The 57,671-nt window shown below is 53.0% G+C and carries 44 protein-coding genes (1 of these 44 running past the window's edge); 24 read left to right on the plus strand and 20 right to left on the minus strand.

All coding sequences use genetic code 11. The annotated features are described in order from the left end of the window. Nucleotides 1-355 precede the first annotated feature (355 nt). The 3 genes from ABF463_RS00515 to ABF463_RS00525 all read left to right on the plus strand — a co-directional run bounded on the left by ABF463_RS00515 (nucleotide 356) and on the right by ABF463_RS00525 (nucleotide 2,840). Entirely contained in the window at nucleotides 356-700 is a 345-nt protein-coding gene (locus ABF463_RS00515; RefSeq protein WP_415531577.1) for a phenylpyruvate tautomerase MIF-related protein, read from the plus strand. 247 nt (nucleotides 701-947) lie between these two features. Beyond that, nucleotides 948-2,033, plus strand: a complete 1,086-nt coding sequence (locus ABF463_RS00520) for a GGDEF domain-containing protein (RefSeq protein WP_415531578.1) — start codon at nucleotides 948-950, stop codon at nucleotides 2,031-2,033. A gap of 279 nt (nucleotides 2,034-2,312) precedes the next feature. Then, entirely contained in the window at nucleotides 2,313-2,840 is a 528-nt protein-coding gene (locus ABF463_RS00525; protein WP_415531579.1) for a TIGR04002 family protein, read from the plus strand. A gap of 213 nt (nucleotides 2,841-3,053) precedes the next feature. On the opposite strand, the gene ABF463_RS00530 is transcribed toward ABF463_RS00525, so the two are convergent. From ABF463_RS00530 to ABF463_RS00540, 3 genes are all read right to left on the minus strand, one after another. Continuing rightward, nucleotides 3,054-5,207: a heavy metal translocating P-type ATPase gene (locus tag ABF463_RS00530; RefSeq protein WP_415531580.1), complete on the minus strand. Its 2,154-nt coding sequence runs from the start codon at nucleotides 5,205-5,207 to the stop codon at nucleotides 3,054-3,056. Between the two features lie 6 nt (nucleotides 5,208-5,213). Further along, on the minus strand, nucleotides 5,214-5,591 hold the full coding sequence (locus ABF463_RS00535; protein ID WP_415531581.1) for an ArsR/SmtB family transcription factor: 378 nt from the start codon (nucleotides 5,589-5,591) through the stop codon (nucleotides 5,214-5,216). A 233-nt stretch (nucleotides 5,592-5,824) separates the two neighbouring features. After that, nucleotides 5,825-6,595 carry a transposase gene (locus tag ABF463_RS00540; RefSeq protein WP_415531582.1) on the minus strand — a complete coding sequence of 257 codons (771 nt, stop codon included), beginning with the start codon at nucleotides 6,593-6,595 and terminating at the stop codon, nucleotides 5,825-5,827. A 264-nt stretch (nucleotides 6,596-6,859) separates the two neighbouring features. Here ABF463_RS00540 and hemA point away from each other — a divergent pair, with 264 nt between their 5' ends. The 5 genes from hemA to ABF463_RS00565 all read left to right on the plus strand — a co-directional run bounded on the left by hemA (nucleotide 6,860) and on the right by ABF463_RS00565 (nucleotide 11,596). Then, a complete protein-coding gene (gene hemA / locus ABF463_RS00545; protein ID WP_415531583.1) occupies nucleotides 6,860-8,053 on the plus strand; it encodes a glutamyl-tRNA reductase in 1,194 nt (397 codons plus the stop codon). Nucleotides 8,054-8,103: 50 nt separating this feature from the next. Next, nucleotides 8,104-8,661 (plus strand): precorrin-2 dehydrogenase/sirohydrochlorin ferrochelatase family protein, encoded by a 558-nt coding sequence (locus ABF463_RS00550; protein ID WP_415531584.1) that lies wholly within the window; start codon nucleotides 8,104-8,106, stop codon nucleotides 8,659-8,661. Beyond that, on the plus strand, nucleotides 8,558-9,451 hold the full coding sequence (gene hemC, locus ABF463_RS00555) for a hydroxymethylbilane synthase (RefSeq protein WP_415531585.1): 894 nt from the start codon (nucleotides 8,558-8,560) through the stop codon (nucleotides 9,449-9,451). Before ABF463_RS00550 ends, hemC begins: the two co-directional genes overlap by 104 nt. Nucleotides 9,452-9,551: 100 nt before the next feature. Further along, entirely contained in the window at nucleotides 9,552-10,940 is a 1,389-nt protein-coding gene (locus ABF463_RS00560; RefSeq protein WP_415531586.1) for a 2-isopropylmalate synthase, read from the plus strand. After that, nucleotides 10,937-11,596 carry a GntR family transcriptional regulator gene (locus ABF463_RS00565; RefSeq protein WP_415531587.1) on the plus strand — a complete coding sequence of 220 codons (660 nt, stop codon included), beginning with the start codon at nucleotides 10,937-10,939 and terminating at the stop codon, nucleotides 11,594-11,596. The genes ABF463_RS00560 and ABF463_RS00565 overlap by 4 nt, the downstream gene beginning before the upstream one ends. On the opposite strand, the gene ABF463_RS00570 is transcribed toward ABF463_RS00565, so the two are convergent. Then, nucleotides 11,593-12,987: a glycosyltransferase gene (locus tag ABF463_RS00570; protein WP_415531588.1), complete on the minus strand. Its 1,395-nt coding sequence runs from the start codon at nucleotides 12,985-12,987 to the stop codon at nucleotides 11,593-11,595. The two genes, ABF463_RS00565 and ABF463_RS00570, sit on opposite strands and share 4 nt — an antisense overlap. 474 nt (nucleotides 12,988-13,461) lie before the next feature. Here ABF463_RS00570 and cobA point away from each other — a divergent pair, with 474 nt between their 5' ends. From cobA to ABF463_RS00590, 4 genes are read left to right on the plus strand one after another with little or no spacing between them, the layout of a single operon-like run. After that, complete coding sequence (gene cobA / locus ABF463_RS00575; protein WP_415531589.1) at nucleotides 13,462-14,964, plus strand: uroporphyrinogen-III C-methyltransferase; 1,503 nt, start codon at nucleotides 13,462-13,464, stop codon at nucleotides 14,962-14,964. Further along, complete coding sequence (gene hemB, locus ABF463_RS00580) at nucleotides 14,951-15,934, plus strand: porphobilinogen synthase (RefSeq protein ID WP_415531590.1); 984 nt, start codon at nucleotides 14,951-14,953, stop codon at nucleotides 15,932-15,934. The genes cobA and hemB overlap by 14 nt, the downstream gene beginning before the upstream one ends. Beyond that, a complete protein-coding gene (gene hemL, locus ABF463_RS00585; protein ID WP_415531591.1) occupies nucleotides 15,934-17,244 on the plus strand; it encodes a glutamate-1-semialdehyde 2,1-aminomutase in 1,311 nt (436 codons plus the stop codon). Before hemB ends, hemL begins: the two co-directional genes overlap by 1 nt. Continuing rightward, on the plus strand, nucleotides 17,241-17,639 hold the full coding sequence (locus ABF463_RS00590; RefSeq protein WP_415531592.1) for a sirohydrochlorin chelatase: 399 nt from the start codon (nucleotides 17,241-17,243) through the stop codon (nucleotides 17,637-17,639). Before hemL ends, ABF463_RS00590 begins: the two co-directional genes overlap by 4 nt. A 34-nt stretch (nucleotides 17,640-17,673) precedes the next feature. Here ABF463_RS00590 and ABF463_RS00595 read toward each other — a convergent pair whose 3' ends face one another. Further along, complete coding sequence (locus tag ABF463_RS00595; RefSeq protein WP_415531593.1) at nucleotides 17,674-18,243, minus strand: GNAT family N-acetyltransferase; 570 nt, start codon at nucleotides 18,241-18,243, stop codon at nucleotides 17,674-17,676. Between the two features lie 108 nt (nucleotides 18,244-18,351). Beyond that, nucleotides 18,352-21,894: a pyruvate:ferredoxin (flavodoxin) oxidoreductase gene (gene nifJ, locus ABF463_RS00600; RefSeq protein ID WP_415531594.1), complete on the minus strand. Its 3,543-nt coding sequence runs from the start codon at nucleotides 21,892-21,894 to the stop codon at nucleotides 18,352-18,354. A 429-nt stretch (nucleotides 21,895-22,323) separates the two neighbouring features. Here nifJ and ABF463_RS00605 point away from each other — a divergent pair, with 429 nt between their 5' ends. The 4 genes from ABF463_RS00605 (at nucleotide 22,324) to ABF463_RS00620 (ending at nucleotide 27,147) form a co-directional block, all read left to right on the plus strand. After that, nucleotides 22,324-23,691: a hemolysin family protein gene (locus ABF463_RS00605; RefSeq protein WP_415531595.1), complete on the plus strand. Its 1,368-nt coding sequence runs from the start codon at nucleotides 22,324-22,326 to the stop codon at nucleotides 23,689-23,691. 28 nt (nucleotides 23,692-23,719) lie between these two features. After that, complete coding sequence (locus ABF463_RS00610; protein ID WP_415531596.1) at nucleotides 23,720-24,496, plus strand: exodeoxyribonuclease III; 777 nt, start codon at nucleotides 23,720-23,722, stop codon at nucleotides 24,494-24,496. A 188-nt stretch (nucleotides 24,497-24,684) separates the two neighbouring features. Further along, nucleotides 24,685-25,731, plus strand: a complete 1,047-nt coding sequence (locus ABF463_RS00615) for a phosphodiester glycosidase family protein (protein WP_415531597.1) — start codon at nucleotides 24,685-24,687, stop codon at nucleotides 25,729-25,731. A 90-nt stretch (nucleotides 25,732-25,821) separates the two neighbouring features. Then, the gene (locus ABF463_RS00620; RefSeq protein WP_415531598.1) at nucleotides 25,822-27,147 is read left to right on the plus strand and encodes a hypothetical protein; all 1,326 of its coding nucleotides are present in this window, start codon (nucleotides 25,822-25,824) and stop codon (nucleotides 27,145-27,147) included. Between the two features lie 80 nt (nucleotides 27,148-27,227). On the opposite strand, the gene ABF463_RS00625 is transcribed toward ABF463_RS00620, so the two are convergent. The 8 genes from ABF463_RS00625 to ABF463_RS00660 form a co-directional block, all read right to left on the minus strand. Continuing rightward, complete coding sequence (locus ABF463_RS00625) at nucleotides 27,228-28,949, minus strand: phospho-sugar mutase (RefSeq protein WP_415531599.1); 1,722 nt, start codon at nucleotides 28,947-28,949, stop codon at nucleotides 27,228-27,230. A 93-nt stretch (nucleotides 28,950-29,042) separates the two neighbouring features. Then, entirely contained in the window at nucleotides 29,043-29,696 is a 654-nt protein-coding gene (locus ABF463_RS00630) for a hypothetical protein (protein WP_415531600.1), read from the minus strand. A gap of 134 nt (nucleotides 29,697-29,830) precedes the next feature. Continuing rightward, entirely contained in the window at nucleotides 29,831-30,121 is a 291-nt protein-coding gene (locus ABF463_RS00635) for a TIGR03905 family TSCPD domain-containing protein (protein ID WP_415531601.1), read from the minus strand. Nucleotides 30,122-30,179: 58 nt separating this feature from the next. Then, complete coding sequence (locus tag ABF463_RS00640; protein ID WP_415531602.1) at nucleotides 30,180-31,022, minus strand: PHP domain-containing protein; 843 nt, start codon at nucleotides 31,020-31,022, stop codon at nucleotides 30,180-30,182. A 211-nt stretch (nucleotides 31,023-31,233) separates the two neighbouring features. Further along, entirely contained in the window at nucleotides 31,234-31,992 is a 759-nt protein-coding gene (locus ABF463_RS00645) for an ABC transporter permease (RefSeq protein WP_415531603.1), read from the minus strand. Further along, nucleotides 31,989-32,963 (minus strand): ATP-binding cassette domain-containing protein, encoded by a 975-nt coding sequence (locus ABF463_RS00650; RefSeq protein WP_415531619.1) that lies wholly within the window; start codon nucleotides 32,961-32,963, stop codon nucleotides 31,989-31,991. Before ABF463_RS00650 ends, ABF463_RS00645 begins: the two co-directional genes overlap by 4 nt. Nucleotides 32,964-33,007: 44 nt before the next feature. Then, nucleotides 33,008-33,793, minus strand: a complete 786-nt coding sequence (locus tag ABF463_RS00655) for a polymer-forming cytoskeletal protein (RefSeq protein WP_415531604.1) — start codon at nucleotides 33,791-33,793, stop codon at nucleotides 33,008-33,010. Between the two features lie 28 nt (nucleotides 33,794-33,821). Next, a complete protein-coding gene (locus ABF463_RS00660; protein ID WP_415531605.1) occupies nucleotides 33,822-34,451 on the minus strand; it encodes a YhbD family protein in 630 nt (209 codons plus the stop codon). 217 nt (nucleotides 34,452-34,668) lie between these two features. On the opposite strand from ABF463_RS00660, the gene ABF463_RS00665 reads away from it, so the two are divergent. The 3 genes from ABF463_RS00665 to ABF463_RS00675 all read left to right on the plus strand — a co-directional run bounded on the left by ABF463_RS00665 (nucleotide 34,669) and on the right by ABF463_RS00675 (nucleotide 40,340). Next, nucleotides 34,669-35,265, plus strand: coding sequence for a TetR/AcrR family transcriptional regulator (locus ABF463_RS00665; RefSeq protein ID WP_415531606.1), 597 nt, complete (start codon nucleotides 34,669-34,671; stop codon nucleotides 35,263-35,265). A 53-nt stretch (nucleotides 35,266-35,318) separates the two neighbouring features. Next, nucleotides 35,319-37,778 (plus strand): YhgE/Pip domain-containing protein, encoded by a 2,460-nt coding sequence (locus ABF463_RS00670; protein WP_415531607.1) that lies wholly within the window; start codon nucleotides 35,319-35,321, stop codon nucleotides 37,776-37,778. A gap of 249 nt (nucleotides 37,779-38,027) precedes the next feature. Next, the gene (locus ABF463_RS00675) at nucleotides 38,028-40,340 is read left to right on the plus strand and encodes a SpoIIE family protein phosphatase (RefSeq protein WP_415531608.1); all 2,313 of its coding nucleotides are present in this window, start codon (nucleotides 38,028-38,030) and stop codon (nucleotides 40,338-40,340) included. Between the two features lie 98 nt (nucleotides 40,341-40,438). Here ABF463_RS00675 and ABF463_RS00680 read toward each other — a convergent pair whose 3' ends face one another. Continuing rightward, the gene (locus tag ABF463_RS00680) at nucleotides 40,439-41,026 is read right to left on the minus strand and encodes an amidase domain-containing protein (protein ID WP_415531620.1); all 588 of its coding nucleotides are present in this window, start codon (nucleotides 41,024-41,026) and stop codon (nucleotides 40,439-40,441) included. A gap of 303 nt (nucleotides 41,027-41,329) precedes the next feature. Between ABF463_RS00680 and ABF463_RS00685 the strand changes: the two genes are divergently transcribed. Beyond that, the gene (locus tag ABF463_RS00685) at nucleotides 41,330-42,142 is read left to right on the plus strand and encodes a glycoside hydrolase family 25 protein (protein ID WP_415531609.1); all 813 of its coding nucleotides are present in this window, start codon (nucleotides 41,330-41,332) and stop codon (nucleotides 42,140-42,142) included. A gap of 119 nt (nucleotides 42,143-42,261) precedes the next feature. Here ABF463_RS00685 and ABF463_RS00690 read toward each other — a convergent pair whose 3' ends face one another. Then, the gene (locus ABF463_RS00690; RefSeq protein WP_415531610.1) at nucleotides 42,262-44,304 is read right to left on the minus strand and encodes a transglycosylase domain-containing protein; all 2,043 of its coding nucleotides are present in this window, start codon (nucleotides 44,302-44,304) and stop codon (nucleotides 42,262-42,264) included. A gap of 342 nt (nucleotides 44,305-44,646) precedes the next feature. Between ABF463_RS00690 and ABF463_RS00695 the strand changes: the two genes are divergently transcribed. Continuing rightward, on the plus strand, nucleotides 44,647-45,447 hold the full coding sequence (locus tag ABF463_RS00695) for a TrmB family transcriptional regulator (RefSeq protein ID WP_415531611.1): 801 nt from the start codon (nucleotides 44,647-44,649) through the stop codon (nucleotides 45,445-45,447). A gap of 6 nt (nucleotides 45,448-45,453) precedes the next feature. Beyond that, nucleotides 45,454-46,692, plus strand: a complete 1,239-nt coding sequence (locus ABF463_RS00700) for an MFS transporter (RefSeq protein ID WP_415531612.1) — start codon at nucleotides 45,454-45,456, stop codon at nucleotides 46,690-46,692. Between the two features lie 173 nt (nucleotides 46,693-46,865). Here ABF463_RS00700 and ABF463_RS00705 read toward each other — a convergent pair whose 3' ends face one another. From ABF463_RS00705 to ABF463_RS00720, 4 genes are all read right to left on the minus strand, one after another. Beyond that, nucleotides 46,866-53,126: a SpaA isopeptide-forming pilin-related protein gene (locus tag ABF463_RS00705; RefSeq protein ID WP_415531613.1), complete on the minus strand. Its 6,261-nt coding sequence runs from the start codon at nucleotides 53,124-53,126 to the stop codon at nucleotides 46,866-46,868. A 402-nt stretch (nucleotides 53,127-53,528) separates the two neighbouring features. Beyond that, nucleotides 53,529-54,647 (minus strand): response regulator, encoded by a 1,119-nt coding sequence (locus tag ABF463_RS00710; protein ID WP_415531614.1) that lies wholly within the window; start codon nucleotides 54,645-54,647, stop codon nucleotides 53,529-53,531. A gap of 267 nt (nucleotides 54,648-54,914) precedes the next feature. Beyond that, the gene (locus ABF463_RS00715) at nucleotides 54,915-55,277 is read right to left on the minus strand and encodes a sigma-70 family RNA polymerase sigma factor (protein WP_415531621.1); all 363 of its coding nucleotides are present in this window, start codon (nucleotides 55,275-55,277) and stop codon (nucleotides 54,915-54,917) included. 48 nt (nucleotides 55,278-55,325) lie between these two features. Next, nucleotides 55,326-56,279, minus strand: a complete 954-nt coding sequence (locus tag ABF463_RS00720; RefSeq protein WP_415531615.1) for a hypothetical protein — start codon at nucleotides 56,277-56,279, stop codon at nucleotides 55,326-55,328. 145 nt (nucleotides 56,280-56,424) lie between these two features. Between ABF463_RS00720 and ABF463_RS00725 the strand changes: the two genes are divergently transcribed. After that, nucleotides 56,425-57,552 carry a glycosyltransferase gene (locus tag ABF463_RS00725; RefSeq protein ID WP_415531616.1) on the plus strand — a complete coding sequence of 376 codons (1,128 nt, stop codon included), beginning with the start codon at nucleotides 56,425-56,427 and terminating at the stop codon, nucleotides 57,550-57,552. Next, nucleotides 57,549-57,671: the 5' end (the start) of a glycosyltransferase gene (locus ABF463_RS00730; RefSeq protein ID WP_415531617.1), read on the plus strand. The gene runs 1,164 nt beyond the window's last position; 123 of the gene's 1,287 nt are visible here — the first part of the coding sequence; the start codon lies at nucleotides 57,549-57,551; its stop codon lies off the right edge, out of view. Before ABF463_RS00725 ends, ABF463_RS00730 begins: the two co-directional genes overlap by 4 nt.

A 57,671-nucleotide genomic window follows, 5' to 3' on the forward strand; every position in this document is an offset into this window, starting at 1 on the left:
CAATAAAACCGCTCATGCCTCCCGAAAGAAGCCCGCAGGATTTCCTGCGGGCTTCTTTGCACATTTTCGCCCATTTGCTTCATTCCCGCATTTGAAAGCGTATAATTTACGTCCGTTCGCACATGCTATGTTTGGCAGAGATAGAAACCCATTGTGACAGGATTTTCTTGAATCTATGGGTTCGACTCTGCAAGGCTGCCCGTTCATCGGGCGGCCGTCGTTTTTTACAAGGAAAAAATGCGGGGGACGAATTGTCAGAGCTGTAACAACGTGTTAAAATATAATAAGGTAGCTTGTATTACTGAGAAACCGTTCTATTAGAAGCACAAAAATAGAGTCCAAAGGAGACATGTATATGCCTTTTATTCAAGTTAAAACAACCGTCAAGCTCACCCCCGTGCAGGAAGACCTGCTCAAGGCGAAATTTGGCGTGGCAATCGAACTGCTCCCTGGAAAATCCGAAAACTGGCTCATGGTCGCGTTCGAGGGCAACAGCCACATGTATTTTAAAGGAAAGTGTAAGCCGGACATCGCTTTTGTGGAAGTCAAATTGTTCGGCAAAGCGGGAAAACAGGATTACATAAAACTGACGCGTGAACTCTCTGGCATCCTTCATGAGGAATTGGGACTGGATCCGACACAGATCTACATAAAATATGAAGAAGTCACTCATTGGGGCTGGAATGGTAATAATTTTTAAGAAATGACAGCTTCAAATATATCGCATTTTCACACAAAAGGTTGGCCCGTTGCATGGTTTCCAATAGATCTTGTTTATGAATGGAAAACCGGCGGAATTTCGCTGCGAAATATTGGTCTGCAAAACAGAGACTACTGGAATACAACGCATATCCCGGGTATTTCTAGGGTTGCAGAACAATATTTTAGCCGAAATAGGCTTACTATTTTAAACAAGGCCTAACCCAATGCCAAACAGGGAGAACCTTATGCTATTGAAATGGCTTGACAACATCATCTGGCACAACACGACTTTGAGCGATACCCTGCATAACAAGAATATTTATCTGCATCTGTCTCTGCAAAACGCTTGTCTATTCGCTTTGATGGCCCAGGCCACATTTCTCATTTTTTTCATACATGTGGGGGTCTGGAGCCTTTGCATTGTCAACATTTGCAGCATTTTAGGCTACCTCCTCTGTTATTGGCTGGTTTTGCAAAACCAGTACACACCTGTAGGTGTAATCCTCACCACCGAGCTCGCGGTCTATGCCACCATATCAGGGCTTATTCTTGGAAATGGAAATTATGGCCTTCTTGGCATTTTCATGGATATCTCGCTGCAATTGCTGATTCCTTATATAGCCACCCGCGTCCGGATCATCATCTCGTCTCTTTTAACGCTGCTTCTCATCTCGCTGATCATCATGGGCTATACATTTCAACCGTTGGTCGATTTAGGCAAGGCCAATATGGTGCTGTGCATCTTGCATGTACTTTCTTCGATTGGCGCTTTACTCATCGGTGCTCTGCTCTTACCGCGCGTGCAGACATCAGTCAATTACTGGGTGCGGCATCAACTGGAAGAATTGAAAACCGAGGCCTATCTGGACCCGCTGACACAATTACATAACCGGCGTTACGCCGATATTGTCTTCGACCAACTGCGACATTATACAACAAGCAGTTTGTGGCATGTGGCTCTTTTGGATATTGATGACTTTAAATTTATCAATGACGACTATGGTCATCTGGCAGGCGATATGGTTTTAAAAGCCCTTTCCGAAACGGTTCAGGAGCAGCTGCATGCAGGTGATTTTGCGTTCCGCTGGGGCGGTGAGGAATTTCTTTTCCTCTTGAAAAATTGTACATCCGCTCAAGCATATGCCCGCCTTGATAACATCCGTAAAGTGCTTGGTCAAAGCGCCGTGCGTTATGAGCAAGCCTCCATACACTTCACGGTCACCATCGGCGCCGGGAAGCTGGACTTGCAGGACATCATCGGCAGCATCAACAACTGCGACCAGAAAATGTATCAGGGCAAACGGAGCGGTAAAAATAAAGTCGTGTTTTAACCGAAGATAGCCGGCATCACGTCCAGCCTTTTGGTGGACGTGATGGCAATCTTTATCTATCTACAATTGGGATTCTGTGATGTATACTAAAATCATCTAAATACTACGCCTCAAACGGGTCTCTCTTGTTGTGCGTGAAACACCGCCCCGCTGTGCCAAAAGTACACAGCATGGGCTCTATTTTCGCGCTCGTGTCGGTGCAATCTTTGGTGTGAAATCGTTATCATTTGTTTTTTGCGAGCCAAATCCAGAATTCCAGACCGTAGAGGAGTTTACTGAATGAATACCGGTTATCAAAAAAATCGCTTGTGGATTATCACTGCGCTATTTCTTGCGCTCACGTTTCTTGTCACAGCCTACCTGCTGCACATCCCCGTGCCCGCCACCGACGGTTACATCCATTTAGGCGACGCACTGCTCTATCTGGGCGCAAGTATGCTGCCCACTCCGTTTGCGGTGGCGGCCGGCGGCATCGGGGAGGCTCTTTCCGACGCGCTGACCGGAAGCTTGATTTACGCTTTGCCCACCCTGATTATCAAATCCTGCATGGTGCTCTGCTTTACGTCCAGGCGGGCAACCATCCTCTGCAAACGCAATCTGGTTGCCATTTTCGCGGCAGGCGGCATTTGTGTCGGTGGCTACTATCTGACCGAAGCTGTTTTATTTCACAATCTGCTCTCTCCTATTTTAGAGATTCCGGGCAATGTGGTACAGGTTGCCGCCAGCGGAGCTATTTATGTCGTTGTCGGCATTGCTTTCGACCGTGCAAAGATGAAAAACCACCTGTCCGCCGTCCTGCATCGCTAAGGTTGTGGATCTTCTGGGGCCATAAAAAGCCGGCAGTCGGTTCACCACTACTTCGGGAATACTTTTCCACACTTTCCACAAGCGGATGTGGAAAACCATTAAAAACCGGTCGAAATCAAGGGGTTTTCCCTTCTTCGACCGGTTTTTTTGGTGAACAAACAGTGGAAACCGTTAAAAATCTCTTTTTCCGTGCACATCTGCAACTTTTCCGCATCACATAGCGGTTCCAAATTGCTTACGCTTTAACAGGATGCGCAGGGAGTTTGCCACCGCCAAAAGAGCCACGCCCGTATCCGCAAACAGCGCTGCCCAGATGTTGGTATACCCCATGGTTCCCAGAATGATGACCACTGCTTTCACCCCAAGCGAAAACACAATGTTCATGAGGACAATCACGCGCACATAGCGGGCAATACGGATAACGGTCGGTATCTTGGAGGGTAGGTCGTCCATGATAACGATGTCTGCCGCTTCCACCGCTGCATCCGACCCAAGGCCGCCCATTGCGATACCGATATCCGCGCGGGCCAGCGAAGGTGCATCGTTAATGCCGTCTCCTACAAAAGCAGCCGCGCCAGCCGTTTGCGCAGCAATATGCTCAAATGCCGCCACTTTCTGATCCGGAAGAAGCTCCGCATGTACCTCATCTAAGCCCAACGTCTCTGCTACCTGTTCGGCCACTCTCTGGCGGTCGCCGGTTAGCATGACGATTTTTGCAATTCCCATGGCTTTCAGACCGCGCACCGCCGCTTCTGCATCGGGTTTACAAATATCTGAAATATCCAGTGCGCCAAGGTACTGCCCTTCCCTTGCCACATACACAATCGTACCTTCGGCGTCGCAAGGTTGAAACGGCACATTTTCATACTCCAGCAGTTTGGCGTTTCCCGCCAAAATCACCTGTCCGCCCGTCTGTACGCGCACACCCATACCCGCCAGCTCCGACACCTCATCCGGCGGCGTATCCACTGTTAAACCGTCCGCCGCTGCACGGATGGATTTGGCGACCGGATGGTTTGAGCGCTGTTCCGCCTGTGCAGCGGCAGCAAGCAGTTCAGATTCCGTGACGCCGTCCGCGGGAAACACTCCCGTCACCTCGAAGACACCTTTGGTCAGCGTTCCGGTCTTATCGAACACCACCGTATCCACACGGCTGAGCATATCCAGATAATTGCCGCCTTTGACCAATATGCCGTTAGCAGATGCCGCGCCGATGCCCGCAAAGAAACCCAGCGGCACCGAAACCACCAGTGCGCATGGGCAGGAGACCACTAGAAAGATTAACGCACGGTAGATCCATGGCGAAAACGGCTGGTGTAACAGCAACGGGGGCAAAACCGCCACCAGCAATGCCCCGATGGTAACAGCCGGCGTATAATACCGGGCGAATTTGGTAATAAAATTATCTGCTTTGGCCTTGCGGCTGCCCGCATTCTGTACCAGTTCGATGACCCGCGCGACGGTGGATTCGCCAAATACGCGCGTCACCCGCACAGTCAGCAATCCCGCCTGATTGACATATCCGCCTGCTATGAAACTGCCGACTGACACCGCACGCGGCGTCGGCTCTCCAGTCAACGCGGATGTGTCCACAAAGGAGCGGCCCTCCGTCACCTCGCCGTCCAAAGGCACGCGTTCGCCGGGGCGGATCTCAATCAAGTCCCCCACTGCCACATCTTCGGGCGGCACAGTCTCTACGCCATGCGGTGTTTTCCGGTTGGCGACATCGGGACGAAGCCCCACGAGACTTGCTATGGACCGTCTGGAGCGTTCGGTGGCCAAATCCTGCAAAAACTCTCCCACCTGATTGAACAGCATGACCGCCGCGCCCTCTTTATAATCCCCAATGGCGAAAGCGCCGAGCGAAGCCACACTCATCAGCAGATTTTCATCAAAAAACTGGCCGCGACGCAGATTGCCAAGCGCTTTCAGAAATACACCGCCGCCGGATATCAACAGCGACGCGGCAAAAATCGCAAAGATCACTGGAACACCGGCATGAAGCAAAACGCTTCCCCACCCCGCCGCATATACCGCCGCACCCACAATCAGCCGGATGCGGTCCCGCCGTTCTGCCGCCTCCCCGTCCGTTTCATCAGGCTCCGCCTGCCTCTGCGCAGAATCCGCCGCCTTCTCATGAGGATTATCTTCTATTACGCGCACCCCCGGCTCGATCCGCTGCACAATACGGTCAAGATTCCGCTGAATCTCTACCGATGCAATCGATTCATCGGTTTCCAGATACAGCCGCTGACGCATTAAGTCGATGTTCGCCCGCCGCACACCCGCCAATTCAGCCGCCTTGCCCTCAATCTTTGCCGCACAATGCGGGCAAGTCAGTTTTTCCATTACATACACCTTCTTCATAGGTGTTCAGCCCCTTTCTTCTTTCTCTTGGACATGGGTTCGCCCTTGATGGAAAATTGTGCTGATATGATCGTCGCAAAGGGAATAGTATGCCATCTTTCCTTCGCGACGAAACTTGATGACGCGCGCCTGCCGTAAAATCTTCAAGTGGTGGGAAATGACCGACTGGCTCATGCCGGTCACGGTTGCAATATCGCAGACACACATTTCGGAGACAATCAGCGCCCCCATAATCTTCAACCGGGTCGGGTCGTCAAACATATGGAAAAATTCCGACATATAATAGAACGTTTCATCATTGTCGAGCACACTTTTTACGTGGTCGACCACATCTTCATGCACAACGGACACGCTGCACAGCCCATCATCCTTTTTAGACGCCACAGAATCACCCCCAAACGCATATTCATATGAACATGTGTTCATATGTTTGTCTGTAGTATAGCATATGCAGCCGCACACTGCAAGTGTCTTGAAAAAAATTATAAAAAAGGCGGGAAATCCTCCCGCCCACACAATGCCGTCGACTCGACAACATGCAAATCTGCCTTTTGTAAATAATTTCCTACCGAAACATGCAAGCGTCTACCACCGCAATTCGCCTTATCTGTGAAATGTCACGCTTTGGCGGCCACCGCCTCGGGCGCTCCCAACGCAGGCGCGAAACTGCGCCGGAGCTGTGCCGCCGGGAACAAGGTGCGCACCGCCTGCCGAAACCCCGCGCCGCCGCCCACACAAAACAGAGGGGGCTGCGTAGCGCCCCGTGCACGCAAATCCGCCAATGCCTCTATCCAAAACCGGTAAGACGGTTTGGCGTTCATACGGATGCCCAAAACTTCCCGCCTGCCCCCAGGCAATTCCCCAAGCAGCAATTGCGCGGTACGCCCCCGGATGCTCTGCTCACGCACCGTTTCCAGTGCGATAAACGGGTACTCGCTTTCCAGACGCCGCATCTGCCACGCGCGAACCGCGGGCAGCAGGTGTGCAGCAATATGCCTCAGCTCTTCCTCTGCCTGAGGTGTGTCATAAAGCGCGCGCACTTGTTCCATAAACGTTTCCGTGTCGGCATCCTGTGCAAACAGAAACAGCAGCTTTTCCTCCAAGCCGCGTGCATCCCTCGCATACCGATTTAAGATGTGCGGCGTATACACACCGCCCCTGTCGCGGGGAACGGCCAGCGGTACCGGCCCAAACGTCGTGCGCAAAGTGCGCGCCGAATACCCATTGCGAAAGTTTTTCTCACCGGTTTCCCCAAACCGCCGCTGCGAGCGGTCATACCCCAGTGCCGTATCCAGTTCTCCCTGCATGACCGCTTGCAACGCCACTTGCAGCAAGCGGGCCGCGCCCTCCGCTGCCGGTACACGCCGTCCTGTCTGTTCTCGTTCCATAAATTATCCCATCCTTTCCGTGTATTCTTATTCTTATTTTTACCAATTTCCCGCTGGTATACACAACAGAATCCAATTTTTGTAAATAAATTTTTTGCCGCTGATTTTCGATTGTACTGATAGACGCATATGACAGGGAATCAACCCGCGTCCGCCGCCTTGACAATGGTTGCATCGAACGGTATAGTGTAGAAAAGAAAGATTACAAGCCCGACGCCCGATGCGGCGGGATTTCCATTATTTACCCTTTCATGGAGGCACCGATTGAATATCCTTATGGCAGGTGTGGATCACACCACGGCGGCAATCGCGGAACGTGAACGATTCACTTTTACAAAAACACAAATGGGACAGGCCTTGACTTTTTGCCGCGCACAGGCTGGCGTAACGGGGGCTGTGCTGCTTTGCACCTGCAACCGCACAGAGCTGTATCTCTCCACACACAAGGACGCGCCAGTGAATCCGGCCGCATTGCTGACACAGACCGCGCACCTTCGGCAGCCAGCCGAAAGGCTTTTGCAGGTGCACACCGGCAAAACTGCCGCCCGGCATCTTATGGAGGTCGCTTGCGGATTATGTTCGGCTTTGCGGGGAGATGACCAGATTCTCACACAGGTACGGCAAGCGCTGGAACTGGCACGCGCGGCGCATTCCACCAGCTCTGTGTTAGAAACCCTGTTTCGCCTGTCTGTCACCGCCGCCAAAAAAGTGAAAACACAAGTGCAACTGCGCGCAGTACCGGTATCGGCTGCCGCAGGCGCGGTGGAATTATTAACCGCGCGGCTTGGCTCATTGGCCGGGCGGAAAGCACTTGTCATCGGCAACGGTGAAATGGGCCGCCTCTCCGCAGAGCTGCTTCAAAAAGCCGGCTGCACGGTCACCGTCACGCTGCGCAGCTACCATCACGGAGAAACCGTTGTGCCATATGGCTGCCTGACCATCCCCTACGACAGCCGACTGCACGCCGCGGCGGAGGCGGATATCCTCCTCAGTGCGACTTCCAGCCCGCACTTCACCTTGACCCGCGACATGCTGCAAAACCTGCCGTCTGCACCCCGGCAATGTATCGACCTCGCAGTACCCAGAGACATCGACCCCACCGTGGCCGACCTGCCCGGCATTTCTTATGCAGACATTGACGCGCTCGACAAGGTAGACCATACGGTCCCTGATGAACAGATGCAACAGATACTGGACATCTGCACAAACTATCTGGATCAGTTCACCGAATGGAACGACGGACGCATTCTGCGCGAAACGGCCGACGAACTGGCACAGGCGATTGAAATGCGGGTGCGTGCAGAATTGGACGCGGGTGCGGGCGATGGTGACGACACGGCTTATGCTGTACGCCGCGCGGTGGAAACGATGTTTTTCTCTCTAAAAGAACATTGTACGCCTGAGCTGCTGCACGTATTGCGGCAGGCCTCAGACACTGCACGTTTGCGCACACGGTAAATTGCGGGGGGCCTGCCGCCATTCGTCACCGGCCGCGAAAGGAGCTGCGCTTGGAACCATATCCCATGTTTCCTCTGTTTGTCCCTCTCGCAGGCAAATCGGTCGTATTCATCGGCGGCGGCGCAATCACCGCGCGGCGTGTGGAAAAACTGCTGGCATTCGGCCCGCGTATTCAGGTCGTTTCCCCTTCGCTTCACCCCGCTCTGCACACGCAGGCACAGACGGGAAAACTGCATTGGGAACCGCGCGCATATCGCACAGGGGATCTCGCAGGAGCCGCTCTCGCTGTTGCGGCGACCGATGACCGCGCCGTCAACCATGCCGTAGCGATGGAAGCACTGGAGCGAACGATCCCAATCAGCGTGGCAGATTGCCACGAGGAAAGCTCATTCTATTTTCCCGCCATCATGCGGGGCGACGGCTTGGTCATCGGCATGGTGTCGGAAACCGGAGAGGCGCACCATGCCGTGCGCGAAACCGCCGCCGAAATCAGGGGGATATTGAATGCCACAAAAGATCATTCGGGTAGGCAGCCGGGAAAGTCCTCTGGCTGTGATTCAAGCACGGATTGTAATGGATGCCATCCACAAGACCGACCCCGCACTTGACGTCCGGCTGGTTACCATGAAAACCACCGGCGACCGGTTAGCAAACGCAAAGTTGTCTTTGTTCGGCGGCAAAGGGCTGTTTGTGAAAGAGCTGGATCGTGCCCTGTTGACCGGTGAGGTGGATCTCACCGTGCACAGCTACAAGGACATGCCGATGGACACCGACCCCGCTCTGCCGGTGGTCGCCGTGTCTGAACGCGCCGACCCACGCGATGTGCTGGTGCTGCCCGCACACGCAGACGCCGCCGTGCCGACGACCTCCCTGGCATGGGGCTGTTCCAGCGCACGACGCGCCTGTCAATTACAGGCGCTTTTTCCCGGCATCCAAATCGAACCGGTGCGCGGCAATGTGCAGACCCGCCTTGCCAAACTCGATGGCGGAGGCTATGCTTCACTGGTGCTGGCAGCGGCCGGATTACTGCGTGCCGGTCTGAAAAACCGCATTAGCCGTTATTTTTCCACCCGGGAAATACTGCCCGCCGCCTGCCAAGGCATTCTGGCTGTGCAGGCGCGGCAGGGTACAGATCTTTCTTTTTTGCGGACATTCCATGCACCGGACGTATGGGATGCGGCGATAGCTGAGCGCGCATTTGTAAGAGCACTGGGAGGTGGCTGCGGAACACCGGTCGCCGCTTTTGCGGTAGTGGATGGCGGGGCATTGCGACTGGAAGGTCTGTTCCTGCACGAACAGACCGGCGAACTTTGGCGCGGCACACGCACCGGACCGCGCGCGGATGCGGCAGACATCGGCACATCGCTTGCCGAAACCGCGCAGCGCGAAACTCGATAAAACCATATGCATTCTGTAAAGATCAGCCGGTCTTTCCTTGACTCCGGATTGTGTTAGTGTATAATTGTATACAATTATGCAATCTGGAAGGGGCTTATCAATGATTCAGTATGACAACAACCGCCATCTGCTGGAACAACATGCCTATGCATACGACTTGCAGGATGTGGACCAGCCAAACCTCTACCGTGACTTATTTCCATTTTCGGAGGTGCCCAGCATTTCCTTCAACCACCGGCATGTACCTATGGATATGCCGGCGTCTATTTACATCACCGACACCACATTCCGAGACGGCCAGCAGGCGCGCGCCCCCTATACAGTGGAGCAGATTACGACGCTCTTTGATTACATGCACCGTTTAGGCGGTAAGAACGGGTGTATCCGCCAGACAGAGTTTTTCGTTTACAGTAAGCGGGATCGCGAATCGCTTGAGAAATGCAGGGAAAAAGGCTATGACTATCCCGAAATCACCACCTGGATTCGTGCAAACATGCAGGATTTCCAATTGGTGAAGGATTTGGGCATCCGTGAAACCGGAATCTTAGTAAGCTGTTCGGATTATCATATCTTCAAGAAGCTGCACATGACGCGCAAACAGGCAATGGAACATTATCTTGCGGTGGTCAAAGAGGCGCTCAGCGCCGGTCTGCGGCCGCGCTGCCATCTGGAGGACATCACACGCGCCGATTTTTATGGTTTTGTGGTTCCGTTTGTGGATGCCCTCACGCGCCTTGGCACTGAGGCGCATATGCCCATCAAGATCCGGGCCTGTGACACATTGGGCCTTGGCGTGCCGTTTCCGGGCGTGGCACTGCCGCGCAGTGTGCCGGGCATACTGTACGGGCTGCGGCATTATGCCGACGTACCGTCGGATTTGCTGGAATGGCACGGCCACAATGACTTCGGACTGGGCGTGGCAAACGCGTGCACCGCTTGGCTCTATGGGGCGGGCGCCGTCAACTGTTCCCTTCTGGGCATTGGGGAACGCACAGGCAACGTACCGCTCGAAACCATGGCAATGCTGTTTTCTTCTTTCCGCGGAGAGTCGTGCGGAATGGACTTAAGCGTCGTCACCGAGATTGCGGACTATTATGAACATGTGATTGGCTACCATATTCCGCCGATGACGCCATTTGCAGGCTCTGATTTTAACCTGACACGCGCCGGTATCCATGCCGACGGCCTTTTGAAGAACCCTGAAATCTACAACATATTTGATACGCAGAAAATCCTCAGCCGCGAAGCCGCCATTGCCGTGACCAACGCCTCCGGTTTGGCGGGCATTGCGTGCTGGATGAACCAGTTTTACCATTTGCCCGACAGTCTCTCCGTGCGCAAAACGGACCCCTTGGTCATCCGGTTAAAGGACTGGGTCGATCGGGAGTATGCGCAAGGGCGCGTGACTTCCATCAGCAATGAGGAGTTGGACGCCTGCGTCAGGAAACTTGAACCCGGACGATTTCCGGCACAGAAGGAACAAAGATGAAAAAACTCGACACGTCCAACCTCAGCCGCCATTCCCTATCCGAGCGTGTTTTTGAAGAAATACAGGAAAGTATCTTAAACGGAGCCCTTTCGCCGGGTGATCCGTTGCCGGAGATCAAGCTGTCGGAGGAACTGGGCGTGAGCCGCACGCCGGTTCGGGAAGCCCTCGGGAAGCTGGAACTGGAAGGTTTGGTCAAATCCATTCCCAACCGCGGCACCCTTGTGATCGGCATATCGGAAAAGGACATCGACGACATTTACACCATCCGGATGTATGTGGAAGGGCTTGCGGCAAAATGGGCCGCGCAACATATTGCCGATGAACAGCTCAACCAGCTGCGCAGCATTGTGGAACTACAGGAATTTTACGTCGAAAAAAAAGACTTCTTGCAAGTCTGGCAGCTGGATTCGCGCTTCCACCAATTGCTTTATAAGGCAAGCGGCAGCCATGTCCTAAGACATACCCTTTCCAACCTGCATCGTTATATCCAACGGGTCCGTGAACTCTCCATTAAAAAGCCCGGCCGCGCAATTCCCTCTGTGCGGGAGCATCGAAATATTCTGGAATCCATCATCAAACAGGATGGTGAGCTTGCGGAAAAATTGACGTTTGAACACATCCGCAACGCCCATCAGAACATCCAAAAGGGCATCTAACGCTGCGGGAGCTGTGCTTCATCCGCCGTATACCGCGCTTTCACAAGATATTGATAGGTGTTGTATTGGGCGCGCATATTTTCGCCCGAAACCGACACCAATTTATCTACGATTGGCTTGTCATTTTCGTACTGTGGCAGCATTTTGCTTTGAATCGTCACAACCTCATATTGGCACCCGATGAACAGATTGCGTATCTCTGAAAGTGTAAAGAAGCGCAAATGCGTCCGATCAAGAATGCCGGCATCCTCATAGGTAAAACGGCCACACAACAGGCCGTTCATGACCGAATAGTGCATGATATTGGGAATGCTGGCCAAAATATACCCGCCTTGTTTTAAATAGCGCTTCATGTTTTGTAAAACACGGCCGGGGTTTCTCAAATGTTCCAGGACATCCGCAAACAAGATGTAGTCAAACGACTGTTCCTCATAGGGAAGCGGCATCTGTTCCACATCCCAATCCTTGACATCCGCAAAAGATGCCGCGACAGCCGCCGCGTTCGGGTTGCTTTCCAGTCCATAAAGCTTTGCATGCGGATATAAATCCTTGATTTTCAAAAGCGTAGCGCCGCATGCACATCCCACCTCCAAAACACTTAATTCCCGCTCCGGTTTTTCCTGCATCAATGCCAGCACATCGGTGCGAACAAATGTGGAATATACGGACTGGAATCCCCACTTATCGGCAAATCTGTGGGCATTCTCAGCCAACACCTGTCTGAATTTGATAGGGTCTTTTTGAAAAGAAACACTTCCGCTATGATAGACAAATGTGTTTTGGGAAAGCATGAGGCAATATCCGGCCTGCTCAATACGAAAGGAATAATCGTCGTCTTCATAATTTCCCGGGAAAAAGCGTTCATCCAGCAACCCGACTGTATCAACGACCTCCCGTTTGATAAGCATACAGAAGCCGACCAATTTGATTTTCTGCTCGTATCTGGGCTTTGCACGATTATAGGTGTTCGCAAAGGCAAAAATGCTGCCGCGTTCGTTAAAATTAGCTGTGATCTGTTGGCCGTTGGAGCAATAATTGCTTACCGGCCCCACCGCACCGATGTTTTCCGCGCTATGGAGACATGCCTGTAAATTTTCCAACCAACACGGCGTAACCATCGTGTCATTGTTCAGCAGCAAGATATCATTGCCTTTTTCCGCAATCCCGATTCCCTGATTGCAGCCGGCAGCAAACCCCTTGTTTTCCTGATTTTCAATCAGCCGGATGTCTTTCTGATTCTTCAGCCATCCCACAGTTCCATCGGTGGAGTGATTATCCACCACAATGATTTCATACTTGTCTTTGGGGGTGTACTGGCGGATACTGTCGATGCAAAGTGCACTGTCCCCAAGACCGTTGTAGGTCAATATGACGATACTGCTTTTATTCATAAAAACTCGGCTCCTCGCACCTAAAACACATGTGCCATACACGAACGATTTTGTCTGCGCCATATGCGCACATTGCCGACTTACAATCGCTCCAGCGGCACCCATGAGCCGCCATCTCTATTTGCAGAAGTACAAAGAGTGGTGTAAAATAAAAAGTGCCGCAAAAGAAACCACTCTATGCGGCGTTGTGAGCGGACGTGTGGCACGCAAAACCAGATGATAGCCTTATATGCTATTTATTGTATGCGAAAATGCCTCAGCCGTGCCCAGCCATTGATTGACGAAAGAGAAATATGGAACTACGAATTGCCGCCGGCAATGGCAAAACAGAGTGCAAACAGACCGTATTCATCATAAATCAAATGAATGAGATCCCGGTTAACCTATCAGTGATGTAAATACATCTTTATTTTGCAGGGCGGTATCACGGCATCTCCGGATACAAATCAAACCACCCGAACGGAGGGGACACCCATGCCGACAGGAAAAGTCATTTTAGTGGGCGCGGGGCCGGGCGATCCCGACCTATTGACCGTCAAAGGCGCGCGGGCGTTGGCGGAGGCAGACGTGGTGGTCTATGACCGTCTGGTTTCCCCCGCCATCCTTGCGCGCATCCCCGCGCACGCTGAACGCATCGACGTAGGCAAGGAAAGCGGCAGTCATCCCGTGCCGCAGCAGCGCATCCAAGAAATCCTGCGGGACAAGGCGCTGGAGGGGAATCTGGTGGTGCGGCTGAAAGGCGGCGACCCGCTCCTATTTGGGCGCGGCGGTGAGGAACTGGCATTCCTTGCGATGAATGGTATCCCCTTTTCCGAGGTGCCGGGCATTCCGTCCGCCATTGCCGCGCCGGCTTACGCGGGCATCCCTGTCACCAACCGGGGAGAAGCGCGTTCCCTGCACATCTTTACCGGCCACGCCAAGGACAACGAATCACCGAAGATTGATTTTGAATCTGCCGCCAAGTTGGGCGGTACACTGGTCTTTCTTATGGGCGTATCCACGATGGAACATATCTGCGCAGGTTTGCTCGCGGCAGGGCTTTCACCCGTCACCCCTGCCGCCATTGTGGAAAACGGTACACTGCCCGTGCAGCGGCGCATTTCCTCCCGCCTTGCGAATATCGCGGCCGACGCCCGTGCGCAGGCAGTCCGCTCTCCATCCATATTGGTCGTCGGAGAAGTCTGCTCACAAGCACAAACTCTTGACTGGTTCAGCCGCCTGCCTTTGTTCGGTCGACGCCTCGTGCTGACCATGCCGGAGGATACGGTACAACCGCTTGCGGAACGCCTGCGCGCACTGGGAGCCGATACGCTCCTCTATCCCTGCATCCAGACCATTTCCCTGCCGGACGACAGCGCTCTGTGCACTGCAATCCACCGCCTGTACGCCTACCGGTTCCTGGTATTCACCAGCCGCCGCGGTGTAGACGCGTTCTTCCAGACACTGCGCGATATGGCACTGGACGCCCGTGCACTTGCTGGCTGTCAAGTTGCGGCAATCGCGCAGCACACAGCGGCACGGCTGTCGGAATGCGGCATCCGACCCGATCTGGTGCCGGAGCAGGCGGACGGCACCCATCTGGCGCAAGCAATCTTACAAGCAGCCAAACCCGGTGACCGTATCCTGCTTTGCCGCAGTGCGCAGGCCACACAAACACTGCCTGATCGTTTACACGCGGGTGGGCTGGAAGTGGACGACCTGCCTGCCTACGAGACACGCGCGCTGCCTGGTGAAGCATCGGATGCCGCATTCGCAGACCATCCGCCGGATGCTGTTGTATTCACCAGCGGCTCGGCGGTGGATGCGTTTCTGCATCGTTCCGGGATGCATCCAACATCCATACAGGGCATCTGCATTGGGGAAACGACCGCCGCACGCGCCCGTGCACACGGCATTCGCTGCACCGTGGCGGATCATCCCGACCCCAACGCTCTTATTGATACAATCTGTGAGGTAACAAAACATGGAACTTTCTGAACGTCCGCGCCGTTTGCGCCGGACACCCGTTTTACGCAGCCTCGCACGCGAGACCCGACTTTCCCCGCGCGCGCTGATTTGGCCATTGTTCATCGTGGAGGGACAAGGTATCCGGCGGGAAATCCCTTCATTGCCCGGGCAATATCATTACAGCCCCGACAAACTGCCTGCCGCCGTGGAAGAAGCACTGGCGGCAGGGGTAAGCGCTTTTCTGTTGTTCGGCCTGCCCGCTTTGAAAGACGAACTGGGCTCCGGCGCGTATGACCCAAACGGCGTAGTGCAGCAAGGCCTGCGGCTGCTGCGGGAACGTTTCCCACATATTCTGCTCATCACCGATGTGTGCATGTGCGAATACACATCCCACGGGCATTGCGGCATTCTGCACGGTCATGAGGTGGATAACGACGCCACATTGCCTTACATTGCCAAGATTGCACTCTCCCACGCACAGGCGGGCGCAGACATTGTGGCACCCTCGGATATGATGGACGGACGGGTGGCCGCTATCCGCCGCACACTCGATAATAATAGCTACTCGCATATCCCCATTTTGTCCTACGCGGTTAAATATGCCTCCGCATTTTACGGGCCGTTCCGGGATGCGGCAGGTTCTGCGCCCGCGTTCGGTGACCGCAAAGGCTACCAGATGGACCCGCATAATGTGCGGGAGGCGCTGCGGGAAGCGGCGTTGGACGTGCGCGAGGGCGCCGACATGCTGATGGTCAAACCTGCGATGTCGTATCTGGACGTAGTGCACGCGGTACGCGAGCGGTTCGATCTTCCACTGGCGGCCTACAGCGTCAGCGGCGAATACGCCATGATAAAAGCCGGCGCGCAGGCAGGGCTGATCGATGAATATGCGATCCTCTGTGAAAGCGCGCTCAGCGTGTTCCGCGCGGGCGCAGACATTTATATTACCTATTACGCCAAAGAATTGGCACAGGCCATTCAAAAGGGGGATATCGGTTGATGGATACCAGCGAAACATTTTTCACACGTGCAAAAGCAGTCATCCCCGGCGGTGTAAACAGCCCCGTGCGCGCGTTCGGCGCCGTGCACGGCATTCCCCGCTTCATCCAAAAAGGAAAGGACGCGTCGATTTACGATGTGGATGGAAACGTCTATACCGATTATGTCTGCTCCTGGGGACCGCTGATTCTGGGACATGCGCACCCCGATGTTTTAGAACGGGTTGCTGAAACCATGAAAAACGGACTGAGCTTTGGCGCACCTACCACGCTGGAAGTAGAGGTTGCGGAACTAATTGTGCAGATGGTGCCGCACATTGATAAGGTCCGCATGGTCAACAGCGGCACCGAGGCCGTTATGAGTGCGCTGCGTTTAGCGCGCGGTTTTACCGGACGCGATAAGATTGTGAAATTCGACGGCTGTTATCACGGACACTCCGATGCGATGCTGGTCAAAGCCGGTTCCGGTGCTCTCACCACGGGCCGCCCTGACAGCCTTGGTGTGCCAGCAGGTGCGGCACAAGATACGCTGGTCGCAAACTACAACGATTTAGAGAGCGTGGAAAAGTTGTTCGCCGAGAACCACGGGGAGATTGCCGCTGTTATTGTTGAACCGGTAGCCGCCAATATGGGTGTGGTACCGCCCGAACCGGGCTTTCTATCCGGCCTGCGCAAGCTTTGCGATCAAAACCATGCACTGCTGATCTTTGACGAGGTCATCACCGGCTTCCGGCTCGCACCCGGCGGCGCGCAGGAAGTGTTCGGCGTGCGTGCCGATATCGTCACATTCGGCAAGATTATCGGCGGCGGTATGCCGGTGGGCGCCTATGCTGCCCGTCAGGAAATTATGGCTTATGTTGCACCGGTCGGAGCAGTCTATCAGGCAGGCACGCTTTCCGGCAATCCTGTTGCCATGGCGGCGGGTCTTGCACAGCTCTCCATCCTCCATGAACACCCTGAAGTCTACGCCTATATCGGCGCATTGGGGAAACAGTTGGCACATGGCCTGTCGTTTCTCGCCGAAAAACACCATATCCCCGCTGCAGTAGGGCATTTTGGCTCTATTCTAACGCTCTTTTTCCACAATGGCCCGGTACTTTGTGGAAAACAAGCGCGTGAAAGCAATACGGAAGCCTACGCCGCCTTTTTTAACGGGATGTTAAAAAGTGGCTCCTATTTTGCCCCATCACAGTTTGAAGCGGCTTTTTTAAGTGCTGTCCACACACAGGATGCTATAAAAAAGACGCTGGCCACAGCAGACGCAGTTTTCTCAGAAATGGAATCCACCTATGGCGCAGGGATGACACCATGACCGGCATTATTGTGCTGGCGCATGGCAGCCGCGAGGCACAGGCAGCAGCGGCATGGCATGCACTCGAGCAGGCGGTTCGTCTACAGCTAAAGCTAACTTCGGCAAGCTCACACAAAGCCCCACCGCTAATCCATTTTCAGTTCGGCATGGGCGGTCTCCCAGAGGCTTTGGACACACTGACCGCTGCCGGTGCTGACGACATCGCTATCCTGCCGTATTTCCTGTTCTCCGGTTATCACCTGCGCCACACGATTCCCGAATTGATACAGGCATGGCAAAAGGCGCACCCGAAGGTGCGCCTTTCTTTGGATTCCGCGCTGGGGGAGGACCCTCGCATGGTCGACTTGCTGGCAGAGCGTATCGGCAACGCGGCCACAGATCAAACGGGTTCGTAACAATGTCCGCGCTTTTCCACAGACATCCACCGTCTCACGCCGAACCCGCTACCCATTCGTCTTCCAAAATGGAATAGATACGCAGGCTGTACCACGTACCGTCGGCATACCGCCCGAAGTCGCGCAATGCCCCTTCTAACGTCATGCCCACTTTTTCCATCACGCGCCCGGAGGCCGGATTGTCAAAATGATGCAGCGCCTGTACGCGATGCAGTCCTACTTTTTCAAACAGCAGCTTTAACACTGCCCGCATTGCCTCTGTCATATACCCTTTGTTCCAAAATGTATTGCCCAGGCAATAGCCGAGTTCGCAAGAACGATTTTGCTGCCGAATGGCCTGCACACTGATGCTGCCAATCACACTGCCTGTTTCCCGCAGCGCAATGGCCCAGTGATAGACCGCCGGGTTTCCATACTGTTGCTGCCATTCACTGATACGCTCCCGTGTCACTTCCACATTCTCATGCGGCGCCCATGTGAGATAACGCGTTACCTGCTCATTGCCGGCCCAATGCTGAAACATATCCGGCGCGTCCTCTACCACAAATTTCCGCAACAGCAGACGCGGTGTCTGAATCGAAATGGTTCCATAATGTTGAAGCATTCTGGTCTCCTTTTTATGTGAAACATCGGATGATCGTATAAAAACGCCCACGGCGCTTGCCGTGGGCGTTTTTTATTCCCTAAAAGGGAACCCGTGTATAAAAGCGACTTAGTTTTTGTCGGACAGCTTAACCAGATGCTCGTATTTTTCCTTTGCGTTGTCTTCAGACTCTGCAAAGAGTTTTTCCGCGCGCTCCGGGAAAGAACGGAGCAGCGAGCTGTACCGCACTTCACCGCGGATGAAGTCCTGATAAGATGCACTCGGCGCTTTGCTGTCGAGAGTGAACGGGTTCTTGCCCTCGTCAGCCAGCAGCGGATTGAACCGGAATGTGTTCCAGTATCCAGCCGCCACCGCTTTTTTCTCCTCGGTCTGCGAAATGCCCATGCCGCCGCGGATACCGTGGTTGATGCAAGGTGCATATGCGATGATGACCGACGGGCCATGGTAGCTTTCAGCCTCGTTAAAGGCTTTCAGGCACTGATTATAATCCGCACCCATGGCAACCTGCGCCACATAGACGTAACCGTAGCTCATGAGCATACCGGCCAAATCCTTCTTACGGGTGGCTTTACCGGCTGCGGCGAACTGCGCCACAGAACCGGCCGGCGTGGATTTGGACGCCTGTCCGCCGGTGTTGGAATACACTTCGGTGTCGAAGATGAGGACGTTGATGTCTTCGCCGGACGCGACCACATGGTCAAGACCGCCGAAGCCGATGTCATACGCCCAACCGTCGCCGCCGAGAATCCAGACGGATTTCTTCGCGAGGAAGTCTTTGCGGGCAAGAACTTCCTGTGCCAGCTTGTTGTCGCTGACTTTTTCAAGCGCGGCGACCAGCGAATCAGTCGCTCCGCGGTTGGCGGAACCGTTTTCTTTGGTGGCTTTCCAGTTTTCGATGGCAGCGGTCACATCCGTAGACACATTCTCGCTGGCGAGCGTATCAAGGTGATCGCTCAAACGATCACGCAGCTGTTGCTGACCAAGGAAGATGCCATAGCCGAACTCGGCGTTGTCCTCGAACAACGAGTTTGCCCATGTCGGACCCTGTCCGCGTTTGTTCACCGTGTACGGTGTGGTCGGTGCGGAGCCGCCCCAAATAGAAGAACAGCCGGTGGCATTGGCAATATACATGCGGTCGCCGAACAACTGGGTCGCCAACTTGGCATACGGTGTTTCACCGCAGCCTGCGCAAGCGCCGGAGAATTCGAGGAGCGGCTGTTTGAACTGGCTGCCCTTGACCGTGGTAGGTTTAAATTTCTCTTCCACTTCCGGTTTGGACGGCAGGGAAATGCCATACAGGAACGATTCCTCCTGCTCCAACTGGCTGGACAGCGGCTTCATGACCAATGCCTTGTTGCCCTTGAGACCCGGGCAGACATTGGCGCAAGAACCACAACCCGTACAGTCGAGAACAGACGGCGTGATGGTAAATTCAAAACCGGCGAGCGCAGTCGCAGGTTTATGTTTCAAGCTGGCCGGCGCATTGGATACCTCGTCCGCGCTAAGCACGAACGGACGGATAACGGCATGCGGGCAGACATAAGAACAGAAGTTGCACTGGATGCAGTTTTCGGGCTGCCATTCCGGCACATCCACGGCGATACCGCGTTTTTCATAGGCGGCGGAACCTTGCGGAAACGTACCATCCTCGCGGCCTTTAAACGCGGACACCGGCAGTGCATCACCGCGCTGTGCGTTCATCGGGGTAAGCAGGTCCTTGACAAAGCTGACCAGCTCTTCACGATCGCCGGTCACAACAGTCTCTTTGGCTTCGTCAGTCGCATCCGACCATGCAGCCGGAACTTCGACTTTTTTGACAGCCTGTGCGCCTGCATCAATGGCGTCGTGGTTCATCTTCACAACTTTTTCGCCTTTACGCCCATAGGACTTCGTGGCGGCGTCTTTCATGAACTTAATCGCATCTTCAGCCGGGATAATGCCGGTCAATTTGAAGAATGCAGACTGCAAAACCGTGTTGATGCGTCCGCCCAAACCGATTTCTTTACCAATCTGGATACCATTAATGATGTAGAAATTGATCTTATGCTGCGCGAGGAAACGTTTCACTTTCGCGGGCAGGTTGGCTTCCAATTCCTCTTCGGTCCACTGGGTATTCAGCAGGAACGTACCGCCGTCTTTCAGATCCTCAACGATATCATATTTATCCACATAGGATGGGTTATGGCAAGCGACAAAATCGGCCTTGCTCACCAGATACGTGGATTTGATTGGGAGTTTACCAAAACGCAGATGCGAGATGGTCACGCCGCCGGACTTCTTGGAGTCATAAGCGAAATAACCCTGCGCATACATGTCGGTGTGATCACCAATAATTTTAATGGAGTTCTTGTTCGCACCGACGGTACCGTCGGAACCAAGGCCCCAGAATTTACAGGAAGTCGTACCGGCCGGTGTGGTATCCGGGTTCTCGCCCATGGGCAGAGACAGACCGGTCACATCATCTTCGATGCCGATGGTGAAACGTTTTTTCGGAGCAGCGGCGCCGGCATTGTCGTAAACGCTGACGATGTTGCCCGGCACAGTGTCTTTGGAACCCAAGCCGTAACGGCCGGAGTAGATCGGCACATTTGCAAACTTGCTGTCGTGCAGAGCGGTAACCACGTCGAGGTAAAGCGGTTCGCCCAAGCTGCCCGGCTCTTTTGTGCGGTCAAGCACAGTGATGGATTTGACGGAGGCCGGGATGGCTTCGATCAAGCGCTCCATCGAGAACGGACGATACAGGCGCACTTTGATGAGACCGACTTTTTGGCCCTTGGCGTTCAGGTAGTCAACGGTCTCTTCGATGGTATCGCAGGCAGAACCCATGGCGACGATGACCTTTTCGGCATCAGGCGCGCCATAGTAATTGAACAGTTTGTAATTGGTGCCGATCTTGGCATTGACTTTGTCCATGTATTCTTCGACGATGGCCGGCAACGCATCATAGTAGCTGTTGCAGGCTTCACGCGCCTGGAAGAAAATATCCGGGTTCTGTGCGGTGCCGCGCAGAGTCGGATGTTCCGGATTGAGTGCGCGGGAGCGGAATGCCTCCACAGCGTCGTAATCAACCATATCGGCCAGATCTTCATAATCCCACGCTTCGATCTTCTGGATCTCATGCGAGGTACGGAAGCCGTCGAAGAAGTGAAGGAACGGTACCCGGCCTTTAATGGCGGCAAGATGTGCAACGGCACCCAAATCCATAACTTCCTGCACATTACCGGCACAGAGCAGGGCAAACCCCGTCTGGCGGCAGGCATAGATGTCGGAATGGTCGCCGAAGATATTCAGAGCATGGGAAGCAACACAGCGGGCGGAGACGTGGATAACGCCCGGCAGAAGCTCGCCAGCGATCTTATACATGTTGGGTATCATGAGCAGAAGGCCTTGCGAGGCGGTGAACGTGGTGGTCAGTGCGCCTGCGTTAAGCGAACCGTGAACGGTTCCTGCGGCGCCGGCTTCGGACTGCATCTCCACGATGCGGACTTTCTGCCCGAAAATATTCTTGCGGCCGGCAGCGGCCCACTCATCGGCATGTTCTGCCATGACGGATGACGGCGTGATCGGATAGATGCCCGCTACGTCGGTAAAGGCGTACGATACATGGGCAGCAGCCGCGTTGCCGTCCATGGTTTTCATTTTTCTTGCCATGGATTGAAATCCCCCTTGTTCTACACTACAAAATGAACGAACTATGTATGAAGCAAATGGTTCGCGTCTCAAAGCATATAGTACCACGTTTGCGCATTTATGTAAACAACAATGTAGGAAATCCTGCTACTTTTTTAACAAACATTCATCAACTGTTCAAAAACACGCGCCGACCGCCACTCCTCTGCCCCAGAAAATACTCCGCAAAATTGGAAAAAAGGATACGCCGTATGGCAGCCGCATAAGGGACGTTTTTGAGAAATTTGACAAGGCCGCCCAAAGCCGATATGATAGGGATATAGAGTGCGGAAGTGAACCCCTGCCCGCTTTGCCGCCGAAGCGCACGGCGCGCAGTACCACCCGCCTGCGGGCACAGACAATCCTATTGTCACATTAAAGCATGCGCTTTATTTTGGAAGGAGTTTTTTCATGGACCCGGACGGTGGCAGTTTAGTGCTACAGTTGCTTTTCATAGTGGTTCTTATTTTGGTCAACGCGTTTTTTGCAGCGTCAGAAATGGCGGTTGTGACCGCGAATGATCAAAATATCGAACGGCTCGCAGATGGCGGCAACCCCAAAGCCAAGCGATTGATTCAGATGCTCTCCCAGCCCAGTAATTTTCTGGCCTCCATTCAGGTGGGTATCACGTTTGCAGGGCTGCTCGCCAGTGCGGCGGCCAGTGAAAGTTTTTCCAACCGCATCGCGCAGGCCCTTTCCGGCGTTCCGCTGCCCGCCTCACTAATCAAAGCCATCTCGGTTGCCATTATCACTCTTGCCTTATCCTATTTCCAACTGGTTTTAGGCGAACTGGTACCCAAGCGCCTCGCCATGCACAGAGCGGACTCCGTGGCGCTCCATGTCACCGGCGTGCTGCATTTTGTGTCGGTGGCGTTCCGTCCGTTTGTCTGGATGCTTGCCGTCTCCACCAATACCATCACCCGCTTATTCGGCGTAAGCGAACAGCCTGAAGACCGCAGCGTAACGGAAGAGCAGATCCGCATGATGGTGGATATGGGCGAGGAAAAAGGCACCATCGGCGAGAGCGAAAAGGAAATGATTAACAACGTCTTTGAATTTGACGATCGCATCGCCGCCGATATCATGACGCACCGAACCGACATTTCCGCCGCCGACATCACCTCCAAAATGGACGAAGTGGTATCCGTAGCGCTGTCAGAGGGGTATTCACGCATCCCCATTTATGAGGATGATCTGGACAACATCGTAGGTGTCATCTACGTCAAAGACCTTTTGCGCTATGTGGGCAAACCACTGGAACGGGCCATCACACCAAAAGACGTCATGCGTCCGCCGCTTTTCGTACCCGAAACCAAAAAATGCCGGGAACTGTTCGGCGTACTCACCGCACGCAAACAGCACATGGCCGTGGTTATCGACGAATACGGCGGCACCGCCGGCATCGTCACAATGGAGGATCTGGTCGAATCCATTGTCGGCGACATCCAAGACGAATATGATCACGAGGAAGAAGAGTTCTCCGTTATCGATGAATCCAACTTTTTTATAGAAGGCACCGCAAATCTGGAAGAAGTGGGCGAGCTGCTTGAAGTCAATTTGCCGGAAGGCGAGTACGACACCATCGCCGGTCTTATCATCGACCGCATCGGCCACATCCCCGCGCCGGGCGAACACCCCAGCGTGGAGATCGGCGACGTAACCTTTACAGTGGAAGACGTTGAAGACCGCCGCATTGAAAAGGTGCGGGCGCACAAAACACAGCAAGAGACCGTCCCTCCGAATAGCGACGGTTCCCCAAACGACATATCACGGGAATAAATCCTGTTTTTATGAGGAATATACTAATATGAAGCTGATTTCTTGGAACGTCAATGGTCTGCGCGCCTGTGTGCAGAAAGGGTTTGCTGATTTCTTTAATGCGGAACAGGCGGACATCTTCTGTGTGCAGGAGACCAAAATGCATCCCGAACAGGCGGACATCGCGTTTGACGGCTACCAAAGCTTTTGGAACAGCGCGGAGAAAAAGGGGTATTCCGGCACGGCAGTCTTTACACGTGTGCCGCCGCTGTCTGTGCGGTATGACATGGGTGTGGAAGAACACACCGGCGAGGGCCGGCTCATCACCGCGGAATTTTCCTCCTTTTATCTGGTCACCGTCTACACACCCAACTCCCAGCGGGATTTGGCGCGGCTGGATTACCGGATGCGCTGGGAAGACGCGTTCCGCACCTATCTGCTGGAATTGGACAAGCAGAAGCCGGTGGTGGTCTGCGGCGACATGAATGTGGCGCATCGGGAGATCGATATCAAAAACCCCAAGGCAAACATTCATAACGCAGGTTTCACACCTGAGGAACGCGCCAAAATGACCGACCTGTTAGGCGCGGGCTTCATTGATACGTTTCGCGCGCTCTATCCCAGCCAGACCGACGCCTATACTTGGTGGTCGTATATGCGCAAGGCCAGGGAACGCAACGCGGGTTGGCGAATCGACTATTTCCTGGTTTCAGACAGGATGAGGGAACAGGTAGAGCAAAGCACGATCTATGCCGATGTGCTGGGCAGCGACCACTGCCCGGTCGGGCTGTCGCTGCGCACGGAAGAAATTGATGCGAAAATTTAAGGGTTTTATCGTTTATTCACAAAAAGTGTCTTAAAAGTTGATATAATAGAATTGCATGGGCACAAACATGCCAAATTGGAACGTGCTTGCACGTATCGGTCTGGTTTTTGTTTTTGTACTGCCCCGAGGGTTTCTTCCAGCGGGATCTTCAATAGAAAAAGAAAACAACCGCGTGAAAGGGTGCGTATATGGACGCGCAGATCAAGCAGGGTGGGCAAAAGCCGCCCCTATTTTTCCGGCATCTTCTCGGCCGCGTATTGCGCATCGTGTCAATCGTGCTGGTGCAGATTGTGTTGGCAGCCGGCATTGCAGTCGCGTTGCTGCGTTATGGCCCGTTTGTGAACACACGCCAATTCATTATCGGGTCGGCGATGTCCAGCTTTACCCATCAGTATATCGCCCAATGGATCTTTACAAAAGCAGAGATCGAGCAGGTCACGAAAAAATCCGACTCCTCTTTCACTGAAAAGCAGGATCTAAACGCGGTCAACCCCGTTGGCACTGCCGACAACAGTATTGTTCTCAGCAAGATCGGCGACGGTTTACAGGGATACGCGCTGGAGATTAAAAACCCGTTACGCGTACACGTGGCCTGCACAGCCTATATCGGCACACGGGGTGAATTTGTCAGCACATTGGCTGCCAAGAACAACGCTGTGGCCGCAATCAACGGCGGAGGGTTCAGCACCGGAGCGGACACCACCGGTACAGGGGCCATCCCATCCGACTTTGTATTTTCAAACGGCAAGCTGCTTTGGAAAGACGACACGCTCAAACCCGGCAAATTGCCCGCCACTGACGACCATGAACCCGTCAATGTGGTTGCACTCAATAACAAGGGCGTATTGATTGTCGGGGATTACACCGTGAACCAGCTCAACAGCATGAATGTGACCGAGGCGGTCGACCTCCACGGCTACAAACCACTGGTACTGGACGGCAAGGTACAGTACACCAACGACGGCGGCAAAGGTGTTCAGCCGCGCACGGCCATCGGTCAGAAAAAGGACGGCACCATTGTTTTGCTGGTTATAGATGGCAGGCAGGCAGGCACCTCGGGCGCCAGATTGAACCAATTGGCCGATTTGCTTGCCAATCAATATGACTGCTGGACTGCTGCAAACCTTGACGGCGGTGCGTCCACAGCCATGTATTATCAAGGAAATATTATCAACAAGCCCAGCGCTATTTTTGGAGAACGCACGGTCGCCACCGCGTTTTATGTTAGTAAATAACCCGGATGCTTCAATAAAGACTTGTGTGCCGCATGCTGTTTTGCGGCCATCCGCCGCGCAAAAGCGCGCGGCGCATAGGGAGGAAGCCGTTTGAACCGCCTATTCAATCGCATCAAAACGTTCTTTGCCCGACATGCCGGATATGCCATTTTCTTCATCGTAGGGCTTGCCGTACTGGTCGGCGCGGAGACCGGCGTGTTGGTTTATTTGAACAATGTCTATCTGCACGAAAGCGACCATTATAAGGTGACACGCCTAACCTCGTCCGCCTCTGCCGTGCAAAAGCGCCACGCATTGACACTAGACGTCGGCGCACAAAATGTTTCTGTTTCCCATGATGGAAATTATCTCGCTTATTTGGAGAATGGAAGCATTCATGTAGTAGATATGAATACCGGGCAGTCGACTGCTGTCCCCGCAGTACCCAACCGTTCAGTTGCCTATTTTGAGTGGGTCTATGACCGGGACCGCCTGACCATTGTGGAAAAAAATACAACTTTAAGGGATGACGGCACAGACACCTCTTCCGCAAAAAAATCCGGTGGTACCTCTCGTTCCGATTCTTCCGACAAGTCCAGCGATTATTTTGCGGAGCTTTATAGCTTCGACATGTCGGACAAAACCATCACACTGGTACGGGACTACATGAACAATCACGATGTATTGATTTCCCTCAACAGCGCGGGTGACACCATTTCCGATATGGATATGTCCACCGAAACTGTGGTCACCTATCTGAAAATCACCAGCGCCAGCGGGCGCGATCGCCTGTGGGAAGCCAATATCACTGTTAAAAATGCAGCAATCTCCAACTTGCCCACCCATGACATCGGCAGAATCCAATCCCTGAAATCCAGCGACGATTTGCTCTACGAGGACAAGGACACCGGGCATGTCTACCTATATGACGCAAAAAAAGATAATAGTACCGTCTTCTCCATCAATAATGAGAAAAATCTCAGGCTGCTCGGCTTCGACCAAAACGACAATCAATATTTCGGCATCACGCAAAACAATCTAATCACCTCCGTTGTGTATGGCAACCCTATCAGCCAAACATGGCAAACAATTGCGTTGCCCGCACCGGTCGACCCATCCCTGATCTCCGTCGCCTACAGCGGAGCCGTTTATGTGAACAACAAGGATGCTCTCACCGTCAAGGAACTGGTAAGTGGCAAATCGGCAGCTTATACGGGCAATGTGTTATGTATATACGACAGCGGTTTCTACTCTATGGATAACAATTCAGTAGAAGATCACCCCATCGGCACCACCGCAAGAACCAGTACATCTTCAGGGACTGCCTCTGGAACATCTTCCTCCCAATCGTCCTCGAGCAGTGCAAGTCTCTCCTTATCTATCGCCTCCAATACATCCGCACAGTACAAAAAGCCTGCATCCGGTTCGTCTAAATAAAACGCCCAGCAGATATAAAAAGATACCGCACCGGCTGACAGCCGGTGCGGTATCTTTTTATATCTGCCAAATCGTATTGGTTATTTCATCAGTTCACGCATAGCCTGTTCATATTGATCGAGCAGACTTTCTGCATCTTTGGCATCTTTACCTTTGACCAACAGATACAGTTTCACTTTCGGCTCGGTACCCGACGGGCGCACAATGACGGTGTTGCCGTCCGCCAACTCATAATACAGCACATCGGATTCGGGCAGGCCGGTGGGCTCCGGTTTCTTTTCACCCACCACCTGCCGGGTACCTTTCAGATAATCTCTCTCAGCGGTCACCTTGACGCCGCCGATCTCCTCCAACGTTTCCGAACGCATATGTTTCATCAGATCTGCCATGTGTTCGGTCGCATTGAATCCTTCCATCTTGACGCTGACGGTCCGCTCCGCATAGTAACCGTATTTTTTATAGAGTGTCCCCAGCGCCTCAAAGAGCGTGATGCCCTTGTTCTTATACCAGGCAGCCATCTCAGCAATCAACATAGAGCCGACAACGGCATCCTTATCACGCGCATACGTACCAGCCAAATAGCCGTAGCTTTCCTCAAACCCCAGCAGGAACGTGTGCGCGCCTGAAGCCTCAAATTCCTTGATTTTTTCACCGATGAATTTAAATCCGGTGAGTACACGGAACAGTGCCACCTGATTCTGTTTGCAAATGGCGTCGGTCATGGCGGTGGAAACGATGGTGCTGACCACCGCGCCGTTAGACGGAAGCGTACCTTTCTCCTTTTTCGCGGAGATGATGTAGTCCACCAGCAGAACGCCTACCTGGTTGCCCGTAAGACTGACATATTCGCCCGCGCCGTCACGCACAACGACGCCCACACGGTCAGCGTCCGGGTCGGTGCCGATGATCAGGTCGATGCCCTCCTTTTTGGCCATTGCGATAGCGATGGAGAAACCCTCTTTTTCTTCAGGGTTCGGAGATTTTACCGTCGGGAAATTTCCGTCCGGCTGCGTTTGCTCGGCAACCGCCAGAATATTCTTAAAGCCCGCACGGCGCAGCACTTCTGGCACCAACCGGTATCCAGCGCCATGGAACGGGGTATAGATGATCTTGAAGGTATCCGCCACGGCGGCGACTGCTTCCGGGCAGGCAGCCTGCTCCAGCACCTTCGCCATGAATTTCTCGTCAATCTCCGCGCCAATAGAGCGAATAAGCCCTTGTGCCTGTGCAGCGGCAAAATCCATCACATGGACATCGTTGAAAATATCGTTCTCCCGGATCTGCTGCTGCACTTCCTCCGCCTTCTCGGGTCCGAGCTGCGCGCCGTCCTCCCAATAAACCTTGTACCCGTTGTATTCTTTGGGGTTGTGGCTGGCGGTCACATTCACACCGGCGATGCAGTTCAATTCGCGAATGGCAAACGACAGCTCCGGCGTGGGACGTAATTCATCGAACACAAAACTGCGGATGCCCGCCGCCGCCAACACGCGCGCTGTCTCCAGCGCAAATTCGCGCGAATGATTACGGCAGTCGTACGCGATGGCTACGCCGCGGTCTTTGGCTTCCTGCCCAGCGGCGGCGATCACATTGGCAAGACCTTGTGTGGCCTGCCGCACAGTATATACGTTCATCCGATTGAGCCCAGCCGCCATAATCCCACGCAGTCCCGCAGTGCCAAATGCCAGCATGGTGCCAAACCGGTTTTCCACCTCGCCCGGATGGGTAGCGGCTTCTTTGAGCTCTGACTGCGTCGCGGGATCCGTCTTGGAAAGCCACCGCTCATACTCGATTGTATAACTCATGATGTGTTTTCTCACTTTCGATTTTTTGACAAGGAGATCGCTCTAATAGCATTGTCACATCTTTGTACGCGCCAATAATCCACCTGTGCAACATCAGCGCTTCAGGCCGCAGGCCTCCACCGTTTGATCCACAGTCGCCAAAAAGTCACGGTAGAGATGCGCGCCATCTTTGGCGGCGGCATCATCCCCTTCCCGATCAGTCAGCCTTGCGAACGTGCGGCCAAGCCCATCGGCCGGGTCGCCTTCTCCCCGCAGGCCAAGCGTATAAAAAGACAACGCGCCGGAGTTTGTCATTTGTTTATAGAAATTGGGGTATTCCCCCTCCAGCGTTTCATTGAAAGCAGTGTTTGCCACATCTGTCAGCACATTGGCCGGCAGGCATGACTTCAAGGCGTCCTGCACCGCGCAAGAAAGCAACAGACGGCAATGCAAATGAATCCGACCAGCGGCGCTTCCGCCGCAATAGGCCGCAATCTCGGCCGCCATGACCATCCGTGCCAATTGTCCGCCCAAAGCGCGGGCCTTTTCTACGTCACCCGTCTGTTTGTAATGCGCCAATTGTGCAGCTTCGCGCAGCGCCTCCACCTCCGGCGGTGTTTTCGCTTCCCGTCCGGCGATCTTGATATCACTGTCGTTTTCCTCGGCTGCCATCAGCAGCAGACCACCCCCCGCAAGCACCGCAAGCGGCCTCCGCGCGGCAGACCACACGGCCGGCGCAACCAACAAAACAACCAGTAACCACAGCATGTCAAATCCCCCTCGCTATCCGCCGGATCAGCTGCGCATGTGTCTGTCCGGCGGCCCTCATATGATACAATACATGAATATGCGGATGTTTGCAGCGCTATATCACCGACGTGATCCCCACATCCGGCAGGTCCCTACGCGCCCTGCTGCCCGGCATCCTCCGCCGGAGCGTCTTTTGCGGCCAGTGCCTGCCCAATGGCTGTCGCCAGCTCAGCGGGACAAGACGACCCTCTTCTGCCGCATTGGATATTTTGCAGACGGGCGATCACATCTTCCGCCTTCATGCCTACAACCAGGCTTGCCACACCCTGTGTATTACCGGCGCAACCACCGATAAACTGCACTTTTTGCACAATCCCGTCCTCAATTTCCAGAACAATCTCCTGAGAACAGACTTTTTTGCTGGTGGTATACACATAACGCATCTTAAAACTCCATTTCAAGCCTGTTGTTGCTGTTTCCATATTCAATCGGTTTGTGCTTCTATTGGCGCGCCCTTTTCTCTAACGCAGTCAGAAAGCACTCCAGATCCGCGCCCTCCAATCCTTTTTTGAACAGAGGATTGACGCGTGAACGGTAAAACCCGTGAAAATCCGAACCGCCGGTGACGAACAAGCCATAGCGCGCCGCCGCCTCCCGTGCCGTGCGTTCATCCTCCACACTGTGGTATGGGTGGCTGGCTTCAATGCCGTCCAGCCCCAGCGTGCAGAATTCCTCCACACTGTCGAAGTTGTGATACAGCCCCGGATGCGCCAGCACCACCAGACCGCCCGTCTGCTTCGCCACGCCAATGGCCTCGCGCGCTTCGGGATAGTGCGTTTCCACTATCGCAAACCCGCCCGCGCTTTTAGAAAACAACTCCTGCCGCAGGTCGCCGAACATGGAAAGCGCATACCCCATATCCATCAGTGCGGCAAGAATATGCTGCTTATAAAGTGAGCCGCTCTCTGCCGCGCAGGCGCGCACCGCTTCCTCTGAGATGGGATACCGCGTTTTCACTTTTTCAATAATTTCCAGTGTAGCACGCTCTCGCTCACGCAAGGTCTCCCCGCAGAACGCCAGCAGCGCATCCGTCTTTTGGGGTGCATAACAGAGCAGGTGCACCTTTTTACCGTGTTTGTAATCGAACGCGGAGATTTCCAGACCCGGTATCACGCGAACGCCAGTATCCGCCGCCGCCTTTTGCGCCCGTTCCACACCCGCCATGCTGTCATGATCGGTGACACCCAGGCAGTCCAGACCGATGCGGGCGGCGTATGCAACAAGATCCTCCGCGCGCATAGAGCCATCCGAGACCCGTGTATGACAATGCAAATCACCCTTCATGTGCGCACACACCCCCTTTCGCGCCTATCGCGCAAAACACTTGTATCTATTGGATATTATAACGTATTTTTTACGTAAATTCAAACCGAATTTTGCCTATTCCGTCTAAAAAAAAGCACCTCATTCCAGTGTATGCCATCACACACAAAAACCCGCGTCCAACCGATTGGGTGGATGCGGGTTTTTGTGCAGCGTATACCGTGTTTTATTCTCACGCAGCGGCACGCTTCATGCAGCGCAGCGCCCACCAAAACGATAGCACAACCAAGATGGCAAGCATGGTAAAGCCCTGCCAAACAGACGCGTTTCCCATATCTCCATTGAAGATGGCGCGGGAAGCATCCACCACATATTTAACCGGATTAAACTTGCTGACATTCTGAAGCCATACGGGCGCGAACGTCAGCGGCAGCAGCACACCCGAAAGCAGCAGCAGCGGCTGTGAAAAAAAGTTCAAAATTGGGCCGAGCGCGTCCTCCGATTTGACGGTCAGTGCCAGCGCATAGGATACGGGCGCCATGCAAAGGCCGATCAACACCATCATGAGAATGGTGAGCAGCAGGCCGACAAACGAGATAGACAGCCCCAGCGGCAGTGCCAGCACAATGACGAGAACCGTCTGCACCAGCAAGGTAACCACATCCCGCAGCACCATACCCAACAGCAGTGACACCCGGCTTGCCGTGGTTACACGCAGGCGTTCGATAACACCTTCGCGCAGATAATCGATCATGCCGAATCCCACGAACATCACGCCGAACAGACTCACCATGACCAACAGGCCCGGTGTGAACTGGTTAATCGCGCTCACACCGCCAGAGGAGACGCCGGTCACTTTTTGCAGCAGCGGCGCGAACAGATAGAGATAGCAAACGGGCTGAAACAGCGCCGCCAACACCCACGCCGGGTTGCGCAACAGCATCTTTTCATAGTGCAGGAACAGGATACCGGATTCTTTCAAGGTTTTCATTGCGCAGCCTCTTTTCCATCCTCGTTTTGCAGCGAACGGCCGGTGGTCTTTAAAAAGACTTCATCCAAAGACGGCCGCGCCATTTCCAATGTAGTCACCGTGATCTTTGCCTGCACAAGCAGCGGCAGTATCTCCGGCAATGCGTGTTCACCCGCATCCACATAGAGTTTGAGCGCATCGGCGGTTGTCTGGATATCCCGCACATCCGGCCGCGTTTCCAGCAGCGCTTTGGCCTGCGCGAACGCATCCGGCGACATACCGATGGAGAGAACATCGCCGGCCACATGCCGCTTGAGTTCCAGTGCGGTACCTTGTGCGGCGACAGTGCCATGATCCATGATGCAAATGGTATCGCAGAGCGAATCGGCTTCCTCCAAATAATGCGTGGTGAGAAATACCGTGATGCCCCGCTCCCGCAGCTTTTTAATTTCGTCCCAGAAATTGGTGCGTGATGTAGGGTCCAAACCGGTAGTAGGTTCATCAAGGAACAGCAGTTTGGGGTTGTGCATGACCCCCATCCCCAGATCGACATGGCGGCGCTGCCCCCCGGAATAGGTCTTGACCTTGCGGTGGCAATACTCTTCCATGTGAAACGACTGCACCAGTTCGTCGGCTTTGTGCACTGCCGCCGCTCTGGAAAGTCCATACAGCCTGCCTTGCAGCACCAGGTTTTCATAGCCGGTCGCCAGCTCGTAGCAACCGCCTTTCTGGCTGACATAGCCGATTTCCTGCCGGATGTATTTGGACTCGCGCGCCAGATTGTGTCCTACAATATGGGCCGATCCACCGCTGGGCGGCAATAGTGTTGTCAGCATCCGCATGGTTGTGGTCTTACCCGCACCGTTCGGGCCTAAAAATCCAAAAATTTCGCCCTGTTTGACTTGCAGATTCACATTTTTGACCGCTTCCACCGCGCTGCCGTGCCCACCCCGGCCCGGGAATGTCTTACAGAGATCCTGCGTGACGATCATTTCCACGTTACGTACTCCCCTTGTCCGTTTATTCGTTCGATCCTCTACAGTTTGCGCTCTTCGTGCACGACGGCGCCATCTAGTTTAGTCAGTGTGCCGGTATATTCCACCAGCCCCACGTCGCATCCTTTGCCGAGCGTGATGTCCCGCCCGCGCACCACCTGCGCATGGGTCTGCTCCAGATAAATATTATCCCCTTCCATGGTATCGGTTTGAAGCAATACAGCGTCTTTCCCAATAAAAATGGAGTGGATAAACTGTGAGATAGCGCCCACCAGTGCGACGCGCACATCAATATGCGCGCCGCCAATCTCTTTGGCACGGGATTTTGAATGATACAGGTCGATCTGGATGTCATCGGCGTTAAGCAAACCATCCACCGTAAAAGCGCCCCGCGTGTGAAACCGCTCGCCCTCACAGTTGCCGCCGATCTGCGCCATGCCCTCAATCTGTACTTCTTCCGCCTCGCAGTTGCCGCCGATCTTACCGCTGCCATCAATTTGCACCGTGCGGACCGACACCGCGCCATCCACTTTACCCGAACCGTTGATGCGCAGAAGACCGCCGCGCATACCGGATTCCAAATGCCCGGAACCGGAAATCGTGAATGAATCTGCCTCCACTGCACCGGTCACTTTGCCGGAACCACTAATATGTGCATCGCCCGCTTTCATATTTCCTTGCACTGTGCCTGACCCGTTAATTGCAAATGTGTCGCAGATGAGATCCCCCACAATCTTGCCGGAACCATTGATGCGCACCTTGTCAAACGTACCGCCGCCCGACATGCCTGAGCCATTGATAATCAGCGAACTTTTCTCAGCCATCATAATACCTCTCCTGATATTGTTATTCATTTTAAAGCAAGAGCAATTTTAGTGCCTCACACTCTGCCGTAACATCAATACGCACCACCACCCGTGCGTCCTCCTCAAATACCGCCTCAAACGGCGTACGCACAAACAGGCCGATGCACACGCCGAGCTTGCGCAGCACGATCAATTCGCACGGTTTGTTTTGAAACGCCTTGTACTGCGTGCGAAAAAGCGTGTAGAGTGCGCGTCCCTCATCTACATCCACCTCTTTGAGCAGTTGTTCCAGCAGGCGCACAAAGAGCAGTGTGTCAAACCCCAGCGGCGTATCCCGTTCCATGGGTACATCCAGATAGGATGCAAAGACTTCAAACACCGCAGGGGAAACCGCGCATTTGGCACACGCCTGCTCTATGGTGAGGCTGGTGTTATCGGGACTGGGTGAAAAAACATCGGCAAGAGCCTGCAAAGACGCACCGTCTTTCAGCTGCAAGATTTTTTCCAACCGTGCCAGGACCTTTTCGCGCGGAAAAAACGTCTCCTGCCCCGTGTACGTCGCCTTGCGTATAAACCAATCTTCGGGAATCAATCCCACGCGTTTCCAACGGTACAACTGGCCATAGGAGATACCTGTCAGCGCAAGCAGATCCTTTTTAGAAATCATATCATTGTCCATTCCATCCCCTCCTCACAGTTATTGTAACATAACATTGTTACGTTGTAAATAGCTTCGGTTGACTTTACTTCTCTTTTCATATGATTTCAGAAAAACCAACAGATCATTCAGAATCTGCCGGTTGATTTTTGTATTTTTCCCCTATTGCCGTCTATGAAAAAGCATTGTATTATATAAATGACCGATTTGGTCATTTGGTCATTTATGAGGTGAATGCATGACAAAGGAAATAGAAAAGCAGCAAAAGCGTGAACAGATTGCGGCGGCAGCACGTGCGCTGTTTGCCGATTTTGGCTATCATGCTGTAAGCGTCGCGCAGATTGCCACAAAAGCCGATGTGGCAAAAGGGACTGTGTATCTCTATTTCAAAGACAAGGAGGAACTGTTTTTATATCTGGTACAGCAGTTTATTGACGAAATGACTTGCTTTGTGCGGGAGGTGGAACAGCAAAACCTTTCCATTGCGGAAAAATTCCACACTGTCATCTACAGTCTGTTGAAATACCGTCGGGAACAAAAATTTTTGTACCGTGTCATGCGAGAGGCACGCGAGACCCAATCTTCCCTCGCGCGCCGGGTCACCGCCATTCTCGACGATGAAATCACACAATACATCGAGAAACAACTGGAACAGGCTCTGCAAAACGGGGAGGTCCGGCCCTGCAACCCAAAAGTACTCAGCTTCGTCATTGTCCACATCTATTCCACGCTTGCGTTCGAGTGGGAGGAACAGCACGAGCCGCTTGACGAACGCCAAGTGGCGGAATCCGTCAGCAATTTCTTAAAACACGGTTTGATTCTTGCCGATGAATAAGAACCACGGCACTAGGCAGTCCATCTGCCTTTCTTGAAAATGAGGTGACTTTTTTGTTCAAACAACTTCAAAAAAACCCAAAGATGATCGTGATTTTAATTGGGGTTTCCATCATTCCAATCCTATACAGCTTTTTCTACCTCTGGGCGTTTTGGGACCCATATGGGCATCTGTCCTCTGTACCAGTTGCTGTCGTGAACGATGACCAGGGCGCTTCCATCAACGGAGAACAACGCAACCTCGGCAACGAGGTGGTGCAACGTATGAAAACAAGCAATGACCTGAAATGGATTTTTGTAAGCAGTAATTCTACTGCGCGGGCGGGAGTAGAAGCCGGTCAATACTATACGGCGGTGTTTATCCCCTCCACATTTTCAAGCGACATTGCTTCCGCTTCCACCAAAGACAAAAAGGCACCGGTCATCCAGTATCTTTCTAATGAAAAGAACAATTACACCGCTTCCAAAATCATTAGCAGCGCCATGACACGGCTTGAGGAAGAGACACGCATGAGCGTGGACAAAAGCATCACCACCTCCCTTACCGACAAGCTGCGCGCAGTACCTGCCAGCCTAAGCACCCTAAACGACGGGCTTGGCAAATTATCAGACGGCGCAAACACCCTTTCCTCCGGGATGGGGCAGGCTACCGGCGGTGCGGGGCAGGTCGCAAGCGGTGCATCCGCACTGCACACCGGCCTGCAAACACTCGGCGGCGGCGCAAGCAGCCTGGCATCTGGCGCCAGTGCGGCAGCTGATGGCGCGGCTCAGGTCGCAAGCGGTGCATCCGCATTAAATACCGGCCTGCAAACGCTGGACAGCGGCGCAGGCAGCCTTGCATCCGGCGCCAGTGGAGCCGCCGCCGGTGCAAGCAACCTAGCTGGCGGCGCATCCTCGCTGAATGCCGGCCTGACACAACTGCAAGCCCAGCTACAGACGACCGGTTCCTCCACCGCCCCCACACTGGCGGATCAAGTCAATGCGCTGAACACCGGCGCGAAACAAGTGAGTTCCGGGCTGGAGCAACTCGACAGCAGCCAAGGCATCTCTGCGTATACCACTTTCGCCAATGGTACACTTTATGCCAGCGTGCTGTCTAATCTGAAAACACTGCAAACAGTAGCCGCCGCAACCAACACTCCGATGAACCAACTTGTTCAAACCACCTTGCAAAGCTATCAGGCCCAGATGAAAAATGATCCCTCATCTGCCCCAGCCGTCCTCACGCTATATGAAGCGACCAGCATTCTTTCTACCAACCCAGCACTCTCAGAATCCGATTTTGAAAAAGCAATGAATGCCGCCGCGACCCCCACATCGCCTAATCTGGTTTCCACAGGCACAACAGTCACTTCCAGCGTCGATGCATTGGCCACCGGCAGCAGCAAGATATCCGCGGGCACACAAAAGCTCTTTGATTCTACACAGCCCGGCGGTGATTTAAATACAAGCGTTGACAAACTGGCAGCCGGAAGTAAAATGCTTACTCAAGGCACATCCGATTTGTCAAGCGGGCTGAACACTCTGTCTTCCGGCGCATCTCAATTAGCCGCCGGTGCATCCAATGCCGCGTCCGGCGGCACCGCTCTCGCATCAGGTGCATCCCAGCTTTCCGCCAACATGCCCGCACTTGCATCCGGCGCCAACCAGCTCGCCAGCGGGACCGCCAGTGCGCTCTCCGGCAGCGAAACGCTTGCCAGCGGCGCCCAACAGCTGCTGGGCGGATTCTCCCCTTTGCAGAACGGAGCCGCACAATTGGCAAACGGTCTGACCTCAGCCAAACAGGGTGTCAGTGATAATCTCTCCGATGCCAACATCCAAATTCAACCGCTGGATGGACTGGACACCTATGTTTCCGCCCCGCTCAAACTACAGTCCGGCAGTATCTTTCATGTGCCGAATTATGGCACCGGTTTCGCGCCTTACTTTATCTCCATTTCCCTCTGGGCCGGTGCGCTGATGATGATTGCCGGACTGCAAATCGGCAAGGGGAAACCGGCGAACCCCTTGCAAATGCGCCGCTTTGCCATGCTGCGCGTCGCATTCTATTATGTGATGTCATTCCTGCAAGGCCTGGTGCTATCGGTTCTCCTACCTGTTTTACTCCATATTCAGGTACAGAACATACCGCTTTATATGCTGGCCAATATCTTGATCGCCTTTACGTTTGTTTCCGTTATACTGCTCTGCGTCACCAGCTTCGGCGTTGTTGGCAGCTTTATCTCTGTCGTGCTGTTGGTACTGCAACTGACATCCAGTGCCGGCACATTCCCTCTTGAAACTACACCGGCATTCTTTCAGGCCATCAATCCGCTCCTGCCTATGACCTATTCTGTGCGGCTGCTCCGCGAAGTCATCAGCGGCTTCCAAGGCAACAGTGCGGCGGCTGACGTCGCCTATCTGCTTCCCGTGCTGCTCGTGGTCTTCACACTGAACGTGATCGTCACACATATCCAGACCTCACGCAATATCACGCAGGCACGGCTGGAGCAGGCGGCCGATATGAACATCTGATTGCAGCTACAGCATCTACTTTTTTATAGCAGCGGTCCCACGCCCGTCTCCGTTTTTTACGGAGACGGGCTTTTTGGTGTTTGTTATCCATAATACTCCATTCTTTTCGCTCTCACTGTGACAATATTTTCCACATAAATCCGGTATACTCGGTATTGCAGACGTACCCTCCTTTTTCCGCAGGAAAAAGAACGGTACACCGGACGGCAGATGCCGAAGGACATGGAAACACACAGGAAGGTGGAGCAGATGTTAAAAAAAGCAGGTCTACTGCAAATGCCCGGAACATGGGCGCTGCAAATGGATGGAGAAATCACCCAGGGGCTGGTTTTCGCCGCCGCTTGTTTCGGAACGGGATTGGCCGCCTCACGTGCGATGGTATTCGGTGGTCTCGCACCGTTCGGCATCGCCGCGGTGGCAACAGCAGGGAAAAAGGCAGCCGTTTTCGTTTTGCTTGGGGCAATCTGCGGTACACTGCTGCCGCACGGCCCTTCCTACCCGATACGATACATAGCGGCTATGGGCGCTGCACTGGTGTTTCGCCTGCTGTGCGCAGGCATTGGAAAACACCGCGCCGTTTATGCGCCAGCCTGTGCGGCCTGCGCAGCCGGGCTGACTGGGGTAGCGGTTGTAATTGCCAACGGGATGTTGTCCCACGATATGACCCTCTGCTTTGCAGAAACGATTATCTGTGGCTGCGGAGCCTATTTCTTTGAAAGAGCCATGCCGTATTTCAGGCATCCGTCTAAATTATGGGGACTGGGGCAGCGTGATCTTGTCAGCGTACTGATCAGCTTCTGCGTGCTGCTGTTAGCGCTTCAGCCCATCGCCATACATGGGGTCTCCCTTGGGCGAATTGCAGGCGTTTTGGCGATTCTGATCGCCGCACGGTTCGGCGGTGCGGCAGCACGATGCGCGGTCGGCGCATACTGCCGACTGGTGCTTGGCCTTGGGGGATCTGACATGGCTTCTGTTCTCTCAGGCTACGGCTTCGGGGGCCTGATTGCCGGTTTCTTCTCACCGCTGGGACGTTTTGGCTGTGCATTGGCATTTGTCTTGGCAAACGCGGCAGCCGGCGCGAACATGAGCGGCCACCCGCAGCTGGTTGCCGACATTATAGAGGTAGTCGGCGCATCCATCATATTTCTGTTGCTGCCCGAAAATCTGCTCTGCCGCCTATCCGCCCTGTTCGTCGCCGCCAACGAACGCACCAGTGCCAAAAACAGCGCGCGCACGCGCCTGATGGATGCCTCGCAGGCGCTCCGCGATGTATCGAACACCATTTCCCGTGTGGGAGAACGCCTGCAAACGATGCATGGTGACGACACAATGCAGCATGTGTTTGACGACGCTGCCGAGCGAGCCTGCCATGATTGCGGCATGCGCGCCTATTGCTGGAACACCGCTTACAATGACACCATGGATGCAATGAACCATCTGACTGCCGCGCTGCGAACAGCCGGTTCCGCCGCCCGTGCGGACGTACCCCGCCATTTTGCGGGACGCTGCTGCCGTCTGGGCGATTTGCTAACCGCCATCAATCGCTGCTATGCAGAATATACCGCACGTCATGCGGCACAAAGACAGATCAACGGGTTGAGGCGGATGCTCTCCGAACAATGGAACGTCATTGCCGCATTTCTCTCAGAATTAGGCGAAAGCGCGGTATCCAAACAAACAGACCTCGCTCCCGAACCAGTACGCGCGGCGCTGGCCACATGCGGGCTTTCCGCCGGACAAGCCACCTGCCGGTTGGATGAAAAAGGGCGCATGTCGGTAGAGGCGCGCATCCAAACGTATCCGAAAGAACCCATCAATCGAGCGGAAGTGGCTGCGGAGCTTTCCGTAGCGTGCGGCCGCAAACTGGATGGGCCGCATGTGTTCCTTTCCGGCAAGGAAACCGTCCTGCGCTTTCGTCAAAAAGCGCTTTTCCAAATCGAATACGGGCAGTATTCCATTCGCAAAAGCGGCGAAAAGCTATGCGGTGACGCGGCATTCGCATTTGTGGAAAATGAACGCGCCGTCCTTGTTCTAAGTGATGGCATGGGCGCAGGCGGCAGCGCGGCAGTGGACGCCAACCTCGCAGTAGAGCTGATCTCCAGACTGCTGCGTGCGGGATTCGGGTTTGCCGCTGCGCTACGGGCGGTCAATTCCGCGTTGATGCTCAAATCGGAAGACGAATCCTTTGCCACGCTGGACATCACCACTGTCGATCTCTACACAGGGGATGCCGAATTATTCAAGGCCGGTGCACCTCCGACATATTTGCGCCGGCATGGCCGCACCGAGCGTGTTGTTCAACGCTCACTGCCGGTAGGTATCCTGGAAAACGCGTGGTTCGCCCAGATGAACAGCAAACTGGCGCACGACGACCTCCTTGTGATGGTCTCCGACGGCGCGGCCGTAGGTGACGATGTATGGTTGATGCGGGCAATCACCCAATTTGAGGGCGGTTCCATGAGCGCCTTTGCCAAGTCGCTGGCCCAAATGGCCAAACGACACCGTGACGACGGACACGACGACGACATCACCGTCCTTGCCGCTCATCTGGAGCAGTCCTAATCCAGCGGGCACAATTCGCCAATGCTGTCCGTCAACACACAGAAAACATCGGTCTGCCGCGATACGTATACACCGTGTCGCGGCAGACCTGTGTTTTCTTACCACGTTCCGGGCATAAACCGCAGCACCCGCAGCCGTGTATAAATCTCAGGATACAAAGAAAACTCCGTCATCGGCGCATCCAACCGGTCGTAGCTTTGGCAGCAGATGCTGACTTCATCCCACGTCCTGCCCGGCTCCGTCACATACAAGCCATGCCCAAACCGGTCCGGCACATAGGTAGACACAACCAATTGCACAACATCTCCCCGCTGCAAAATCGCGGGGTTCACCGTTTCAAAGGTACCTAAAGCAATCATCCGCGCCGCCGGCCCTCTGGATTTGGCTGACGTGACATATGTATAAAATTCCTCCACGCGGCACCAGCGTGTGGAGCCGATATGCCAGCGGGAGCCATACCACACCCCTGTGACCATCCGCACATCTGCACGGATGCGCGCAGCGTTTTCCGCCGTCTGTGCATCTGGCAGCCACCCCCCATAGGCCGCCCAGACGCACTGGCTGATAAAATTGGTGCAGTTGTCTCCCGGGCTGTAATAAAACAATTGCTTTGCTTCAGGCACCTGTTCATGCAGTGCAAATGTCCGCGCGTACCAAACGCCGTTGTCGGGCGTATACGGTATCATCGGCAAGCAAAGCACCCCCTTCCCGCGTCGGCCAGCTTTTAAAGACCGCCTTTCTTACAGGATATGCGTGGTCTTTCCTCACCGCGCCTGTCTTTCTTCTACAGGAACTGTTTCCGTCCGGTCGCCTATGCTTCGGGCGGTTTTTTGTGCATATTTTTCTTTGTGTCACATATATATGCCACGAGATATTTTTTCCTTTTCGCGGCGCGCGACAACGAAGCACCATGCTTTGACCGCCATGCCGCCGCCTCGTATGAGATAGGAACAGGAAACCGTCAGCAGGGTGGAACGGAGGGTGGTTCAATGAAAAAAATACTGCGCCCGCTGCTGCTGTCGGTGGGATTCTATGTGGCAGCCTGCGGCATTGTTCTGCGGGTCATCCCGGGCGACATGGCCCGTGCGGGCGCGGTGGATGCAAAAGGCGTGAGCGCCAATACCGCGCTCACATCTCCCGTTCAAGCAAATTCCAATGCTGCATCCGTGGAGCCGACGAAAGCCGCACCCGCTCCGCACGACGCAGCATTTGATATTGTGGATATTTCTCACCACGACACCATCACCGATTGGGCAGCACTAAAAGGCGCCACATCAGGGCTTTATACAAAGGCCACCGAAGGCAGTACCTATGTCGATCCCATGCTGGGCGCTTATTCGGCGGCGGCGGAAAAAGCGGGGCTGCCCATTGGCTTTTTCCATTATTTCTGGCCCACGAACGACCCCACCGACGCTGCCAAACAGGCCGATCATTTCTATCAAACGATCCAGCCATACGGATATGCGTTCTATCCGGCGCTGGATGTGGAGGAAGACAACAACCTGACGCCCGCGGCGCTGACAGCGGCCGTTCTATCGTTTGCCACAGAGTTTGAACACGTTTCCGGCCATTCGCTTTTGATTTACTGTTCGCGTAAGTTTGCGGACAAGTATTTAACCTCCCCTGCCCTTGCAAAGTATGGCTTATGGGTAGCCGATTACAATGGTCAGAAGCCTGCGCAGGCGGGTGCGTGGAAATCACATATCATGTGGCAGTATACCGATCACGCGTCTATTGCTGGTGTTCCCAACCCTATGGATGCAGACCATGCCACCGCCTCTATCATTCTGCCGGGTCATTAAATCGTGATAGGCATTTCAATAAAAACCGCCCCCGTACCGCATGTAAGCCATGCGGTACGGGGGCGGTTGTCTGTACAATAAAACCGGGAAATAAATCCATATGCAGATACGCGGGCAAATCACTGCGAGGCAGTCGTTCCTGCTTTATACCAGCCGCCGTCCGTTCCCTGCGTCACATCTCCCCAGACCGGGAATGTCTTAAACGCGATATTGGCCTGTATTTTCTGCATCACGGCGTGCCATGCATAGACCGAGGGGTTATTGGTCGTATACATTTCTTTGTTATTATCGTACCCGCTCCACACCGCGCCCACATAATCGGGCGTGATACCGACAAACCAGCGATCCCAGCCGTTATCGGTGGTACCGGTCTTGCCGCCCACCGTGGTACTGGAGAGCTGCGCCTTTGCACCGGTGCCGTTGATCACGTTATTCTGGAGCAAGCGATTGACAATGGTGGATGTCTCCTGTGAAAACGCGCGGGTATTGCTGGCCTTGTTCTCAAGCAGCACATTGCCGTTGCTGTCCAGCACCTTGCTGTACGTATACGGCTTATTATAGAGACCGCCGTCGCCAAACGGTTGATATGCCGCCGCCATGGCCTCCACCGAAACGCCTTTGGTAAGTGAGCCGATACCGACGGCCAGCCCGACATCACTGTTCCCCTTCTTATCCGGCGTCTTGACCAATGTTGTAATTCCGAGTTTATTAGTCAGGAAATTCACCGTATTCGCGGGTTTGACCAGTTGCTCAATCCGCACGGCAATCGTGTTCTTGGATTGTGCCAATGCCTCCGCGACCGTCATGTTCTGATAGGTCCATTTATCGTCATTATGCGGCCACAAAGAACCACCGACGGTGATCGGCGCATCTTGAAATGTACTGGACCATGTAATAAGCCCTTGCTCGATCGCAGGCCCATAGACCCCAATGGGTTTTATCGATGAACCCGGGGAACGCAGCATATCGTTCGCACGGTTAAACCCCAGATTTGCGGTTTTCGCCCCGCGGCCGCCTTCAACGCCCAATACCGCACCGGAGTAGTCCATCACCACCATAGCGGACTGATAAGTACCGCTTTTGCCGGCAAGCCAAATATCACTGTTGCCTGCATTCGTTTGATACACATTATCCATAGCAGACTGCACGGTGGGGTTCAATGTAGAGTATATTTTCAGACCGCCATTCAGCACCAAACTTTGTGCCCTGCTGCGCAGATAACCTTTTTGCGCCACCAGATCGTCTATCACGTCCTCAATAACTTGATCGACGAACCAACCGCGGATGGCCGGCTGCTGCCCCACATAGGTGAGGGGCTCCGCCACGGCCTGATCATATTGCGCCTGTGTAATCATCTTCTGTGACAGCATGTTTTTCAGCACATACTTCTGTCTGATTTTAGCTTTGTCCGGATGTTTCAGCGGATTGTAGCTGTTGGGCGCTTGTGTCAGCCCCGCCAGTACGGCACATTGCGCCAGATCCAGTTGCTTAACATCCTTGCCGAAATAGGAATTGGCCGCTGCCTGCACGCCATAACTGCTTCCGCCAAGCGGTATGGTGTTCAGGTAGCTCTCCAATATTTGATCTTTGGAGAACTTTTTTTCCAGATCCAGCGCGGTGACGATCTCGGCGATCTTGACACCGGGCCGGCGGTTATACGTATCGCCATTGATATTCTTAATGAGCTGCTGTGTAATGGTGGATCCCCCTTGATCCGTGGAATAAAAATGCAGAAAAAAGTTAGCCAGTGCGCCGGCGGTTCGCTTCCAGTCTACACCTTCATGCTCATAGAAACGCTGGTCCTCTGTACTGATAAATGCATTCTTTAAATTATCCGGCACCTGGTCGATGCTAACCCAGATGCGGTTTTCTCCCCCGTTGATCTGGGAAACAACTTGTGGATTCCCAGAACTATCGTTGGCATAGACCATGCTGGTGAATTTTAGCTGTGCATTGGTCAAGTCGATGTTTTCCGGCTTGACAAACACCAAAATATAAACAGAAAGCGAACCCACCACAATTGAGCCAGTGATGACCACCAAAAGGAAAAGTGTCAACAGTATTTTCCCAATGCGGCCTGCCACATGGCGCTCCGTGCCCTTGGTAGCGGACGCGGACCTCGTTTTGGGTGCGGGTTGCTTGCTGTTGCCTGCTGTCTTCATAAACAGGGTATCCTCCTTGCAAGAAATGACCCGTCCTTAATTCCCCCGGTGAGTAATCCCGAAAGCCCGTACAATGCGCAGGCTTTCGTATCAGTATACCATGAATGTGCGTTACTGGCAATATAAATTCCATTATATGTAAATTATTGCTGGCGCATCTGCCTTTTAAACGAACAGTTTCCACCCAGCGATATTCAGGGGTTACATGTGTTGTCATTCTTATTATAGACGAAAAGTATCAATGGAATATTGACAAACATATAAGACGATGGTATAGTGACCACTACAGTAGTTACAGCGTATCGGCACTGCTATTTTTATTGTAAAAGGGACGGTATTGAAATGGAAGCAGCCTTATTTGGTAAATTGCAAAAGTTTGGTTTGAATTTGTATGAAGCCAAAGCATACGCGGCCATGTTAAAAATTGGAACAGCAAATGCCTATAATATCAGTAAAGAATCGGGCATTCCGCGGGCCCGTATTTATGATGTGCTGGCATCTTTGACTGCCCGTGGGCTGTCCATGCTGGAAGAGAGCAGTGACAATGTAAAAAACTATACGCCGATACCGAGCAAGGTGTTTTTAGAGCGAATGAAGGAAGAGTGGCAAAGTGATTATGAAGAGGTAAAAAATGATCTGCAATACTTAGAATCCGAGGAAAATAAGCAGGGAATCTATGTTTTCACCGTCAAAGGGGCTGAGAATATCATGGTGTACTGCAAGCAGCTGCTAAAGGAAGCAGATCACCACATTATGGTTTCCATATGGGGACAGATGTATGAACAGCTGCTTCCAGCGCTAAAGGAATGCAGAGCACGGGGGTGCAGGGTTGCTGGAATTGGCCATGAGATAGATACCCCTATGGAAGGAATTGAACAGCATACCCGCAATAAAATACATAACACTGCTAAAAAGACACCGTGGTTTATACTTTCTGTAGACAGTAAAAAAATGCTGTATGGCCACGCCGTCGAAGTTAACAAAGACGCTTTCTACACGGAAGATGCAACGCACATTTATCTGATGGAGGATTATATTTTACACGACATCGTAATCAACCGCCTGATTACGGAAAAAGGCAGCGCAGAGCATCTGGTATGTATGATGAAGGAATTTGCGGATGATTTTAAACAGGTGGATTGAGAAAAGATGAAGAGAACGAACAGGAAAGCACATGTGCCCCAAGAGTTGCCGCCGTTAAACCGCAGCTTGATTCTGCTTATGGCCACCGCAAGCGGCGTGTCCGTGGCCAATATTTATTACATTCAGCCGTTGCTGGAGCAGATTGCCGGTGCCTATCACGTCACACAGGCGGGTGCGGGGCTGCTTGCAACTCTTACACAAGTCGGATATGCACTGGGTTTGTTTTTGATCTTACCACTTGCCGATCTGGTGGAACGAAAAAAACTGGTACTGACCATGCTTGTTTTGGCAGCATTCTCACTTTTGACGATGTTCCTTTCCTCCAACTTTGCGCTAACCGCCACGGCCTGTCTGGCAATCGGCACAACCTCTGTGATTCCACAGCTGATGGTTCCGCTGTGCGCAAAACTTTCCAGCAATGCGGATAGGGGGAAGAACATCGGGCATATCATGAGTGGACTTCTGATTGGCGTGCTGCTGTCCAGGGTGGTCAGCGGGATAATTGGAAAATACCTGGGGTGGAAGGCCATCTATCTGCTTGCCGTTTTCTTTATGGCAGCCCTCTTTTTGTTATTGAAACGAATGCTGCCAGTTTGTGAAGTGGGTATGCGTGTCAAGCTGAATTATATCGCTTCCCTAAAGTCGGTATTTACGCTCCCTGGAAAATTTCCGGTGTTAAGAGAAGCGGCAATCAATGCGGCGCTGATTATGGCTGCATTTAGTGCATTGTGGACAACCCTGACCTTTCAATTGCAAGGCTCCCCGTTTCATTTCAATACAAGTCTCATCGGTATGTTTGGACTGCTGGGTATAACCGGTATCCTGTTTGCACCGTTTGCAGGAAAGCTCTCGGATAATAAAGGCGCCAAATTTACCGTGGGTGTGACTATACTCATTATCCTCGTTTCCTATTTACTTTTCCTTGCGTTTGGTTTTCGATTATGGGGATTGGTGCTGGGAGTAATTTTATTGGATATGGGGGTGCAATGCTGCAATGTTGCCAACCAGACCCGCATTCAAAATCTGAATGAGGAAGCAAGAAACCGAATCACTTTGGTTTATATGGTTTCTCTCTTCTTAGGCGGAGCGGTCGGTTCGTATCTGGGGACATTGTTGTATCACCGGCTTGGGTGGTGCGGTTTTTGCGCCTTCGGTCTGCTGACACAGGTTCTTGCCGCTTTGGTGCACGTTGCGACAATGAAAGGAAACCGAGCGATCGCCATAGAGAAAAACATGGACAACTGAATGCCTGTGGTCATAAATTTATTCAAGATTTTGTCTGTATGAATCCAAATTTAACGGCGATTACCGTCGAGCTATCGTCCATACCGGGCGCACAAAAAACAGGGCTGCCATCTAGTTGGCAGCCCTGTTGCTATTGGTATATTACAAACTTGGAATCGATTCTCTCTATCTGTTTACTGTTTGCGTTTGCGTTTCAAGCCCAACAGAACACCACCCAAGGATAAACCGAAAAGTCCCAATGCCGCGTAGGGTGGTATTGTACCGGCTGCGCCGGTATACGGGTTGGCAACCAGTGTGGCAGTGGATGTTGCGCCCCCAAGCGCCACCGACGCGGTCCCACCGCTGCCGTTTACCACAGTATAGGCGCCATATGGCAGGTCATGGAATACAAGATTGCCGTTGCTGTCCGTTTTTCCAGTCGCGATCTCTTTTCCGTTATTATCGTAGATCGTGATTGTGTCACCGGGTTTGGGTTTCCCGTTATTGTCTTCATCATGGATTACAACGTCGCCTCTTTGCAACAAATCTGTCACATTCCCCAAAGTCAACGTCCCATTTCGGATTGCCGTATTGCTGTCGTGCAGCGAAACCGTCATGGGGGATACCGCTACATAATGGGCTGGAACACCGGTTTCCTCAATAGTGTAGTCACCATACGGCACGCCTGTGAAACGTACCAGACCGTTCTGGTCGGAGGTGACTTGCTGTGTGTAACCGCCTGCGCCCGTCAAGGTAAACGCTGCGCCCGACAATGTGCCACCGTTTTCCGCCATCTTTGTAAACTGGATGGTACCGGTCTTCAGCGCGTCCACCATGTCGTTCATCGTCAGCGACCCCGTGTTATTGGTCGTGCTGTCGTGCAGTGAAACCGGTACCGGTGCCACAATGGTATAATCGACCGGTGCGCCTGTTTCTGTCAAGGTATATTCGCCATAAGGCACATCGGTGAATTTCACCAGCCCCGCTTGATCGGAAGTCACTTTCTGTGTGTAACCGCCCGCGCCTGTCAGTGTGAACACCGCGCCCGCGAGGTTACTGCCGTCCGGCGCTTTTTTGGTAAACTGGACACTGCCGGTCTTGATGGTGTTGGAAACGCTCCCAACGTCCAATATGTGCGAGGTGCCATTGGTAACAATCGTGCCGCTTGGGTTTTGATCATCCAAAACGACAGGAATCTGCTTTGCGGTGTCACCCGTATAATCTGCCGGCACTTTGGTTTCCCTGATGTAATAACTGCCGTACGGGACACCTGTAAACTGGACCAACCCACTGCCGTTGGATATAACGGGTCCTTGTACAGTCTGCTCAACGCCATTTACCGTCTGGAACAAGGTGAACTCTGCACCCGCCAGCGGCTGATTGTTCTGATCCACCTTGGTGAGGTTGATCGTGCCGGCCTTTTTGGTATCAAGATACGGTGTCAAAACGGAATCGCGCTTGCCGGCCGCGTTTTGAAGCGATACTGTCAGATTTTTGCCGGAGTAGGTATTCTGCTCATAATTCTGCGGAGCAGTCGTTTCAATTACCGTAAAGGATGTCTGCTTGGTAGCGTTCGGGTTGAGCGGAAGATTGCCGAATGTAACACTGCCATCCGCATTAGTCGTATACGCCGTATATATTTTTCCATCATACGCACTCTTGACTTGGAAAACCGCACCTGCCAAAGGAGCGCTTGTTTGTGCGTCCTGCTTTTGCACCGTGATACTGCCAAGCGGCGTATCCACCACATTGCCGTTTGCGTCCACCGGCGTGGCAGCAGCGCCTATTCCCACAGTATTTGCGGATGTCAGCCGCAGCACACCGTTGCTGACGGATGTGTTATTATCGTTGAGTGTAAAGAAGAACGATGCAGCCTTTTGATAATGCACATCATCCGGTGTATTCAATTCTTTGACATAATAGGCATTATCACTGTACGGCACATTGCCGAATGTGACCGCCCCGCCTATGGAGGTTACCGTTGCAATTGATTTGCTCATTGCCGCGTCGGTGTACAAGCCAAACGTCGCGCCATCCAGTGCATTGACGCCGTCCGTCTTATTGAACTGGACGTTCGCCGTTTTCAACGTATCCGCAACCGTGGTCGGCGCATTGGAACCGGCAGAGGTAAGCGCGACCTGGAAAGGCGCGGCAGCGGCATAATTGGCGGGTATTACGACTTCCCGCACCCAGAAACCGCTCGAATAGCCGTTGGCTGCGTCGGTCGCATAGGGGAAATTGGCAAATTTCACAACGCCGTCTGCAAGCGTGAGTGCCGACGTATTGTCGCTGCCGGTGGAAACGACCACCTTTCCATTCACCTTGACCGGATAGTTGCCCGCTTGGTCATAATAGGCGGCGAACTGTGCGCCTGCAAGAGGAGTGACACCATCGGTCTTGGTAAAACTGATCGAACCGGTCTGCCGCTGGTCTAACACTGTGACCGCAGTGCTCAGCCTCACAGAAGCCGTCGCATTGCTGTCGATGGTCACATTCTTGTCGGGGGCAGCCATATAGCCGGTCGGCGCGATGTTTTCATGCAGTGTGTAGGTGCCGGCCGGAATGCCTGTAAACACCGCCTGCCCGTTGGCACCGGTAACACCCGAGATATACGCCGGTGTGCCGCTTGTGCCCGCGTTGCCGCCCGTAAACAGTTGGAACACAGCGCCTTCCAGCGTACCGTTTCCATCCGTGTCCGCTTTCGTCACTGTCAGGTTACCTGCGGGTCCGTCTGTCTGGTTGGGAAGTGTGTACGTGCCACTTGCCACAGTATTGTCGCTGACCATGACCCTGGCCAGCGGCGCAACGGCGGTATAGCCTGCCGGTATCTGGGTTTCGGTAATGGTATATCCGTTGGCATCGCTGTAGGGCACATTGCCGAATGTGACGAGGCCATTCGAATCGGTCGTGTTGCTCGTCAGTGAAACAGCCGTCCCATTGAGCGCTGTGCCGGTCAGTGTAAACTGTACGCCCGCAAGACCCGTTCCGCCGTCCCCTTGTTTGGTGAACTGGACTGTTGCAGTCTTCATGGCATCGGAAAACGTAAGGACCGGCGAACCGGAGGAAGCAGTCGGGCTGCCGATTGCCGTGGTGTCCGTCGCGGAAGTGATTTGTTGGATATGCCCCGTACTGTTCTCGTCATTTATGTATTCAAACCAGTAATCAGTGCTGTTGTTGTTGTCATATCCGGTCGGTGCGCCTGTTTCCACCAAGCGGTACGGTATACTGTAAGCCAGATACGGCAGCGTAACCGTACCATCCACACCGGTTGTCACATCGCGCAAATGATTTTTGTACTGGTCATACAATCTGAATTGCGCGCCAGCAAGGACTTTGCCGTTTGCTCTGTCCGTCTTTTTCAGCGTAATCTGCCCGGTCACACCGGTTGCATACCCGCCCGCGTTCTGCGTATAAGTCGTGGAAGCATTTTGTGAATCTTCAGTGGCAGCGGTTGATCCACTTAGCGTAATGATATTATTCACAGTGGTATTGTTTGTGATAACCGTCGTGTCAATATACGTGCGGAACGTCAGCAGATACGGCGTACTGACATTTCCCTTAGGCATTGTAAACACAAACTTGTTGGTGGAAACGTCATATGCCACATTCGCGCCCGAAAGTGTCACCGGGGTGCTGGGGTTTTGTAGCAAACCGTTCTGGTCTCTGCTGCCGCTCGGTGTCATGCTCCCGTCCGCAGCTTGTGTCTGCGGATACAGCTTGACAGAAGAGGTATCCAGCAGCAGGCCTGACTGCAACGTATCCGTCAATTCAACGTCGGAACCAATGTTTGCGCCATTCTGGTCGATCTGCACATTCCAGTCGATGTATTTATTGTTGTTTGTATAAACCGCACCCTTGCCGATCACGGTATTGTCGATGGTCTGGCTTCCCTGGGCCGAAGTCGGGTTGGTGTTTTCATTGCTCTTTACAGTAGCGGTGTTATTAAGCTTGTTGCTGCTGTTCGTGGCAAAATAGTGATCGACTGAATCCATCAGTTTCATCTGGAAATTGATGGTTTTTGTGCGGTTTGCGGGTGTGGAGTCGCTCAAATCGCCAAGGTTAAATGTCAGCGTGCGGGTACTGCCGTTATAATAGTACTGCCCCGCGCCCGGTGTGCCAGTCGTATCGGCAGTCAGTTTCATCGACGTAGAGCCAGTGGTAACTGTTACCGACTGGTTCGCATCAAAATCGAACGCGTACTCCGGATCGCCGACCTGCTGATTCGGGGATTTCAGGCTGTTATCCGTCAGTGCATCCGTTACCACCACATTGGTCAGCGGATATTGGGCGGAATTTACTGTAATGTTCCAAGAGAGTTCATGGTTGATATAGTTAAACCCCGGGCCGCTTTTGCTCAGCACATTTGTCGCATAGCTTTGAGGCGGGTTGACGGTCGTCGAAACCGATGGGGTGTTTATATCCGGTGTCAAGGTCGCCGTGTTGCCGTACGAGCCGGGGGTGTTGCCTGCATAAACTTGATTCTGGGAGCCGTCGAGTTTGGTGGAGTATGTAACCGTATATTGGTCAGACTTAGCAGTTGGGAACGTATACAGCAACGTTTTGGTAGATGCCGTATAACTGAAATTGTCGCTGTTAATATCCGTCCCTATCGACGCGGTACTGCTGTCTTTAAAAACCTGTGCACTCGTTGTATTGTCTATAACCTTAAAGGTGCCCGGAACATAGTTGTGGTTGTCCCCAATCACATCTTTCAGCTGGGCGGCAGCCATGGCGCGCTTGCTTTCATTGACCTTCACCGTCCAGTTGATTTCACCGCTCGTATAATCCGGTGAGCCACTCTTGCTCAGCATCGTGTTTCCGGTGCCTACGCCGGTTCCGTTCGTAGCCGGCACGCCGCCTTGCAGATAGGCGTTATTGTCCGCCTTCAGCGTAGCTGTATTGGTAAACGACCCGTCCTGGTTGGTTTGCAGATAGTTATCCGGAAATTGTACCGTAAACACCAGCGTATGCGCACCTGTCACATTGCCGAAATTGACCGTGAGCACACCGTTGTTGTCTGTATAATACGGTGTGGAAGAACTGTCTGTACCGATTGACGTAGCGGAGGCCGCGCCTGCCGCGCCTGCCGCCGTTTCATAATATTTTACCGACATGATCTGCGATCCGGCGGGCGCGGCCGTCCCATTGTTGATATAGGGGTCGGTAATTACGACATTCTGCAATGTGCCGCCGTCATTGTTGAACGGGATTGTCCAGGTTATCTGCTGTTTCCCGTTCACCTCGCTCGCACTGCCGCTCTTCGTAATATAGTTCGGGCTGGGCGTGAGCGTCGCATTGCTGCTGACCGGCGTACTGTTGCCGTTGTAGTACAAGTTAGCCGTATTGGTAAAATTCTTCCCATATTGGCTAGACGGCACCGATGACGCGTAAGCGACTTGATACACATCCGACGTCGGGGTAGGCAGCACATATTTCAGCGTCGCCGTAGACTGCGTATAGGTAAAATTACCATTGGAGATGTCCGACCCCGCGGTCGTGCTGCTGTCCTTAAAAACCGGCTCGTCCCCCGTGGTGGTGTCGGTCACCGTAAAGGTGCCTGGCACATAGGACAAGCCCGACGGCACCTGATCTGTGATATACCCGTTTGTGACGGTCATCTGTTTCTCGTTGGCTGTCACGACCCAGTTGATGTTGCTGCTGGCACTGTCGAAGCTGCCGAGCTTGGAAATGATAGGCGCCGGCTGTGCAAAATAGACATTCACTGTAAGCGGATCGCTTTTTCCCTGCACCGCAAACGGGATGCTGACCGGCGTGGTGTTTTCGTTGTTCATATTTGAGAACTGGCTATCTACATAGAACGCGCCATGCCTGTCGATATGTCCGTTCGATGCCTCAGTAAAGGTGATTGTACCGGTGGAAGCGCCGGTCGGGTTTGCCGGAATACTCACATTTGCGACCGCATCGGTGATTCCATCGGCATTCAACGGCATATTTGTTACCGCAGACTGCAGCGCCACTTCCTTGGGTATTGTAAACTGGTAGGTCGTCGGGCTGGCATTACTAAATGTAACGCCATCCGGAATGGCAAACGTATATAAAATACGCACATTGCCGCTCTTGTCAATGCCGGTAGTGGCATCGGTGATAACCGGCGCCAATGTGTACTTTACCGTGGAGGAAAGCAGCGCCGGCAGTGTGTCGCCCGCCTTATAAATCGTACCTGCCGGTATGATTTTATTGTCGGCTCCCGTCACGTCATAGACCTGCGTCATTTCAGATTCGACAATGGAGCCGGCTGCCTGCGTGGATGTTTTGCTCAAATCAAACAATTCCACGTTGGTAATAAGCGAACCATTTGCCGTGCTGTCCCACGTTCCGGTCCACGGACTGTCCGCACGGGCTGTCAAATTTGCAGAAAATGACATCAGCCCTACAGCCACTGCCATAAAAACCGAGAAAGCTGAGAACACTTTTCTTTTTACTGCTTCTATCATGTCGTTTTCTCCCCGTTTTCTCCCGCAGTTTGTCACTGCGTGGCATGAACATTCTTCTCTATTGCACAAACGTTTTGATTATGTAAGCGCATCGTCGTCGATGACGGTGTATAGATATGCTAAGTATACCAAAGACATCTAAATACAATCTAAACATATCCTTACCGTAATCCTGCCGTTTTGGCCCAGCCACTTACCAACAATGTAATTATATATTTACTTTTAAGTAATATTATTACAGCCTGCTATACAGTAAGACAGGGATATTTCCTGTATTCCGCATATCTATAACGCCGAGGGACATCCCTTTAACCAGAACAGACCCCACCCCTTTCTCTATGAAGCAAGGTCTGTTTCTTGTTGGCTGTATCATCGCAAATCAGGGGCAAAAGCACCTCGCCCTCAAGGTTTGCGCAATACACTTTCCTCATCGACAATCTCGGCAAGGCTCCGCGGCTCCACATCGAATTCACTTCGCATCATCTGGCAATAGCAGGCATAACTCTGCCGTGTCCCCGCTATATCTGCCGCACGCGCGTGCACCCGTATGAGTAAGACGTGTGCGCCCTCGCAGCAAGGGTCGCGCAACAGCAAATGCTGCAAAATTTCCTGTGCCTCCCTCCAGCGCTCCATCTTTAATAAACGGTTGGACAGCCGCAATCCATGCTTTTGAATCAGTTCCAGCAGATAGGCCTGCATGTTCTGTGACCAGCCGTACTCTTCCGCCTCAAAAAGCCCGCCGGTATACAACACCATCATCTGCTTGTAACTATGTAAATCCTCCGCAAATTCGCCTTGCCCGATTTTTTCGAGCCGCGCCTGTATATATTCCGCATCACTTTCCAGTGCCGAAACAAACTGATACCCGCCGCTGCATTTCTCAATGCATATCACATTGCCCGTAAACTGTTTCAATACCTTTTTCATATTGTAAATGGTTGTGTACAGATTGTTGCGGGCACGCACGGCGTCAACATCCGGCCAGAGCGTCTCTGCCAGCACGGACGTACCAACCGCCCGCTTGCGATTGTACCAAAGAAAGGCAAGCATTTCCTGCGCTTTTTGGGTTGGCCAGCGCAGAAAATCACCTGCCGTATTCAAAACGGCAAATTCGCTCATACACTGCAATTCAAAACCTGTCGCGTGTGTGTCCTGCGCGAGATATCTGTCGCGCAGCCGTTCAACGGTGCGCATCAGCCGCTCTGCCTGTATGGGTTTAAGCAGGCAATCCACTGCGTCTAGTTCAAATGCGTCCATCGCATATTCCCGGTGGTCGGTTATCATCACCATATCGGTTCTGGGCGCATATTCCCGCAAGGCGGCGGCTACCGCCAATCCGGTGTCGCCCAAGATACCGATATCCAAAAAAACAACATCCGGCCGCTGTTCACCAACCGTATGCAAAAGCAGGGTGTCGCTCTGACAAGTACCCAACACCTTCATCTTGCCGGTCTCACGTACGCAACGCTCCAGTGCAGTAAGTGCCAGAGCGTCACCGCTATATACTATCGCTGTCAACATGTTTAAACTTCCTTTTTGACTTTTGGCCGGTCATGATTTTAGCAACCCGCACAGAAGACGCCATCGCGGCTCTTTTGCCAATGCGCCTCTTTTACCTTTGACAAAGTCCCGTTGCATGAAAGTCATGCATACGGATACGCGTTGCCTGCCAAAACCATCCTCACGCCTTCCACGTTGGATTACTATAATCATAAATCAAAAGCGAGCGTGACGCAAGCCTATCGACCCGGTACGCGCAATATCCTTCCCTTGAAACCGGCTACATGCTTAGTCATCTGCAAACTGGCCACGCAGTTCCCCCAGCGCCCTTTTCTCGATGCGGGATACATAGGACCGCGAAATATTGAGCTTCCCCGCCACCTCACGCTGCGTTTGAGGTCTGGCACCATGCAGCCCATAACGCATCTCGATGATGGCCCGTTCCCTCGGCGACAAATTTTTTATGTACGCGCGGAGCTGCTCCGATTTTATTTTTAAATCCACATCATCCAGAATGGTGTCTTCGCAGCTCACAACATCCATCAGCGTGAGCTGGTTGCCGTCTTTATCTGTGTCAATGGGATCGCTGATATATACATCCTGCGCCGACTTTTTCTGACTGCGAAAATGCATCAGAATTTCATTAGCTATACTCTCCCTGCGGAAACACCTTTTGCTTTACAATCAGCCTTACCTAAATCAGTCAACAAATTCAAAATCATCTGTTTTGAATGTGATTCTTCCGCTTTTGTATGGATACAGACTGCCGGGCATTGCAAATTGCATGTGGCAAAACCAGTCTTCTTTTTCCTTTGCAATTTCCAGTGTAAAATTCGTTTCATAATGCAGCTGACAAGACGGGAAACCCACACCGCTTAAAATTCCCGTTCCGTCTATCCGCAGAAACCGGCCGGTTTCTGCGGGTATCCACTTTGCCGTAAGACTGTTTGGTACTGCATTCACTTCTAACATGACAAATTCTCCGGAACGTACCTCCCGCGCAACAAACCGCAGGGTATCCGATTGGTCTCCAACGCCAAACTGATATATCTGCAAGAATAATGAGAATTCACCGTAAGAATCCGTACTGTTTGTCACAACCGAACCACAACCGTTGATTCCAATCGGTTGTCGGGGGCATGGAGGGGTAATCGGCGGACAGGTATGTGTGCGCGTCCGCGTGGTTGTTGTCGAACAGGTATGCGAAGTGGACGGCGGGCAGGTGTGGGTATGCGTATGCGTACAGGTGGACGGCGGACAGGTATGCGTACAGGTGGACGGCGGACAGGTATGTGTATGCGTGTGCGTACAAGTATGAGTATGCGTACAGGTAGTAGAACAGGTCGTTGTACATGTAGATGTTTTTGTGAAACGAAGAATATTCTCCATTTTCATTTGTAAGAGCATCTGCATTCTGTTTAGACTGTTTACGGTTCGCTCCACGCTTTCGTTGATTTGCAACAAGGTTTTAACATGTGATGGCCCCCCGTTTTCACAGGATGCGATAACGGATTGCAATTTTTCCGCTTCCGCATTCAAGACATGCCCCATACCTATCTCCTCAAGTGCAACGGAAGCCAGCAGCAAAGTGATGACATCTTCTCTACAAAGGTCAATTTCAGGGGTGATATTGGGAATATTGGGCATAGACATAATGTTTTTCCTCCGTAACGTCGTGCTTGTACATTTTATGACACAGCACCGCAAAACGTTCTGCCATTTGCTTGCGGAGCACGGTCATTATCAGCATACCCGCACTATACTGGTATTAACTTGTATAGAAAGGCTGGTATAAATCATGCCAACAATCAGTCTTTGTCTCATTGTCAAAAATGAAGAAGAGACACTGGCCAAATGCCTACAGTCCGTGCACAACATCGCTGATGAAATCATTGTTGTAGACACGGGTTCCACAGATGCAACCAAGGATGTTGCCAAACGCTTCACCAATCAAATATATGATTTTACATGGATCGATGATTTTTCTGCCGCTCGAAATTTTGCCTTTCAAAAGGCGTCCATGGACTACATCATGTGGCTGGATGCGGATGACATCCTGCTGCCTGACGATCGGGTACGCCTGATTGAGTTGAAAAAAACGTTGGACCCATCTGTGGATGTCGTTATGATGCTATACCATGTCAAATTCGATATGGATGGAAATCCTTTGTTTTCTTATCACCGCGAACGGCTTGTCAAGCGCAGCCGGCACTTTGCGTGGGTCGAGCCTGTTCACGAATATATACCCGTATCGGGGAACGTGCGCACCACGGAAATTGCTGTCACGCATACCAAACTGCATGCGGCCGCCACCGGAAGAAACCTTGCCATCTATGAAAAAATGCGTAAATCAGGCCGCTCACTTACGCCCCGCGGCCTCTACTATTACGCAAGGGAATTAAAAGACAACGGGAAAAATGTGGAGGCCGCCCAGATGTTTTTAAACTTTCTGGAAAGCGGAAGCGGATGGGTCGAAGACAATATTTCCGCCTGCTTAGAGCTGGCCGCCTGCTATCAGCTCCGGCATCTGCCCGAAAAACAAGTGCTGTCTTTGCTGCACAGTTTCCTTTACGATACGCCGCGTGCCGAAGCTTGCTGTCAGCTTGGCTATTTCTATAAAAACCAAAACAATTTCTCCCGTGCACTGTTCTGGTTTCAATTGGCTACGACCTTGCACAAACCGGAAAAAAGCTGGGGGTTTTTCCAGCCGGATTGTTGGGGATATACGCCGCATTTAGAGTTGGCGGTATGCTACGACCGGTTAGGCCGCCGCGATGAAGCAGAACGGCACAACGAGATTGCGGCCCAATACAAGCCCAATGCGGCCGCCGTGCTATATAACCGCAAATATTTTCATTCTTTAACAAAAGCAAAAAAACCTGTTTCTCCCTCCGACAAAAAAACCCACGAGGGGGAAACAACGTGAATGTAGCCATTCTGACCATGTTTGGAAAGCTGGACACCACCTATTCGCTGGTGAATGTGGTAGCGGAGCAGCTGCGTATGCTGCTCGATGCCGGAATCACCGTTAGACTGCTGGTCTGC

Origin of the sequence: Ethanoligenens sp., from assembly GCF_047718355.1 — a bacterium.
In the GTDB taxonomy this organism is placed as follows: Bacteria; Bacillota; Clostridia; order Oscillospirales; family Ethanoligenentaceae; genus Ethanoligenens.

Bases quoted from the DNA above. Each gene is read 5' to 3' on its own strand.
- ABF463_RS00635 (WP_415531601.1), bottom strand. From the start codon at position 30,121: ATGCGTTATGTGTATACCACCAGCAAAAAAGTCTGTTCTCAGGAGATT.
- ABF463_RS00695 (WP_415531611.1), top strand. From the start codon at position 44,647: ATGGAAGCAGCCTTATTTGGTAAATTGCAAAAGTTTGGTTTGAATTTG.
- ABF463_RS00720 (WP_415531615.1), bottom strand. From the start codon at position 56,279: ATGTCTATGCCCAATATTCCCAATATCACCCCTGAAATTGACCTTTGT.
- hemC (WP_415531585.1), top strand. From the start codon at position 8,558: ATGCCACAAAAGATCATTCGGGTAGGCAGCCGGGAAAGTCCTCTGGCT.
- ABF463_RS00640 (WP_415531602.1), bottom strand. From the start codon at position 31,022: ATGAAGGGTGATTTGCATTGTCATACACGGGTCTCGGATGGCTCTATG.
- ABF463_RS00705 (WP_415531613.1), bottom strand. From the start codon at position 53,126: ATGATAGAAGCAGTAAAAAGAAAAGTGTTCTCAGCTTTCTCGGTTTTT.
- ABF463_RS00710 (WP_415531614.1), bottom strand. From the start codon at position 54,647: ATGTTGACAGCGATAGTATATAGCGGTGACGCTCTGGCACTTACTGCA.
- ABF463_RS00650 (WP_415531619.1), bottom strand. From the start codon at position 32,963: ATGATCGTCACGCAGGATCTCTGTAAGACATTCCCGGGCCGGGGTGGG.
- ABF463_RS00565 (WP_415531587.1), top strand. From the start codon at position 10,937: ATGAAAAAACTCGACACGTCCAACCTCAGCCGCCATTCCCTATCCGAG.
- ABF463_RS00680 (WP_415531620.1), bottom strand. From the start codon at position 41,026: ATGATACCGTATACGCCCGACAACGGCGTTTGGTACGCGCGGACATTT.
- ABF463_RS00615 (WP_415531597.1), top strand. From the start codon at position 24,685: ATGGACGCGCAGATCAAGCAGGGTGGGCAAAAGCCGCCCCTATTTTTC.
- ABF463_RS00685 (WP_415531609.1), top strand. From the start codon at position 41,330: ATGAAAAAAATACTGCGCCCGCTGCTGCTGTCGGTGGGATTCTATGTG.
- ABF463_RS00655 (WP_415531604.1), bottom strand. From the start codon at position 33,793: ATGATGGCTGAGAAAAGTTCGCTGATTATCAATGGCTCAGGCATGTCG.
- ABF463_RS00595 (WP_415531593.1), bottom strand. From the start codon at position 18,243: ATGCTTCAACATTATGGAACCATTTCGATTCAGACACCGCGTCTGCTG.
- ABF463_RS00700 (WP_415531612.1), top strand. From the start codon at position 45,454: ATGAAGAGAACGAACAGGAAAGCACATGTGCCCCAAGAGTTGCCGCCG.
- ABF463_RS00645 (WP_415531603.1), bottom strand. From the start codon at position 31,992: ATGAAAACCTTGAAAGAATCCGGTATCCTGTTCCTGCACTATGAAAAG.
- ABF463_RS00630 (WP_415531600.1), bottom strand. From the start codon at position 29,696: ATGCTGTGGTTACTGGTTGTTTTGTTGGTTGCGCCGGCCGTGTGGTCT.
- ABF463_RS00665 (WP_415531606.1), top strand. From the start codon at position 34,669: ATGACAAAGGAAATAGAAAAGCAGCAAAAGCGTGAACAGATTGCGGCG.
- ABF463_RS00675 (WP_415531608.1), top strand. From the start codon at position 38,028: ATGTTAAAAAAAGCAGGTCTACTGCAAATGCCCGGAACATGGGCGCTG.
- ABF463_RS00625 (WP_415531599.1), bottom strand. From the start codon at position 28,949: ATGAGTTATACAATCGAGTATGAGCGGTGGCTTTCCAAGACGGATCCC.
- ABF463_RS00590 (WP_415531592.1), top strand. From the start codon at position 17,241: ATGACCGGCATTATTGTGCTGGCGCATGGCAGCCGCGAGGCACAGGCA.
- ABF463_RS00570 (WP_415531588.1), bottom strand. From the start codon at position 12,987: ATGAATAAAAGCAGTATCGTCATATTGACCTACAACGGTCTTGGGGAC.
- ABF463_RS00690 (WP_415531610.1), bottom strand. From the start codon at position 44,304: ATGAAGACAGCAGGCAACAGCAAGCAACCCGCACCCAAAACGAGGTCC.
- ABF463_RS00515 (WP_415531577.1), top strand. From the start codon at position 356: ATGCCTTTTATTCAAGTTAAAACAACCGTCAAGCTCACCCCCGTGCAG.
- ABF463_RS00660 (WP_415531605.1), bottom strand. From the start codon at position 34,451: ATGGACAATGATATGATTTCTAAAAAGGATCTGCTTGCGCTGACAGGT.
- ABF463_RS00525 (WP_415531579.1), top strand. From the start codon at position 2,313: ATGAATACCGGTTATCAAAAAAATCGCTTGTGGATTATCACTGCGCTA.
- ABF463_RS00725 (WP_415531616.1), top strand. From the start codon at position 56,425: ATGCCAACAATCAGTCTTTGTCTCATTGTCAAAAATGAAGAAGAGACA.
- ABF463_RS00605 (WP_415531595.1), top strand. From the start codon at position 22,324: ATGGACCCGGACGGTGGCAGTTTAGTGCTACAGTTGCTTTTCATAGTG.
- nifJ (WP_415531594.1), bottom strand. From the start codon at position 21,894: ATGGCAAGAAAAATGAAAACCATGGACGGCAACGCGGCTGCTGCCCAT.
- cobA (WP_415531589.1), top strand. From the start codon at position 13,462: ATGCCGACAGGAAAAGTCATTTTAGTGGGCGCGGGGCCGGGCGATCCC.
- hemL (WP_415531591.1), top strand. From the start codon at position 15,934: ATGGATACCAGCGAAACATTTTTCACACGTGCAAAAGCAGTCATCCCC.
- hemB (WP_415531590.1), top strand. From the start codon at position 14,951: ATGGAACTTTCTGAACGTCCGCGCCGTTTGCGCCGGACACCCGTTTTA.
- ABF463_RS00610 (WP_415531596.1), top strand. From the start codon at position 23,720: ATGAAGCTGATTTCTTGGAACGTCAATGGTCTGCGCGCCTGTGTGCAG.
- ABF463_RS00520 (WP_415531578.1), top strand. From the start codon at position 948: ATGCTATTGAAATGGCTTGACAACATCATCTGGCACAACACGACTTTG.
- ABF463_RS00560 (WP_415531586.1), top strand. From the start codon at position 9,552: ATGATTCAGTATGACAACAACCGCCATCTGCTGGAACAACATGCCTAT.
- ABF463_RS00530 (WP_415531580.1), bottom strand. From the start codon at position 5,207: ATGAAGAAGGTGTATGTAATGGAAAAACTGACTTGCCCGCATTGTGCG.
- ABF463_RS00540 (WP_415531582.1), bottom strand. From the start codon at position 6,595: ATGGAACGAGAACAGACAGGACGGCGTGTACCGGCAGCGGAGGGCGCG.